Source organism: Phocaeicola sp. HCN-40430, assembly GCF_037890285.1.
Taxonomy (GTDB): domain Bacteria; phylum Bacteroidota; class Bacteroidia; order Bacteroidales; family Bacteroidaceae; genus Phocaeicola; species Phocaeicola acetigenes.
Genome location: NZ_JBBKBS010000013.1, coordinates 1 through 57,671, shown reverse-complemented (window position 1 = coordinate 57,671; position 57,671 = coordinate 1). Strand labels below are relative to the sequence as shown.

Below are 57,671 nucleotides of genomic sequence, written 5' to 3'. Positions count from 1 at the left end.
AGCTCCGATGATGGCTTGTGTAGACACAGACAAACGTGCGGCTTGTGCAGCTAACCACTCTTGTACACACTTGCTGGACGAAGCATTGCGTCAGGTATTGGGTACACACGTAGAACAGAAAGGTTCACTCGTTACTCCAGACTCACTCCGTTTCGACTTCTCTCACTTCCAGAAAGTGACTCCGGAACAGATTCGTGAAGTGGAACATCTGGTCAATGCAAAGATTCGTGAAAACGTACCTTTGACTGAATACCGTAACCTGCCTATCGAAAAGGCAAAGGAACTGGGTGCTATCGCTCTCTTCGGTGAAAAGTATGGCGACGAAGTACGTGTCGTACAGTTCGGCTCATCTATCGAGTTCTGTGGAGGTACTCACGTATCGGCTACCGGAAAAATCGGTATGGTGAAAATTATTTCTGAAAGTTCTGTAGCTGCAGGTGTACGCCGTATCGAAGCTGTAACCGGTGCTAAGGTAGAAGAAATGTTCGACATGGTACAGGATACTATCAGCGACCTGAAAGCACTGTTCAACAATGCTCCTGACCTGAAAGCTGCTATTACAAAATATATCGACGAAAATGCAGGCTTGAAGAAACAGATGGAAGAATTCATGAAAGAAAAAGAAGCTTCTGTCAAGAACAAGCTGATTGAAAATGCAAAAGAAGTAAACGGTGTGAAAGTAATCAGCACTGTACTTCCGATTCCGGCTGACGCTGTGAAGAACATTGCCTTCCAGCTGAAAGGACAGTTCCCTGAAAACTTGTTCGTTGCTATCGGTAGCGTATTCGAAAACAAACCGTTGCTGACTGTAACCATGAGCGAAGACCAGGTGAAAGCCGGACTGAACGCAGGCCAGTTGGTACGCGAAGCTGCCAAACTGATTCAGGGTGGCGGTGGCGGTCAGCCTCACTTTGCTACAGCCGGTGGTAAGAACCCCGACGGACTGAGTGCAGCTGTCGATAAGATTATCGAATTGGCAGGATTCTGATTTCAACAGAATCCCTCTATATAAGAAATGTCATTCTCCCGGAACAGTTTCCTGTGGAGAATGACATTTTTGTATTTGGATACCCAAAGCAATTGAAGCTCTTTTAATATTGAACAAAAAGCGGCAATAATACACGCAAAAAACGCGACTTGTCACGTTGGCATACGATACTTGTATCGTTGCCTTTCGATACTTGTATCATCAGCCAACGTGACAAGTCGCGTTTTTAACGTGATTATTCAAGCAAAATCACACCAGCAGCTTTACCCGAAGAAGAGGTAAAACGAACAGTCAGGACACATCCATTATTAGCCTGTATCTTTTCCGGCAGAACAATTGGATACGTAGTTTTTTCCTGCAGACTCTTTACATCATCAGATGAAGCAAGGAGTTTTCCATCTGCCTCAAGTATAAAGCCTGTCGCCTCTATCTCTTTTCTTCCCTTTATGATTTCTATAGAAATTCCCTTCATTTTTTCCAGCATACGGGCAGAAAGATTCAGTTTCACCTCTTTGGTTTCCTTATCTCCCAAGCTCCATACTCCTATCAAATTAGGCTGATTCAATTTCAAGTCCTTTTCCGAAATATCTTTTGATAATGCGATCATCTTTTTAGAGAAATCCACCACATCAATCGTCCCCCATTCATAATCTGTACCCTGATGATTCTCTACCCAATTACGCTCCCAAGCAGGCATATCGAAATCTATTCCCTGAGTCCGACTGGTATAATAATTCTTCCAACGGCCTAAATAATAACTTTCTATCAGTCCGCTCCAAATACGGGCTGCATAATCATCGACAGGAGGTCCCCAAATAGTTATAATTCTACGGGCATTTTTTTCATATTGCTTTTGTTGTTCCAGTGTTTCAGCAGCCTTCCGTGCAAAGTCCAGCCAACGTTCCAAACGAAGTGTAGGATGCTGGCTCAAAAGAGCGTCCATTCCCAACATCAAAGTTTCAAACCGGCTTTGAAGAAAACAAGCTTGTAAAGTATCTCCCAACAAATACTCCTGATCGATCATCTTCGTCAAAATCTCAGCTTTTCCACCCAAATACTGAGTGGCCATTTCTGCCAAATCAACTCGATACATCTTGTTATCCCCTAATTCATCTGCAGCATCCACAAAACATTCCAACCCTTTAAAGTAGTCTTCGCATATATTAATAGAACCATCTTTAACAGTACCCGGACGGAACTGCCAATTGAAACGAGGATGGTCGGTAAAAGTACCATATACCGACTTCAACAGATAATTCCATGCAGCCGTAATATCGGCAGAGGCTTTTCCATAACGGTTTTCCGAATAATCCTTCAACCAGTTGCGCACATCTATCCGGCGAGAGCTCCAACCGGCATCTGTTACCAGTTCATACAACACTTCATTATTCTCAATACCTTCCGGAGCCATTCCATGTGCAATCAGTTTCCCTTTATAAGGTGAGGCCAAAGCTTCCAAATGACCATTGGCATAAAAGTCAAGTACCCCGGTCATTCCTACCTTACCTCCCATATTAGGTATCACACTATATACCCATTGTTTATTATAAAAGCCCTTATAATATTCCCAGTTTACTTCGGAATGCCAGAAATGCTTATTATAATCCACAGCCAGATCAAGCAACAGCATTTTATCATCAGGAACGTTCGATACCAAGGCTCCTAAAGTTTCATAATCCCAGATATGCCGCTGATACCCAAACATCCATCCCTGCATCACCCATACAGCTTTGGTATTAGCCTTCCTAATTGATTCGTATACACTATTACCATAGGAGGCTGCCATCTCATACCGTTCAGGATTTCCTTTTTCAGGAAAAGGAATTTCCATTTCATTAAAACTGTCTACCAGATAATAATCGCATTTTCCAAACTCTTTCTCCCATTCACGGATAAATGCCGTACCTATTTCTTTAAATAAAGGCTCTTGAGGAGAAATCATCCAGTTGGAGAAAGCACCTCCCCAATGTGTCTCGATTATTTCCAGTTCCGGATGAATACGCTTGAACTCCTGAGGAATAAACCCCGGGAAACCCGGACAAATGGGTTTCATACCCAAGGAGCGCATTCTATCCAATATTTTATGTTGAAGAGCGATTTGTTTCCGATGCCAGTCTTCATTAAGAGGACCATCTATCCCACTTACATTTCCCATACGCATCCATGGTAAATGAGCAGGTCCTACAAAATAATGTTCTATTTCTTCATCAGTCAGCCCCATTTTTTTCCATACACGTGCTATAATTGCCTCATAGCCTACTAAAGCCAGCGGCATATTAATGCCATGCAGAGCCATCCAGTCAATTTCCTGTTGCCAACGTTCCCAATCCCAGTAAGGCATGGAGTATCCATAAGTACAGACATTAAAATAATAATGATTGGAGAAAGGAGAAACAGTTCTTACAAAAGACTGGTCGGGCAATACGCCGGGGACAGTAATACTATTCCCACTCCATGTATACATTCCCCATTGATTATCCTTTATATAGTCGTAAAAGCCACGACATAAAGATACATTATCCGAGGCCTGAATACGCAATGTTCCATCCTGCACCTCATACTGATAATACGTACTGTCCTTATCCTGTTTCAACTTCAATGACACAGGGATATCCTGCCGGCCGGAAACACGTTGAATCAGTTCACGTACAGCTTTTGTCTGCTGAGCGCATCCAAGCACCTCTCCAGCCAACAGATAAAATAAAAATAAAAAAATGTGTTTTCCCATGTAATAGTTCTTATTTGTTATTTATACACCCATCGGGTCAGAATTGTATTCGGAGTTTTTACTACAAACTTATAGAATTTTGAAGCAGGATATTTACCCAAGTCAACAACAAACTGACCGGAAGAAGCTTTTACCCGTCCTAATTCCATCCACTGATCATGCCCCCCATCTTTATAATGATTTGTCACAGACATATATACTACAGCCTCCTCATCAGTTTTATCTGACTGCCAATTAAGTTTCACCAAATTATCATAAGGATGTGTCGTCAAGTTATAAATATCTGTCGCCCCATAGAAAGAGATACCGTCTTGTTCGAAAGCAACGTCTTGAGGTATATCAAATCCCATAAAACGACAAATAGAAGGAAGAATATCAACCAAAGCCAATGTAGGACGTCTGAACTGTGCATTCAACTGGTTACTGTTCGTTGAAACCCACACACTCCTTTCGCGTGCCAACTGCCCTCCATGATGATGTCCGCTTTCTCCTCTTCCATGGTCGGTCGTGACAATAATCATCCATTCTTCATCAAAATGTTTTTCACGATACTTGACAGCCTCCCATATCTGTCCGACCAGTTCGTCTGTCTTATTGACATACTGATCCATAAAACTTCCATCACCATAGATATGAAAACCAGAGTCTGTATACCACAAATAAACCCAACTCAAATCAGGAGCATCCTTACGTATACAATCTGCTGCAGCTTTACTTACTACAGAATCAATATCAAAGATATGCAACTCGTCTTTCTTCTGAGGAAAATTTACCTTATCGTTATCATAGCCGTCAAAGACATAGTCTATCTTCAGATAATCGGTTTCTTTTTTCCCCTCCCCAATCAAAACAGTACGGTTATCGGTCCAGCCAGAAAAGATTGCAGTTGTGTAGTTTTTCTTCTGTTCTTTAGCGATACGAAATAAAGACCAATAATTATAGTTTGGTTTCAAATTAGAGTTTCCATCTACATTATGCTTATTCATCCATGTACCAGTCAATATATTCATATAGCCAATTGCCGAAATGGTAGGAGTCTGCGAATAACCGCCTATTTCTCCCCCGGTATAAGCACGGGCATATCCTCCTTGCGAAGCTATATCGTATATATATTTAGGATGAACACGCTCTATATAGTCAGCCGGTATACCATCCAACACCACATACACCACTTTACGGGTTTTACCATAAAGCAAAATCGGAAACAATACGCAAATTGCAACAATCAAGTACTTTTTCATAATTTCATGTCTATTTATTAATATCTTTTTTCTATAAATTTCATTACCTGCAATTCCCCATTCAATTTCTTAGGTATGGAATATAAAACAAGATAGACTCAGATTATAAGGTCTGCAAAAATAACACTTTATTTATATCACTCGTTTTTCATCTTTACAAATTGCCCGGGCGACATTCCTGTAATCTGCCTGAACACCCGATTAAAATTATTGGGAGTACTGAAACCTACTTCATAAGCTATTTCCGATAAAGTTTTCTCCCTGTCGGCCAGCAATTCAATAGCCCTCGTCACTCGCTGATAATTCAGAAACAGACTAAAACGGATATTCGAGCGGAAAAACAAACGGCTCAGGTTACGGACCGAAAATCCAAAGTATTTTGCTACCGTTTCTATTTTCAAATTCTCGCCACAATGGTCTGTTATATAATGTAACACCGGTACCAGGCGCTGATCGTCGGGAATCACCAGTGTCTTTAGAAGAATCTCTCTGACCGGACTCATAGAGGGAAGTAGCTTAAAGAAGCTCAAAGTAAACTGAAACAAATCGGCTTGTGTATCTCTTCGAATCAATTTGCCTTTCGAAGCAATGAACTTTAAATTTTCTGCTATTACCGAAGTGGTATTATAAATGGAAAAGCCATTCATCACATCAGTCTCCTCAAATGACAAATAAAAGATAACCAGCGAAACCAGACGATTGTGACTGCATAGCTCATGTTCTACTCCAGCCGGTATCCAGGCTATGTGTTTTTCCGGTACAAAATAATTCGTATTGCCAATCTGTACCCTTAGCGTTCCCGACAAAGTATAGATAATCTGTTCCTTATTATGAGCATGAGCAGGTAGAACAATTTCTTCCCAACCTGTTTTTTTTATAAAGATTTCTTCAGGTTGTGAACTGTTTATAGTCGCAATATACGATTTCTGTTCTCCATTCATCGGTTGGCATGATTTGATAATTTTATTGCATTAATTGAAAATTCAGAACAAAGTTAAAGGTTTATTTTTGCATGCACAAATTGAAATAGACAGAAAAGGTTACATGAAGAATAGGTATTGGTTTTTCTGCATCGGATTGCTTTTTTCAGGAGCTGCATCCGATGCCCAGACTCGTATACTCAGTATAGACGAAATGTTCCACTTGGCTGACGAGAACAGCAAAAGCATACGGGTACACACACTTCACACGGAAGAAACCGCTCAAGGGATTAAAGTTGCACGCGACAAGCGACTTCCATCCATTCACAGCGAACTGACTCTCAACTACATTGGAGACGGTTGTATGACCGACCGGGATTTTTCAAACGGAATACATGCAGACATGCCTCACTTTGGAAATACATTTGTTCTGAAGGCAAGTCAGGTAGTTTACAGCGGGGGAAGCATCAGCGGAAACATCGAGAAGAGTAAGCTGATGCACCGGAATGCCCAACTGGAATACGACAGTAACCGCCAGGATATACGTTTCCTGCTCATCGGCTACTACCTGGATATATGTCAGCTGAATAATGAAAAGACGGTGTACGAAAAGAATATCGAACAGACACAGCTTCTGGTGAAAGATATGCGAGCAGCCTACAGCCAGGGAACAGCTTTGAAGAGCGACATTACACGCTATGAGCTTCAGCTTCAGAATCTGAAACTGGCACTGACTTCCGTTCTGAACAAGAAGAATATATTATGCCAGCATCTGGCCAGTACCATCGGACTGCCGGAAGGTACAATTATACAGCCTGATACAGCACAACTTAAAAACATACAGATTGCGAGACAGAGCGAAACAGCCTGGAAAGAAGGAAAGCTGAATGCTCCCGCACTACAAATGGCCGATAACCAAATACAACTAAAGCAAAACGAGGAACGCCTGATTAAGGCGGAAAGAAGGCCCCATATCAACCTCACCGCTACCAATGATTTTACCGGTCCCATTCTTGTAGAAGTACCACCGTTGAACAATAATTTCAACTACTGGTTTGCGGGAGTCTCTGTCTCATACAATCTGGACGCCTTGTTCAAAACCAAAAAGAAACTGAAACAGGCACGTATCTCCACGCTTAAGACACAGGAACAAAGAAGACTGGCAGAAGAAGAACTCGACAATGCCATTCATGCCGCTTACATCGGACTGAACGAAGCTTATACCCGACTTCAGACCCAGCAGAAGAGTGTACAGCTTGCACACGAGAACTTCAATATCGTAAAGCACCGTTACCTAAATGGTTTGTCACTGATTACCGATATGCTGGATGCAAGCAATACGCAGCTGGACACCGAATTACAACTGACCAACGACCAGATTAATATTCTATACCAATATTATCTGCTCAAGAAATTAAACGGAACACTATAATAAACCCTATATACTCATGATAAAAAATAAGAAAAGAGCCATCCCCAATTTCATCATACTGCTTGTACTGGCAGGAGGTATAAGCTGGATAAGCGGAAAATTTATCCGCCTCGGCAGCAACGAATATACAGACAATGCACAAATCAAACAACATCTGACTCCTGTCAATACACGAGTACAGGGATTTATCAAGAAAATTTGCTTTGAAGAATATCAGAGAGTGAAGAAAGGAGATACACTGGCTATTATAGACGATACCGAATATCGCCTGAAAGTAGCGCAAGCAGAAGCCGACTATCAGAATGCTCTGGCTGGAAAAAGTGCCATGTATACAACTATCAACACCACACAAAACAACATTTTCGTAACCGAAGCAGCTATCGAAGAGCAACGGGTACGCCTGCTGAATGCTGAAACCGACTACAAACGTTACCAGGAACTGATGAAAGAAGAAGCGGTAACTCCCCAACAGTTCGACCGGGTGAAAACTGATTATGCTGCTACCAAAGCACGGTATGAACAGCTACTGAGACAGAAACAGTCTACCTCCCTCATGAAGCAGGAACAGACTCAGCGTCTGGAACAAAACGAGTCGGCTATCAAACTGGCAGAAGCAGCACTGAATCTGGCCAAACTGAACCTTTCGTATACCATTATCCGTGCTACAACCGACGGAGTAACCGGACGCAAGGATATTCACGAAGGACAGCTGGTACAATCCGGACAGACACTGGTCACTCTGGTAGACGGTACAGAAAAATGGGTTATTGCCAACTATAAAGAAACCCAGACTACAGACATGCAAAAAGGACAGCTGGTCAAGATACAAGTTGATGCCATTCCAGGAATAGAATACGAAGGACAAATTTCTTCTATCTCCGACGCGACCGGTTCATTCTATTCGGTGATACCGCAAGACAACTCTGCCGGCAATTTTGTAAAAGTAGAGCAACGCATCCCGGTACGTATAGAATTTACACACAACAACCGTCCGGAAGATCTCGAACGCCTCCGTGCCGGTATGAATGTAGAATGTACCGTAAAATTCTAAAAGCCAATGAAACCAGTACGTCCCCGTATCCTATACTTCAAGGAATCGCTTTCTACCCCCTTCTGTATCTGTATCTCCTTGTTTTTCGCCATGGTTTTCCAATTCAATGGCGGAGTTTTCCTGCCTACAGCCTACCAGATGTCGAGTGCATTGGGTTGTATTCAGGAAGATATCAACATGGCAGGATACGCTTCTTTTATCGGGATGACTGTGATTTTTCCCATTCTGTTCCGTCTTAAGTCGCGTTTCACGACCCGTTCCATATTGCTGACAGTATGTTGCGTACTGATAGTATGCAACCTTATTACCATGCATACCCGGCAAATTCCGCTTTTGATTTTCATTTGCTTTATTTCCGGTTTTTTCCGTATGTGGGGAACCTTCGAATGTTTCTCCAACATCCGCCTAAGTGTGACTCCTTCCGGTAATTTCTCTGTATTCTATCCGGTTATCTATATCATCGTACTGGAAAGTATCCAGTTGTCCGGTCTGGTAGCCACTCATATATCCGAGTGGGCCAACTGGCATTATATGCACTGGTTTGTCATCGGTCTGCTGGTCATTGTATGGTTTTGTGTATTCTTTCTTACCCGCCCCTATCGCCCGGGAAAGAAAATACCCTTGTATGGTATAGACTGGCTAAGTGCTATACTCTGGGGAGTGATGCTGTTTGCTGTAGTTTATATTTGTATCTACGGTGAATATCACGACTGGCTCGACAGTGTAGAAATACGCGCCTGTATCGTCATTGCCCTGCTCTGCCTGCTCATCAACATCAACCGCATGAGCACAGTGCGCCGCCCGTATATCTCACCCAAGGTATTCCGTTACCGCAACTTTCCGGTTATTCTGTTCCTGTTCCTCACGATGTGTCTGCTTCTTACCACCTCTTCGGTTCTGCAGAGCCAGTTCATGACTTCCATTCTGCATTACGACGACTTGAATTCTGTATCCATCAACTGGTGTGTATTTATCGGCATTCTCTCGGGAGCAGCAGTTGTATTCTACCGCCAGGTAGTCTTGCGTAAAGGCTTCAAACTTCTCATTTCAGTAGGATTTATACTGATTATTATTTATCAGTACTACATGTATTTTCTTATTTATCCTACACTGAATATCGAAAGCCTGTACCTGCCCAATTATCTGAAAGGTGTAGGAAACGGTATACTTTATATTGCACTGACCATTTACATTGCCAAGAGTGTTCCTTTCCAGCATTTCTTTCAAGGACTTTGCGTACTAAGCTTTATCCGTACCAGTATAGCTACCCCACTCGGAACAGCCATTCTTACCCGATGGCTCAGACATTTGAGTCAGGAAAACATCGGACTTCTCAGTCTGAGAATGGACCAGGTACACAGCAGTCTGTCTCCTCATTCCATACAAGCTCTTTACGCACAGGTTACAGAGCAAACCATTCTCATCAGTCTGAAAGAACTGTTCGGATGGGTTTGCATTATCAGTACAGTGTTTCTGTGTATTCTTCTCAGCTACAGACTTTGGGAGAATCATCACGAAAAACTGATGAAAAAACATACCATCGCCATAGAACCTTAAGAAAATTTCGACATGCAAAAAACAATGAATACCTGACAAAAAGCTGAAAAACTGCAACATTCAAGGGGCTGATTCAAAGTACGAAAACGCCCCTTTTTCACACAATTCCCCAACAAAATATACATTTGTTCTGACTATTCTGTCTGCTCCTTCGGCCAATTCACCAGATAGATTTTCTCCGTAGCACGGGTAAAAGCAGTATAAAGCCAACGATAATAGTCGGGCGAAAGCATTTCTTCAGTCATATACCCCTGATCGAGAAAAATCCTTTTCCACTGTCCACCCTGAGCCTTATGGCAAGTCACGGCATAAGCATACTTCACCTGTAAGGCATTATAATATGCATCTTCCTTCATCTTTTTCATACGTTCACATTTCGTAGGAACATCTGCATAATCTTCCAGTACAGCATAAAACAAACGGTCGTTTTCCTCTTTCGTAAGCGAAGGAGCATCCGAATGCAGGGTATCCAGAAGAATCTTGACCTCCAGTTCCAAATCATCATAATCCGGAAAAGTCAGTACAACATCGGCAAAACGGAAGCCATACATCTCGCGTATCCGGCGTACTCTACGTACCACAGCCACATCTCCATTGGCAATAAAATCCAGTTCCTTACACTCCGCTCCCCAATAATAATTATTCTTCGCCACCATCAGCATATCCCCCGTGTTCAGTTCGTCTTCTCTGAACAAGATTGAATTACGTATCCCTTTGTTATAAAGATTGGCCCGTTTGTTGGAGCGGCAGATTATCATAGTATCGTCCATACCTGCCGTATCATAGGATTCAGTAATAGCTTCTATCAGTTCTCCTCCCGGCAGAATCCGTACATCGGAGCATGCAGTTGCCTTCAACACCGGAAGCGAAAAGAAATTCTCTTCTGTAATATATTGTCGCAACAATGTAGCATTGTATAAAATACCGGAATCAGTTGTCTGACGCACTACCTGTGTCAAGCTACACTCCGTAACCTCCAGTCCATATCCCCGCAAAAAAGAAGCCGATAAAGCCGGACTCTCCTCTTCGCCTACCGGAGGCAACTGTGCCGTATCTCCTACCATCATCAGCCGACATCCCTCTCCACTATATACATACTGCACCAAATCGTCCAGCAGTCGTCCTGTACCAAAAGCCATTCCTCCCAGCCCGCTATTGGCTATCATCGAAGCCTCATCTATTATAAATAAGGTGTGACGATGCATATTCTGATTGATGGTGAAATTGTCCGTTTCATTCGAAAATACCCGCTGGCGATAAATCTTCTTATGAATGGTATAAGCCGGATGTCCTGCATAATGCGCAAAAACCTTTGCTGCCCGACCGGTAGGAGCCAGCAATACACATTTCCGCTTCAACTCCTCCATGGTTCTGACCAAAGCCCCCATCAGCGTAGTCTTTCCCGTTCCGGCATACCCTTTCAGAATGAAAGCAGAATCTGCTTGCGAAGAAAATAAAAAGTCGGCGAAAGATTTTATAGTAAAATCTTGTTCTTCTGTTGGTTTATAGGAAAAATTTCGCTTAATTTGCTGCGACAAATCATTATTTAACATAACACGGCATAAAAAGTTCACGTAACTTTGACGTGGTTAAAGTAATTTATTTTATTTTTGCGCTACGAATATAAACTAAAAAAACAAATATTATCATGAAAACAGTTATTAATCTTGTATTAGCTGCCTGTGTTGTTGCCTTGGTATACATCTGCTACGGCAGTATCATGGGTCCTATCAACTTCGATGAAGCAAAAAAAGAAAGAGAAAAAGCAATTATCGCTCGTTTGATCGATATCCGCAAAGCACAGCAGGAATATCGTACAATGCACAACGGTGCATATACAGCAGACTTCGACTCTCTGATTGCTTTCGTTAAAACTGCAAAACTTCCTTTCATCATGAAAGTAGGTTCTTTGACTGACGACCAGTTGAACAACGGTATGACAGAAAAGAAAGCTATGGACTTGATCAACAAAGCTAAAAAGACTGGTAACTGGAAAGAAGTAGAAAAAGAAGGCTTGCAAAACTTCCGTCGTGATACAATGTGGGTTGCTGTAATGGATACTATCTTTACCAAAGGTTTCAACCCGGATTCTTTGGCTTACGTACCTTTCGGTAACGGAACTAAATTCGAAATGGCTATCCGTAAAGATACTACAAAATCGGGTGCTCCTCTGAACTTGTTCCAGGCACAGGTTCCTTACGAAGTATATTTGGGCGACTTGGATGCACAGCAGTTGGCTAACTTGAAAGACATGCAGAACAAATTGGGTAAATACTGCGGTCTGAAAGTAGGTGATATCGAACAGCCTAACAACAACGCAGGTAACTGGGAATAATATATATGATTGAATCGATCGATTTTACAAAATCGGAACAATATACTTTATCCATCCGTCTTAGTACGGATGGATTTTCTTTTTCTATCTACGACCCGTTCTGCGACAGTAAATTATTCTTTAAGCAATACGCGGTCAACACCCAGCGCTCGATGGCAGCCAACGTAAAGTCGTTTCTGGCAGAAACAGAAGAGCTGAAGTACAAATACAAACAGACCAATATTCTGATTCATTCTTCGCGTTACACTCCGGTACCGCTGGAAATATTCGAAGACGAACAGATGGAAAGCCTGTTCTATCAGAACCTGCCCAAGCAAAACAACGAAATTGTGCTGTGCAATATTCTGGGGAAAAGCAATCTGGTAATCCTCTTTTCCATCGACAAGCTGACGCATCAGTTTCTGACAGATAATTTTGCCTCCACACGTTTCTTCTCTGCCGTCAGTCCACAGATTGAACTGCTGACAGCCAAGAGCAGATTGGGAAACAATAGCAAGCTATATGCTAACCTGCACCCGCACAGCATTGATTTATTCTGCTTCGACCGCGGAAAGCTACAGCTCATCAACAGTTATCCGGTGACTACCACCGAAGATACCTGCTACTATCTGCTCAATGTATGGAAAATGTTGGGATACGACCAGGAACGCGATGAACTCCACCTGACAGGTGATCTCTCCCAACAGGACAGCCTAATGGGCGAGCTGAAAAAATACATAAGAAAGATATTCATTATTAATCCTCAAGCAGAACTTCACAGTGCAACAGACACTCCTATTGAAGAAGTTCCGTTTGACATCCAATCTCTACTGATATGCGAGTAATTAGTGGTATTTATAAAAGACGACGCTTCGATGTGCCCCATACATTCAAAGCCCGACCTACAACCGACTTTGCCAAAGAAAACCTTTTCAATGTACTGAACAACTACATTGATTTTGAAGACGGAATCACGGCTCTCGACCTGTTTGCAGGTACGGGAAGTATCAGTATAGAACTGGTTTCAAGAGGTTGCGACCGGGTGATTTCGGTAGAAAAAGACCCTCAGCATCATGCATTCATCAGTAAAGTGATGCGTGAAGTAAAAACCGACAAATGTTTTCCTCTGAGAGGTGATGTATTCAAATACATTGAAAAGTGTAGCGAGCAATTCGATTTTATCTTTGCCGATCCTCCTTATGCTTTGAAAGAACTGGCTACCATTCCAGACCTTATCTTCAAGCAGGAGCTGCTGAAAGCAGACGGACTGTTTGTGCTGGAACACGGAAAAGACTTGAATTTCGAAAATCATCCTAACTTTGTAGAGCACCGTCACTACGGAAGCGTCAACTTCTCTTTCTTTAGAGTAAAGGAGCCAGCAGACGAACCACAGACTCTATGACACGCTGTTTCCGCGGGCGCATGGCCCACTGCTTACGGGAGAGTAACAGACAACTGCGCTGATCATTTAAAAATATTTCTTTCAAAGCCAATGCTGTTTCTTTGTCATAAAAGAAAGCATTGGCTTCAAAATTATGTTCGAAACTGCGGAAATCCATATTGGCAGAACCTACAGAAGCCACTTCATCATCGGATACAATGAGTTTGGAATGCAAAAATCCGGCTTTATACATATACACTTTTACACCTGCAGCCATCAGTTCATCCAGATAAGACAATGACCCCATGTGTGTAAGGAAAGTATCCGCACGTTCGGGAATCATTACCCTTACATCCACTCCTGCCAGTGCCGCTGTCTGAAAGGCATTCATAACCTCTTCAGTAGGAAGGAAATAAGGGCTCTGCACATAAATGTAACGCTGTGCATTACAAATGGCCAATACCACTCCCTGCATAATATCCTTCCACTCACCTACCGGATCGGATGTCACAATCTGAGCCACTACATTTCCTTCTTCGCGCATTTTCGGAAAATATTCTGCCGAAGTAAGCAATGTGCGGTCTATGGCATACCAGTCTGTAAGAAAAGAAGTTTGCAGTCCATAAACCGCTTTTCCCGACAGGCGCACATGAGTATCTCTCCACCTCCCCCATGAAAAGCCCCGGATATACCGCTCTGCAATATTCATTCCTCCGATAAAACCAACCTGCCCGTCGATAATAGCAATCTTCCGGTGGTTCCGGTAATTCACTTTACTGGTAAACAAAGGGAAACGTACTTTCAGGAACCCCAGCACTTCGATTCCCTCACACAACATCTGGTCGTAAAACAGCCGGTCTACCTTCCAGCATCCCACGTCGTCGTACAACAGACGCACCTTCACTCCTTCACGAGCCTTATCTATCAGCAAATCGCGCAACAGACGACCTACTGCATCGTTCTCAAAAATATAGAATTGCAAATGGATGTGATGCCGTGCACCGGCTATTGCCTTAATCAGCGCCTGCAACATCGAATACCCGTCGGTATAAATTTCCATTTTATTCCCGCCAAAAGGCAATGCCTTGTTCACCCGTTTAAAGAAAGCCATCAGTCTCGGCTTACCGGTTTCATCCTGCAAGGACTCCTGCGACTGATATTCAGCCATCGGACGCTTGCTGAGACGGATATAACGCTTCCTACTTATCAGGCGTTCCTTACGTGTACTCCTTCCAAAAAAGAAATAGAATATCAGTCCGACAACAGGAAAGAAAAACAAAACCAGAATCCATGTCATGGTCTTGATAGGGCTCCGGTTGTCCAGTATCAGAGAAAATATGGTGAAGAGGACAATGAAAAAATACAATATATAAAAAAAAGTCCCGAAAATCTCACTCCAAGCTATTCCATCCATACAGATATCTATATTAATTGGACATTGCGACAGAAATAATGAAAAGCCATATGCAAAGCTTCCTCCTGTCTTTTTCCAAAGTTACACAAAAAAGATGAAAATACAAGAAGTGGCAAACTCTGTATTATCGCCGACGGTGCAGGCTGTACAGCCGACGACGTTGAACACAAAAACGGCGTCGCCAACTATAAAGCCGACGACGCCGATTGAAATATAGTTCTGTTACCTTACAGTATGAATAGCCGAATCAAACCTTAAAAACGGCGATGACGCGGTCCGTGTCCACCAAATGCAGGTCCGTTAGAACGAGGAGCCCCTTTACCGCCGAACAAGTTAAGACGATAAATGAAATGCACCATACAATAACTGTAAATGGCATTATACTCAACATCCTTACGCATAGCTGCCGTAATGGTACGGCTGATATTGCTCTGATTACGCAGAATATCATAGAACTGAAGACTTACCGTAGCTGCATTTCCTTTCAGAAAATCCTGAGAAATCTGCGCATTCCAGATCAGTTCATCGCGGTTCATACTGGTATCTGCATAGCCACGGCGTGAATTCTGTGAAACATCAGTCGATACAGACATATTCCATGGAAGGCGTACATTGGTGCTGGCACCATAAGAGAACTGATACGTATCCATGTTGTTGCTCTCCTGATAATTATTGCGCGAATGAGTATAACTGATAGAACCATTCAGCGAGAACTCCCACCAGTCGTTACGGTACGTACCACGCAGACGTTCGCTCAAAAGCAACTGTTTGGTAGTATTCTTATCGGCATCAGTCGTCACATTCTTATCACTGATGTAGCTCACCATATTGCTATAGTTTGCCATGGTAAACGTATTGATGGTATACTTCTTATTACGCAAAGCCGTATTGGTACCCATTACTCCAAATACATTCCAGTTTCCATTGATATTTTCCGACATGGTTTCCGTACCCCCGGTAGAAGAATTATACGTTCTACGGCTACTGATATCATTAATCTTATTCTGGAAGCGTACATGCGAGAACATACCACGCTGCGATTCGGCATTAAAGAAATTGTATTCCAACTTGAACTCATTGGTAAAAGTAGGCTTCAAGCCCGGATTTCCCACCTTTACATTCAGCGGATCTGTATCATCCTTTATCGGCAGCAAGTCGACCATATCGGGCTGTGAACTTCGTCCGCGGTATTCCAACTCCAGACGGCTTGTCTTAGAAAAGTTATACCGGAAACGGAACGTCGGCGTAAAATTGAAGACATGACGTACCGTATCTACATTATACTCTCCCTTCTGATAAGTAAGCGTAGAACTCTGCGGCTGGAAAGAAACACCCGCATTAAGCTGCATCTTCTCACGTACCCAGCGCAAAGCAAGATCGACCTGATGATTATAATAATTATAAGTCGCATTCTTACTCAAGTCCGGATTCAATACTCCTTGATCTCCCACCTCATCATGTATATTCCATCCATCGGGCATGTCGTAAGTGAAATTATCCGTAGTAGAATGTTTATACTGGAAGTTATAACTCAACTGCAAGAATCCTCCCTTGAAAATGGGTTCACTATACATCAAGCGAGCACTGTAATCCGATGTTTTGGTCGGTGTATTGATATAACGGCGAAGCTCTTCGTAACGCTCCTCATCAGTCTGTTGGAAATACTCGGTCAGCGAAGTAGAGAACTGTTCACTACTGCTGTTGGTATAATTGTATTTGCCACGGAAAGTAATGCTACGACCATTGTCAGACAAACGACGGTTGACCATCAACGAACCTCCTGCAGTTACATCGTCTCCGGTTGTAAGCGAATTTTTAACAATCGTATTGACAACAATCTCCTCGGGTACCAAATCAGTCACCTGTCCGGATGACAACAATTCATCCGTAGAGTATCCGGGATCTTCATTAAATGTATACGAGTTGACATTATTGGTATTATCCGTTTTTCCATACTTTACACGCGGACGAAAGATTAAAGTAGTAAGCGTATCCGGATGCCATTCAATACGGAAGTCGGCTGTAAGATTGGTTGTTTTGTTACGTGTATGGTCGAATGCATTCTGAAACGAACTATTTTCTGTAGAAACAAAAGTTTCTGAAGACTGCTTGCTCAGCATATCCGCATCCTTATAGTTAAAGTTCACACTACCACCAGTTTCCAGCTTCTCGTTCTTTGTAGCAAAGTTGAATCCTCCCATTTTAATGGCAGTCAGCCCATTTTCCTTACGGCGATGTCCACCGCCACCGCCTCCGGGAAATCCGTTGTCGTTTACATTGTTTGCCGAACCTATGACAGTAAACTGATTGGAATCCTTAAAATAGTTCAGCATCAGTTTTCCACTATAACGGTCTTTGTTTCCACCCGCCAAATCAGCGTTTCCAAACCAACCTTTATTCATACCAGGTTTCACAGTAAGATCAAGTACTGTTTCTTCCTCACCGTCATCAACTCCTGTAATACGGGCCAAATCAGACTGTTTGTCATACGCACGCACCTTATCAATGATATTGACAGGCAGATTTTTCATGGCAATATTCGGATCGTCAGCAAAAAACTCCTGACCGTCTATCATGATTTTCTTGATTTCTTTTCCGTTGATGGTAATCTTTCCGTTTTCATCAATTTCTGCCCCAGGCAATTTTTTCACCAACTCTTCCAGTGCAGAGCCTTCGGGTACACGGTATGCCGAACTATTGTATACCAATGTATCTGCCACCGCAGTCACTTCCGGTGCCTGTGCCACAATCACAGCTTCATCCAGCATAATGGCATCGGAATGCAACTCGATTTTCCCCAACCGGAGTTGAGGAACATTACGTGTCAGCACAACAGATTTGAATGTAGGAGAATAGCCTACAAAAGAAACCTTCAACAGATATTTTCCGGGACGAGCCGACAAGGAAAAATTTCCATCCAAGTCAGTCACATTTCCTGTTATCATCGTACTATCTTTCACCGAAAGAATCTGAACCGTAGCCTGCATTACAGGCGATTGATCATCCCCATCTACCACAGTGCCCGATATACTATTCTTTCCCCCTTTGTTTTGTGCCCACACAGCTCCCCAGCCGAACAGCAGCAAAACCACTAAAACCCAATTTTTCATTCTTCTGTTCTTTCTTGTTTCAATGTGAGTTTGACTTTTCAAACTCCAAAAGGTTTAATGTATCTTCCCCTTTTTTCTATTTATTTTCTTCTGAACATCTTTTCCATGCGACGCTTCTGCAAGAAAAATTCCCAAACGAGTACATTCAGAACCATATATACAATTCCCACTGAATTATCGGCTACCTGCAAGTCTCCCTCTACTGCACCTTTCACCAGCAGAACTATATAATAAAGTCCCCACACATATAGCGCATATTGCATAGCCTTGCTGCGTAAAGAAGCGGCCTCCGCATCTTCTTCTTTTGCTTTGGCCAGAAAAACCATAAACAAAGAAAGCCAGATAACCAGTTTCATACTCATTTTTACATACAACAGGTTTGTATCGTCTACCATTCCAAACATATACATCAGAAGCGGTACAAATACAGACAATATCAATAGGGCATATCCTATTATTCTACACGATGCAGGCAATATTCCTTTCATAATACACTTTTTTAGTTATTTGCCACAAAATTAATTAAACAGAAGTAAACCCACATTCTCTTCTGACTTTTTTTCTATTTTTGCAGGAAAAACAAGATAATCATGAGTAAACAAGATGTCATTATTTGCCGGAATTTGGAAACGGATCTGCAACAGGCCGTAGCCCAATGCCCACACGATAAATTATTTATATTGACCGACGAACATACCCATCAATATTGTCTTCCTCTGCTTGAACAGCTGCCTTTTCTTAAAAATGCAACCGAAATATGTATCGGAGCAGAAGATGTGCACAAGAATCTGGACACCTTGAGTGAGGTATGGAACGCTCTAAGCACACAGGGAGCCACCCGACACTCACTGATGATAAACCTGGGAGGAGGAATGGTAACCGACCTCGGAGGATTTGCTGCCGCCACTTTCAAGCGTGGTATTCAGATGATTAACATACCAACTACTCTGCTCGCTATGGTGGATGCCTCGGTAGGCGGAAAAACCGGGATCAATTTCAACGGGTTGAAAAATGAAATCGGTGTATTTGCCTCTGCTTCCAGCGTACTGATAGACTGTAATTTTCTGAAATCGCTGGATCATGCCAATATTTTGTCGGGATATGCAGAAATGCTGAAGCACGGCCTCATCAGTCAACCCGAACATTGGAGCGAACTGGTATGCTTCGATATGGAACACATTGATTATACCCACCTTCAGACATTAGTCGGTCAATCGGTTGCCATCAAGGAAAATATCGTAGAACAAGATCCGTTTGAAAAGGGTATACGCAAGGCACTGAATCTGGGACATACCATCGGACATGCCTTTGAAAGTTTTGCATTGAAGAAAGGACAGCCGGTATTACACGGTTATGCTGTAGCCTGGGGTATTGTATGTGAATTGTATTGTTCGCACTTAAAAGTGGGATTTCCTAAAGAACAGATGCGCCAGACTATCTCTTTCATCAAAGAAAATTACGGCAAACTTCCATTCAGTTGCAAGGATTATGAAACTTTATACGAACTGATGAAGCATGACAAAAAAAATACTTCTGCCGAAACTGTGAATTTCACACTGTTGGGAGGTATCGGAGACATCCGCATCAACCAGACGGCAAGTAAAGAAGAAATTTTTGATATGCTGGACTTTTATTGTGAGACAATGGGATAAACCTGTAAACAAGCGTTTTATGTACAAGAGAATGCTCTTCTAAAATCACTTTTCTACTCATTTCTACAGTGGATTTATCCACATCCCTGTTCATAAATGAATAATAAAAAAGTAGGTTAAAAGTTTGCTGTTTTAAAATAAAGCGCTACCTTTGCACTCGCAATTCGGGGTGTAGCTCAGCCCGGTTAGAGTACGCGTCTGGGGGGCGTGTGGTCGCTGGTTCGAATCCAGTCACCCCGACTGGTAAAAAGGCTTGATAATCAATATCAAGCCTTTTTTTATTTTTACCAAATACCGGTTTAATCTAAAGAATTATTTGAATCATATGACATTCAATGTCATTCTATATCGCCCATGAATTTCACACTCTCCTCTGTTCTCACTACAATAATAAGTTCCACTAAAGGTTCCTTCTACCTGAACTCCATCTTTCACATCCTTAATAGAATTGACATAATGTTTTCCATCCATCAATCCATAAAAAGTACCATCTGCATAAATTTCCAACTCCGTAACCAAAGTGAAATTTTCCACATCAAACTCACCTTCCCCAATATTCCCGAAATCATATTTATGTAAGCACTCTCCTGTTTTAGCAAACTCCCAATCTGCTTTTCTCGCAAAATGAGCAATACTTGGCATAAAAGAAAAACCATACTTTTCAAATGCATTAATAGATACATTGGTTATCGTAATTCCCCTTCCTTCACTATCTGTAAAAACATCTTCAAGAAATACATATCCAAACACCGGAATTGACTCTTTATACGTTTTAGCATTGAAGGTCAGCTCTATGAAATCTGAATTCCCCTCCAGATCATCATCTCCACCACAGGATGTAAATGAAAATAGCAGTAATGTCAGCAATGCAATAAACAAGTAATCAGCATTTTTTTCATAACTATTAGAATTAATATTTATATCTTCTCCCATAAACAATGAGAGTTTCACCAACAACTCCATATTGATGTTTCGTATATATGCAACGTTTGGTTCATTAGGCAATCAAAGTTATTCAACCTTCAATAAATGTACAATAATTTTGATTTATAAAAAAATAAATAGATGATGATATAATTTGTCAGTATTGACTATAATACCAAAGCAAACTTTTTATGAACACTTTTATTACAGTATTTCTCTATTTTTTAAAGAACATTGAAAATACTATATAATTAAGGTATATATCAAAAAAAACAATAGCCTTAAAACTAGATTCAAAAAAAAACATAATATTTCCAACAGACAGAAATAAAATTATTTATTATCTATTTTTAATAATAGCATCCAAGTATTATAAAGCTTATAAGATTAAAAATGCTGAGAAAACAAGGAATAACAAACAAGCACCCTTATTCTTAATATTTTTGAAATAAGAATCCATCTCTGATTACAATAGTATAACAGATAAACAACATTCCACGTATTTTATAAAATAATTTATAAATATTTCTTTGTTTAATAAAAAAAGAATATATTTGTGGATACAAATAAACAATACACTAAGAAACGATAAGAGATGTTATAAGAAAGAGAAATCATCCATCTTATAAACAAATACCAGTAGCCTTTCAGGAAAAACAGAAAAAGACACGTATAATAAGTTTAAAGAAATAACCGATCTTATAAACATATGAAAACGATAGATTTTAAAAACTTAGCAGAACAGTACAGAACTGAATTAATGGATAATGTGCTTCCTTTTTGGCTAAAGCACTCACAAGACAAAGAGTTTGGAGGATATTTCACCTGTCTAAACCGAAACGGTGACGTATTTGATACTGATAAATTTATCTGGCTACAAGGAAGAGAAGTATGGTTGTTTGCCATGCTATATAATAAAGTAGAAAAAAGGCAAGAATGGCTAGACTGTGCCATTCAAGGCGGTGAATTTCTGAAAAAATATGGTCATGACGGCAACTACAACTGGTATTTTTCACTCGACCGTACAGGAAAACCTCTGGTTGAACCTTATAACATCTTTTCTTATACATTTGCAACAATGGCTTTCGGCCAATTGAGTTTAGCAACCGGCAAACAAGAATACGCCGACATTGCAAAAAAAACATTCGACATTATTCTCTCCAAAGTTGATAACCCGAAAGGAAAATGGAATAAACTTCATCCTGGTACTCGTAATTTAAAAGGATTTGCTCTTCCTATGATTCTTTGTAATCTTGCATTGGAAATCGAACATTTGTTGGATGAAAACTTCCTGGTAGAAACGATGAATACCTGTATCCACGAAGTAATGGAAGTTTTCCATCGCCCGGAACTAGGGAATATCATTGTAGAAAATGTATTAACAGATGGCTCTTTATCTGATTCTTTCGAAGGGCGTCAAGTCACGCCCGGACATGCTATCGAAGCAATGTGGTTTATTATGGATTTAGGTAAACGCCTAAACCGCCCGGAACTGATAGAAAAAGCTAAAAACATTACACTTACCATGATTGACTATGGCTGGGACAAAGAGTATGGAGGTATCTATTATTTCATGGATCGCATGGGCAATCCTCCACAGCAGCTGGAATGGGACCAAAAACTATGGTGGGTACATATAGAAACCTTAATTTCTTTGCTGAAAGGATATCGTCTTACAGGTGACTCTAAATGCCTGGAATGGTTTGAAAAAGTACATGAGTATACCTGGAATCACTTTAAAGACCAGGAATATCCAGAATGGTATGGATACCTGAACCGTCGTGGTGAAGTGCTGCTGCCATTGAAAGGCGGGAAATGGAAAGGATGCTTCCACGTACCAAGAGGACTTTATCAATGCTGGAAAGTCTTGGAAGAATTAGTATAAACAGAAAGCAGAGAAAGCCATGAAAACAAATCTAATAAAATGGAGCGCACTGATGATACTAATATGTATCTTATCTGGATGTCAAAATAACACAAATGGAGATAATGCTGTAATGCATCGGTTGTGTGAGCGACTTTTTCCACAACATTCTGATCATTTTATCTTTCAATGTATAAAAGATACAACATCTACAGATTGGTACAGTGTAGAATCTATAGATGGAAAAATTCAAATCTGTGGCAATAACAACAACTCACTGGCAGTAGGGTTAAATCATTATTTAAAATATTACTGCCATACCAATGTTTCATGGTATGCCGACGATGAAGTTAAAATGCCCGAATCTTTGCCTGAAGTCAAGGAAAAAGTTACTTCTCATGCAAAATGCTCAAATCGCTTTTTTCTGAACTATTGTACCTTTGGCTATACATTACCTTATTGGAAATGGGAAGACTGGGAACGTTTGATAGACTGGATGGCTCTAAATGGTATAACTATGCCACTGGCTATCTCAGGCCAGGAATCGGTTTGGTATAAAGTATGGTCTAAATTAGGACTGACAGACGAACAAATCCGAAGCTATTTTACAGGCCCGGCTCATTTGCCCTGGCACCGTATGTCGAATGTAGATTATTGGCAAAGTCCGTTACCAACTTCATGGCTGGAAGGTCAGGAAAAACTTCAAAAACAAATCTTGCAAAGAGAACGAGAATTTGACATGACTCCTGTCTTACCGGCTTTTTCCGGACATGTACCTAAAGAATTGAAAGAGCTATATCCAAATGCAAAGATTCATCAGATGAGTCAATGGGGAGGATACGACGAACAATATCGCAGCCATTTCATCGAACCAATGGATACATTGTTTACAACAATCCAGCAAATGTATCTGAAAGAACAGACTGCCATGTATGGAACCGACCACATCTATGGTATTGATCCTTTCAATGAAGTAGATTCTCCGAACTGGAATGAAAAATATCTGTCGGACGTATCAGAAAAGATTTATGAATCTATCCGTCAGGAAGACGAAGAAGCGACCTGGTTACAAATGACATGGATGTTCTATCACAGCAAAGAAAAGTGGACACAACCGCGTATCCGTTCTTTTCTCGAAGCAGTACCAAAAGACAAGTTGATTCTTCTTGACTATTATTGCGACAGCACTGAAATATGGCGTGAAACAGAAAAATATTATGGAAAACCGTATATGTGGTGTTATCTCGGCAATTTTGGTGGCAACACAATGATGGTCGGCAATTTAGATGACGTTGATTTCAAAATAAACAGACTTTATACGGAAGGAGGAAACAACGTATATGGATTGGGAGCAACACTGGAAGGTTTTGATGTAAACCCGTTAATGTACGAATTTGTCTTCGACAAAGCTTGGGATTATCCTGTAACTACCAAAGAATGGATACACAACTGGGCTCTTTCCAGAGGTGGAAAAGAAAGCAAACATGTAGTAAAAGCGTGGGAATTGCTGCACCAGAAAATCTATACCAAGCATGCAACTTGCGGACAGGCTGTATTGATGAATGCAAGACCAATGCTGATAGGTACAGACAGTTGGAATACATATCCTGATATTCATTACAAGAATGTAGAATTATGGAAAATCCTTGAAGAACTGCTGAAAGCGGGTGAGCTGGATAACGCCGGATACCGTTATGATGTGGTGAATGTAGCAAGACAAAGCTTGGGTAATCTTTTCTCTGACTTCAGAGACGCATTTACCGCTGAATATCAAAAAAAGAATTTAGCAGGAATGGAATTATGGGCTGCCAGAATGGATACATTGCTATTGGATATGGACCGCCTGCTATCTACAGAGGAAAACTTCTGCATCGGAAAATGGATTCAAGATGCAAAAGATTGGGGAAAAGATGAAGCTGAAAAATCGTATTATGAAGAGAATGCACGCTGCATACTGACTGTATGGGGACAAAAAGCGACCCAGCTTAATGACTATGCAAACAGAGGATGGGGTGGATTGACCAAAGATTTCTATCGTATGAGATGGAATAAATTCACTTCTTCTGTAATAGCAGCAACAAAAGCAGGTCAGCAGTATGACGCAAAAGCATTTTACGATATGATAACAGAAGCAGAATATCAGTGGACTTTGCAAAGTAAAGATTATCCGCTGGTTTCCGGTGAATCTCCCTTTGTCGTAGCTCAAGAACTATTCAATAAATATAAGCATTACTTCGACTGAGAGTTGATAACTAAAATACAAACATGGTAATAACAAATCTAAGTGAATGAATTATCAAACGAGAAAAATTGCAGTATTCATTTTTAAATTTATTTCTTATGGTGTCAGATTTACGAAGAAAATTTTTCTTAAGACAGGGAATAATCTTGACATGCAGTCTTTTGCCTCTGGCAGATGTTAATGCAAACTTTATTCCGAACACTTTCTCCTCTCACGGGGATATGGTTGATCAGGCTAATAGTCAAAAAGATATTACAGGTAAAGTTCTTAATGAAGTAGGAGAACCTATTCCGGGAGCTTCCATCCTAGTAGAAGGAAGTTCACGCGGTGTTATTACAGATTTAGACGGTATATTTACAATCAAGGTATCACCGACCGACAAACTTATAGTCTCATTCCTTGGAATGGAATCTCAAACTATTACAGTAGGAAATCAGTCAAATCTGGTTGTAAAAATGGCACCTAAAGTTGCAGAACTTTCCGAAGTAACTGTTGTTGCTTATGGTAAACAGCGTAAGGCCAGTGTAATTGGTGCCATCAATACCATTTCTACAAGTGAGTTGAAAACCCCTGTTGGCAAACTGAGTTCCGGATTGGCAGGACAACTAGCTGGTTTAGTAGTTATGCAACGCTCAGGAGAGCCAGGTGCAGGTGCAGATTTCTGGATACGCGGTATCAATACTTTTGGAGCGAACAATAAACCTCTGGTATTAGTCGACGGAATTGAACGTGAACTCGACCTGGTAGACCCGGAAGATATTGCTTCTTTCTCTATCTTGAAAGATGCTACAGCTACTGCTCTTTATGGAGTACGTGGCGCAAACGGTATTGTCCTAATCACTACCAAACGAGGAAGTGAATCAAAACCTAGAATTAATGCAAAAGTCGAATACGGAATGGCAAGTCCTACCCGATTGCCAGAATTGGCAAACGCCAGCCAGTGGATTGACTATTACAATGACATAAACTTGGAAGCATCGGGACGTTTAGCTATCCAGCCTTCTGAAAAAGCCATGTACCTGAATGGTACCGACCCAGATCTTTTCCCAAATGTAGACTGGATGAAGACCATTTTCAAAGATCGAAGCCATTCAATAAGATCCAATGTCAGTGTTACAGGAGGTTCACCCAAAGTACGTTATTACGTAGGAGGCTCTTACTACTCTGAAGGCAGTATTATGAATATGGCCGACAAGAGCCGTTATGACGCCTCAATGAATTACAGCAAGTTTAATTTCCGTACGAACATAGATATAAACATTACTTCTTCTACAGAATTAGGTTTGTCTTTGTCTAACCAATATGAAATAACCAATCGTCCGGGAGCTGATTTGGCTGATTTATATGCTTATACTATCTTAACCACACCGGTATCAATTCCTACCGTTTACTCTGATGGAACCATTTCTCGCCCAGCAGTAGGTTACAACCCTTATTCAATGCTGAACCAGACTGGTTATTCTCAAGAATTCGCAAATAATGCTCAGTCATTATTGTCGTTGACTCAAGACTTCTCGGAGTTCATCACTCCTGGATTGAAAGCAAACATCAAATTCTCATGGGATGCTTACAATGGATCTATACTAAATCGCAAGATCAGTCCTTCCACTTATTATGCAACAGGTCGTGACAAGGATGGTAAACTACAATTCGTTAAAAACAATGACGGTAGTGACTACATGACATTAGTACGCAGCAACTCAGGTTCCAGAACTATCAATCTGGAAGCTTCAGTTAACTACGATCGTCTGTTTGATGAAAAACATCGCGTTGGTGCTATGTTCTTGTTTAATATGCGTGACTATACAGACAACTTTCCAACCAACTATATCGCAGCTTTTGCCTATAAAAATATAGGTATTGCCGGTCGTGCGACTTATTCTTATAAAGACAAATATTTCGCCGAATTCAACTTTGGCTACAATGGTTCTGAAAACTTTGCTCCCGATAAGCGCTTTGGTTTCTTCCCTTCTTATGCGATTGGATATATGATCAGTAACGAAGACTTTTGGGATAACTTAAGAAATACCATTCATCTTTTGAAGCTGAAAGGTTCGTACGGTCATATCGGAAATGACCAGATTGGTGGTAACCGCCGTTTTGCCTTCAACTCCGAAATGAACAGTTATACTTCCGGATATCGTTTCGGACTAATTCCGTCAGATTTACCGGGGGTAGCAACAGGTATTCCTGGTAACCCGAATGTATCATGGGAAAAAGCAACAAAAGGAAATGTCGGTTTCGAAATAGGATTCTTCGATAAGTTAAAACTTCAGATGGACTACTTCTATGAAAGACGTTCGGGTATTTATATCCAGCAGCAGAGCGTTCCTTCAATTGTGGGTCTGAATGTAACTCAATACGTAAACCTGGGTGAAATGAAAAACAGCGGTATCGATGCTTCTTTGGAATACGAACAACGATTCAAAGACTGGTATTGGTCTGCACGTGCCAACTTTACATACAACCGCAATGAAATGCTGTATGATGACAAACCGACTCCAATATGGGCTTATCAAAGTGCTGTAGGTTTCCCATACAATCAGCAGAGAGGTCTCATTGCTTTAGGACTATTTGAATCTGAAGAAGATATAGCTAACAGTCCGGTACATACTTTTAGTACAGTTCGTCCAGGAGATATCAAATATAAAGACATTAATGGTGATAATGTAATTGACGCTTACGACCAAGTAGCTATAGGATATACAGACGTTCCTCAAATCAACTATGGTTTTGGATTCAGTGCAGGTTGGAAAGGTTTTGACTTCTCACTGTTCTTCCAGGGAGTTGGTAATGTAACTCGTATTATCGGCGGATCTGCTTTCTATGGAGCTTCCGACAATATCTTTAACAGAGGTCAGATTTACGCAGACGTAGCAGAAAAACGATGGACTGTCGACAATCCAGATCCTAATGCATTATATCCTCGTTTGTCTTTAAGTAAAGTAGAAAACAATCTCCAGCCTTCTACATTCTGGCAACGTGATATGAGTTTCTTGCGTTTGAAAAATGCAGAAATCGGATATACACTTCCAAAAGAATTATACAAACAATGGGGAGTATCTACCATTCGCTTGTATATGCAAGGTGTAAACCTACTTACATTCAGTAAGTTCAAACTTTGGGACCCTGAACTCGCATCTGATTATGGTAATGTATATCCACAAATGAAAACTGTTACATTTGGCTTGAATATTAACTTCTAAAAGTTATAGTTATGAAAAAGAATAAATTCAAAATATTTGCAGCCATGGCGTTGGCTTCTATGCTAAGTTTTTCTTCATGTAATGATTATCTGGAAGTATCACTGCAAGACCAGATGACATTGGAAGAAGTTTTCAGTAAACGTGTTACAACAGAACGTTACTGGGCTCACATATATAGTTATATTCCCCGTGAATATGAATACTTAAGCGAAGGATGTGCAGTTCCTTTAAGCGATGAAGCTCAATTTTCTTGGTATCAGTGGGTAGATTATCTGATTTTTAAAACCGGTTCATGGGGACCTACATCCACAGCCTACAATATATGGAAAAGCAAATATACAGGTATTAACCAAGCTACCATATTCATGGATAATGTAGACAGATGCCAGGAACTGGATGCTAACTCACGTAAAATAATGAAAGCAGAAGTTCGCTTTCTGAGAGCTTTCTTTTATTTTGAATTATTACGCCAATATGGTCCTGTATATGTTTGGGGAGATGTAGCACCAGATCCTCTGATTAAACCGGATCAAGTAGACCGCCACACAATGGATCAGAACGTAAACTTTATTATAGAAGAATTTGATAAAGCCATAGCAGATCTTCCGTTAGAAGTAGCAGATATGAACGAATGGGCAGGACGTATTACCAAAGGAGCTGCAATGGCTATCAAATCGCGCGTATTGCTCTATGCAGCAAGTCCATTATTCAATGGTTGTGACTTATACAAAGGAAAAATGAAAAACATCTATGGCGAATATATTTTTCCTCAACAAGCTAATCCAGAAAAATGGACCAAAGCAGCTGAAGCAGCTAAAGCCGTTATTGACATGCCTCAATATAAGCTCTATGAAGCAACAGGAGAATCAGATCCATTTCAGAAAGCAATCAAATCTTACCAAGGTGTTTTATTCGATGAATGGAACAGCGAAATTATTTGGGGAGCTTGGGCACGTAATCCGACAAATGCAGATTTTGGTTCTGCAGAATTCTTCTACATTACCCGCTTCCTTCCCCCAACCTTATTGAGAAATGCATTTGGTGGTTATTGTCCATCTTTGAAATTGGTAGATACCTATCCAATGGCAGAATCTGGAAGATATCCGGTAACTGGCTACGATAGCAACGGACAGCCCATCGTAGACGAAAAATCAGGCTATAAGAGTACCGGATTTACAGCCAACTACTCCCACCCTATTGATGGTGCTATGGGCTTAATCAATGCTCATAATAGCTGTGTAGGTCGTGATGCCCGATTCTATGCATCCATATTAGCCAATGGGTTCTATTGGATTAACAATTATGCAGGAAACAAACAAGTAACTTTCTACACAGGTGGAACATCTCCTTATAAAGGAAATGATGGCGACTGCGTAAAAGTAGGTTTCCTTTTCCGTAGAATGGTAGATCCTCAGCTTAACACTAATAACGGAAACTTTGGTAAAGTGTTCTGGTCATATTGCCGTTTAGCAGAAGTTTATCTCAATTATGCAGAAGCATGTAATGAAAAGCCTCAACGTGATGAAGCAGAAGCCTTGAAATACATTAATAAAGTGCGTAATCGTGCCGGCTTAAATGATCTGGAAGAAGCTTACCCTGAAGTTATTGGAAATCAAGACCTCTTACGCGAATTAATCCGTAAGGAAAGAATGGTAGAACTGGCTTTCGAGGGACATCGCTACCACGATGTACGTCGCTGGATGATTGCCGAAAAAGAATTGACCGGCAAAAACTATACATTAAACCTGCTGGCTACAGAGTACGAGCAATCATGGAATCGTACAGATCAAGTATGGATGGGAGCCGACAATATTTTTGAGCCTAAACATTACTTCTTCCCTATCAATCAAGTGCAATTGAGTGAAATGAAAAATATGACTCAAAATTACGGATGGTAAACCATAAACAGTTAATTAGATTACAATATTATTATAGAGAAGTAATATGAAAACGAATAAATATTGGTTATCTTGTGTATTGTTAATAATGGGGATAACCTCTTGTAAGAACGATCTGGATATCAATATGGTAAACGATACCATAGGCTTGATGAATCCAGACATGGTTACTACCACTATATATCCCGGAGTAAATGAAGTTTATAATGTTCAAGTGATAAAAAGTGGAAAGGGACAAAATGGAGCACAAGCAACACTGACTATTGACAAGGATTTCCTGAACAAATACAATAGTGAAAAGGGAACAAACTATAGTTTAATGCCATCTGATTGCTATTCATTGACATTAAACACCTTGGATTTCTCAGAATCGGATTATCAGAAAGCGTTTACATTAAAATGGAATGTAGAAAAACTCCAAGCCGTATTGGAAGATGACGCAAATGTTGCAGTTCCGTTAACAATGCATGTAAATACAGAGGGAGTCAATATTGCTCAAGATCGTCTTTCAACCCTGGTGGTTCCTTCTATTGATACTCCAACACTGGCTTTTGAAAATGCAGGATTATTCAAGGGGATTATGCCGACAATAGACGATTTAGATGAACGTGAGGTACATATTAAGGTTCAAACAAACTTCCCCAACAGAGACAATATTATTTATGAAATAGTTGTCGATCCACAACTGTTGGCAGACTATAATGAACAAAATGGTACAAGCTATCAGTTGCTTCCCGAAGCAGCCTATAAATTTTCTGATAACAAATGGACTCTTCCAGCTCTTACAAATGAAAGTTATTTTTCATTTACCTTCAAGAAAAAAGCTTTAATGGCTAATCCTGAAAAAGTAGAGTTTGGAGAATATGTATTACCAGTCAAACTGGTATCTGCATCTACATGCGAAATAAGTCAGACTGCTTCTACCATTCTGTATAGCATCAGTTTCCAACCCGCACTAATAGAGAAAGCAGCATGGAAGGTACTTGATAATAATACTTGCTCCAAAGAAGACGAAACGTCTTGGATTGCATCCTTAGACTGGGGGCCAGAAAAAACGATCGACAGCGATCCTGCTACTTTTTGGGGGTCTAAATGGACTACTCCTAAACCTCTTCCTTATTACTTTGTATACGATATGGCTGCAGAATATAAGATTTATAAAGTTGGTTTTGACAATCCGACCGGCGCAGATGCTTGGCGCGGAAATGCTAAAGCCGGTTATATCGAATGCAGCATGGATAATGAAAACTGGAATCGTTTGACCGATTGGAATCTTTCAGCACAAGAAATCCGCTCTATAGCAGTCAATGTAAACACTACAACTGCCCGATATTTGCGTTTTGTTATCACAGAAGCTTTTGATTCACACCTATTCGAAAACGGTGGTTCTCAAATGAATATTGCTGAATTCTATGCTTGGGGTGAATAGAAATTGAATAAATAGAGAATTCAAAAAAAGGCTGTATCCTAATAAAGCATTACTGAAGTGAACTATAGATTACATGGATATCTTATTACCCCCAAAATCTATGTAATCTGTATAAAAGACACAAAGTTTTATTTTGATACAGTCTTCTTGGCCAAGTTTATAACCGATGCATATCTTTGCATATCTAAACGACAAAAAAACAATGAAAAGAAATACACAAATCTTCAGATTTTTGCTTTGTCTTTCGTTCTTATTTAGTTTTCTCACGATTAAAGCGAATGACAAGGGATACAAACAAGGAAATATCAATGACTTAGCCCTAATTTATCAGGGAGGGAAACACCGTATCGACTGGACTCCCGAGCAGTTTACTCCTTATGTTGTACATGAATTTGCAGATGGCCATAAAGAATGGCTATTCGACGGATATCTGTTTTTGGAATTTACAGATGGAGAAGGATTAAGTTTTGCCACCCGATATTCAGACCTGAATGCAACCAAAGCCGACTGGATTTGGTTACTCGACCGTCTTTTTGAAAAAGATAAATCTCTTTCAGCTTTGGACCAATGTATCGACACTCATATTCATGAGATTGGAAAACCAGGTTTTACTCATAAAATTGTTCTAAGCATTCCCGAACTTATGCCCGGACAGAAAAACTGGGGAGAATTAGATGGTGAAACAATGGATTTCAGCATCAAGGAACACCAAATCAAGGCTACATGCTGGTATGTAGACCAATTAGCAGAACGGTTTAAAAAAGCAAAATTCAAACACTTGAAACTGGAAGGTTATTATTGGTTGGCAGAAGACAATGACCTGACTAAAGATCTTTCAGTCTTCGTTGCCAATCATATTCGCCCTACAGGAAAATCATTTTGCTGGATTCCTTATTGGCAAGCAAAGGGCTATGACCAATGGAAAGAATTGGGATTCGACATCGCTTATCAGCAGCCCAATCATTTCTTCAATCATAATATTCCTGACAAACGTTTAGACGAAGCTTGTATTTCTGCTGCTAAACTGAATATGGGTATGGAGCTTGAATTCGATGAGAATGCACTTTATAATGCCAAAAACTCTTCTTACAACCGTCTGGTAGCCTATGTAGACTACTTCGAACGTCATCAGGTATTCCGCCGTTCTGGTATTGCGTACTATAGTGGAAATCACGGATTCCTGGATATGTATCAGTCAGGACATCCTAAAGATCAAGAAATCATGGATCGCTTATGTCGCCTCATCATTGACCGCCGCTCCCATCTACAAAAAGAGCCGGCACGTAAGCATACAAAGGTTGTAGCTCATAGAGGATTTTGGAGCACACCAGGATCTGCAGAAAACTCAATCGCATCTTTAGTTAAGGCAGATTCAATAGGTTGTTATGGTGTTGAGTTTGATGTATGGTTGACAGCAGATAATAAACTAATTCTGAATCATGACGGATGGCATGAAGGGCTTTCTGTAGAAAAGAGTACCGCTGACGTACTGCACGCACTGAAATTAAGCAATGGAGAAAATATGCCTATGCTCGAAGAGTATCTGGATAAAGCAAAGAAAACTAAAGTTAAACTGGTGTTGGAAATGAAACCACTCAGCACACCAGAGAGTGAAACCCAAGCTGTAGAACAGATCCTTCAGATGGTAAAAGAGAAAAAACTTGAAAAACGTATGATGTATATCAGTTTCTCCCGTCATGTAGTCGAAGAGTTTGTCCGTCTTGCCCCTAAAGGTACTCCAATCTTATACTTAGGTAACAATATATCTCCTAAAGAATTACACAAAATGGGAGTCTCAGGTGGCGATTACAACTATTGGGTATTCCAAAAAAATACAACCTGGCTGCAGGATTTGAAAGATCTGAAAATGATTTCAAACGCATGGACAGTCAATCGTCCGGATGAGATGCAGTGGTGTATAGATCAGGAAGTAGATTATATTACTACCGACTATCCGTGTATGTTTATGGGACTCTAAACGTTCCAGACATACTTGTTATTATCAGTAATTAAATGTTTGGTTATGAAATTTATTTGGATTATCTGGTTCTGTTTACAAAGCATTTTTATGTGGGCTTGCTCTGCCAATAGTGCAAACAGAGCAGTTCCTGCAGGACCAAACGAAGAGGAAACAGCAGATACATTGAAGTTAAGCCGACAGATGCGGGTGTTAATAAAAGGAGAGAACCTTTATATTGGAGCTCGCCTCGATACTTCTTATGACATCCTCTATTGGTTTAAGAAATGTATGTTCAACAACCTCTACACATTTTACCAAGTAGGAATATATCCTAACAGTGATTTTATGCCACTCTCGGATCCTTCCATAAAACCGTCGCATATACTGAATTTAGCATTTAGCGACAACATTGGTCCTTTTTCCATTTCCGGATATGGATGGTGTGGAGGGAATCATCCATATGTAGACAATATCACTCCAACAGGATACAACATAACCTATCAGATAATACTTGATGGCAACCCCTGTACGGATGAAAGCTCATTTTTGGCTAACAAGGTAGAACTTCTTGTAGAAAACTGTATCCTCAATCCTGCTGTTGTACAGCAAATAGATGGGAAAAACATTCTAGAAAGTCCACTCACGGTAGAAACAGTCCGTTATCAGATAAAAGGAAATAGCATTGGAGTAAAGCTCATGCATGAGTTCAAAAATGAAAAACCTGTCACAGTGCAGACCTACTACGGTATGCAGTCTATGTATATGGATGAGGTCTATACAATGACAATAGGAGGTGCTTACAGCAATTGGACACAGCAGAACGGGGTAAGTACGTTCAATAAGGGCGCCTATCCTGACATGTGCTGCTTTCTGGAAAAAAATCATGTGGCTTCTCAGGCTTCCTACTTATTCAATACAGGATTGGGGATGCATAATGATATTTCCGATGAAGATATCATATTCATTGGCAACTCAAATGGAAAAAGCTATCATAAACTGATTTCAAATCAAGAGTTTGTCAAAGGAGATAAAATTGAATGGGAAGGTGTATACGTATGGTTCAGAACACCTGTTTTCGAAAACGAGCAGTTCTTATGCTTCGAAGGAAATATAGAAGGAAACAGAGCATTGTTCATCCAAACTAAAAAAGGAGTCGATACAGTTTTGCCATTACCTGAATATACAAATGGAAGGTTCCGGATATTAGAATCACGCGGAGATATTAAAATTGAAGGAAATACATTTTACGAAGGCAAGCTTAAGGTAAAAAGCAACGGTTCTACCGGGTGTGTATTACTTCTTCAATAAAATAAAACCAGAACAATGCTATTTACAACTCTAAACAGTACTCCAATGAAACAAAAAATATTATGGACAATCTTTATGTGGTGGGCCTGGCATTCGGTATATGGCCAAGTGAAATATTACGATGCGGCAGCCTTTCCACTTTACGGAAAATGCAAACTGGAAGGTTCCGCATTGTATAACCGTTTCCCAGACTCTTTGCAATCGATTTCACGGCCAGAGCTTTGGACATTAAGCACGAACTCTGCAGGAATGGCAATACGTTTTCGCAGTAACTCCTCTACAATATCCGCCCGTTGGGTATTGAAATACAACAATCACATGAACCACATGACCGATACGGGGGTAAAAGGACTCGATTTGTATGGCTTGGAAAACGGTGAATGGGTGTATATGAACGTAGGACGCCCTTTAGGCAAGAGCAATGAAGCTACAATTATAAGCAATATGCAGCCTGTATGGCGTGAGTACATGTTATATCTTCCATTGTACGATGGGGTGGATTCATTATTCATCGGTATCGACAAAGAAGCAGAAATCACTCAACCTCAGACAGAGCTCCCCCGACGTTCTAAGCCGCTTGTCATGTATGGAACCAGTATTCTGCAAGGGGGATGTGCTACTCGCCCCGGTATGGCACATACCAACATATTGGGTCGTATGCTGGGAGTAGAAGTTATCAATTTAGGATTCAGCGGAAATGCATTTCTTGATTTGGAAGTAGCCGACCTGATGGCAAAAGTAGATGCTTCTGTTTTTGTAATAGACTGTCTGCCTAACTCTTCCGTAGAAATGATGGAAGAACGTTTATATGAATTTTACCGTCGCATACGTAATGCCTGGCCGGATACTCCAATCCTATTTATTGAAGATCCTGTTTTTACTACGGCCGCATTCGATTTACGTATAAGAGAAGAAGTCACTGCCAAAAACAAGACTCTACATCAGATTTTCGATAAAATAAAAAAGCAGGACCGTCATGTTGAATGCATCGGGCTGTCCAATTTCTTAGCCCAGCATAAAGATGCTACTGTCGATGGTATTCATTTTACAGATGTCGGGTTTATTGAATATGCCCAACTCCTATACCGCCATCTAAAAAAACATGTAAAGTAACTCCTTGAGTTTTATCTGACACAATTTATAGTATCGAATAAATTAAAAGCAGGATTTAGTATACTCTATAGTAACTAAACCCTGCTTTCTAACTTTCTTAAAAACATTCATGGAAATCGGAATCGGATATATTTTTCTTTTATATCCTCTCCTACAATTCTCCTGAACATTTAGCTATACAGAAAAGTTTCTGTATAGCCTATGTCCAGAATCGATCAGTATTAATATAAAAGCAAAGTAATTTCTCTTTAGAACTGTCCGCCTCCGAGCGCCCGGTAAAGTTGCGCATGAAGCTGACAATAACCAACTGTAAGATCAATACGCTCAAGCTCGCACTCCAAATAGCGTTCATCAGCCGACAACACATCCAAATATCCTACAAAACCAGTTTTGAACAGTTCATTAGCATATTCTATCGAACGATGATGAATGCGGCTTTCCTCTATCTTCAATTGCTTGCGCTTTTCCATTTGCACGGAAGCACTCAGCAGATTGGTTATTTCCTGATAAGATTTCAGCACCGTATGATGATATTCCAACAAGGCAATACGCTGATTGGCTTTCGACTTATTCCATAATGCACGTATTTCATGACGTTTGAAAACAGGAGCTGTAATACCTGCTGCCAGATTATACACCAAAGAAGCCGGAGACACGAACCATTTTTCCAAGTCGAATGCGCTGAATCCTCCGCTTCCTCCCAAATTCAAAGAAGGGAAAAATGCTTTACGGGCTGCTCTTACATCCGATTTCGAAGCAAGCAACTCCAGTTCAGCAGCCTTTACATCCGGACGGTGCAGCAACAGTCTTACCGGAATTCCTTTAGCAGACGGGTATTGATAACCAGTCAACTTATCGAATGAAGTACGCTTGATACTGAAAGGAAGTTTGCCCATAAGCAATGCCAGAGAACGTTCTACTTCTTCTACTTTCTGACGGGTATCAAGCAACATTTCTTCCAGTTTCATTCTACGCGAAAGGAACTGATTTACCGAAAGACGAGACACTTCCCCTTCCTTCATCAATTCATTAGTCAACTTATACGAGTCGCGATTCTTCTGTATTTCTTCTTCCAAAATCAGACATTTCTTATCAAGCCCCACCAAATAATAATATTGTGAAGCCACTTCAGATACGAGTATTGTCTGTGCCAGCTGTTTGGCTTCTATCGACTTCATCCAACGCATGGCTGCAGCACGCTTCTTGTCGGTCAGTTTTCCCCATACATCGATTTCCCATTGGAAGCCCAAGCCCAAGCTGAAGTTGTGATAAGGATCCGGAATATGCTTATCTTTTGCCAAATCAGGAGTATTAGTCGTCGCATTTCCTACCCCGTCCATCGTATATTCACCAAAACGCTCTACTCCTCCCTGTACTCCCAAAGACAATTCAGGCAATAAAGCCCCTCTGCGAATACGCAATTGCTCACGAGCTACAGATACATGCTCTAAAGTCTGTAAAAACGTATAGTTTCGCGCCAAAGCAGTGTCTATGTATGCCACCAATAATGTATCAGGGAAAAACTCCTTCCACGATACAGCGTCCAAAGACAGAGTATCTGCATGTTCTCCGGCAATAACTTCCGGAAGGTCTACCTGCTCTTCCAATGTAAGGGAAGGCGCCTTACACCCTCCCCACATCAAAGCTACAACGGCAAATAAAATATATTTATACATCCTGTATTTCTTCATCTTCGTAACGTTTTTTATCGCCTCCCATACGGACAGACAATGTTTCAAATAAAATATATAATCCGGGAACCAGGAAGATTCCGACAAAAGTTCCGACAAACATACCTCCCGCTGCTGCTGTACCAATAGAACGGTTACCCAAAGCACCGGCACCGGTAGCTGCCAACAACGGAATCAATCCGCAAATAAATGCAAAAGAAGTCATCAGGATAGGACGTAAACGGCTTACCGCCCCTTTGATTGCAGCATCCAGTACACTCATTCCCGACTGACGGTACTGGTTGGCCATCTCGATAATCAGAATCGCATTCTTTCCCAACAGACCGATAAGCATAACCAGTGCAACCTGTGCATAAATGTTATTTTCCAATCCTGCTACCTGCAAGAAGAAATAAGATCCGAAGATACCCGCCGGCAATGACAAAATAACAGGGAAAGGCAACAGAAGACTTTCGTACTGGGCTGCAAGCAACAAATACACAAACAGCAAACAGATACCGAAAATCAGTACAGTCTGGCCACCAGAATCTTTTTCTTCACGAGTAACTCCCGACCATTCTACATCATAACCGCGCGGAAGAACTTCCTTACTGATTTCTTCTACAGCTTTAATAACCTCACCCGAGCTCACGCCCCCTTCTCCTTCACCAGTAATCAAAGCAGAGGTAAACATATTGTAACGGGTAATCTGGCTTGGACCAAACACACGGTCCATTGTCATAAAGTTAGAATAAGGAACTACATTTCCATCGTTATTCTTTGCATACAGACGATACAAGTCTTCCGGGTTCATACGATACTCCGGAGATGCCTGAATCATTACTTTATACATTTGTCCGAAACGGATAAAGTTCGAAGAGTAAAAACTTCCGATATAAGCCTGAAGAGTTTCCATCGCTTTATCCAAATCCACTCCCAGTTTGGCAGCTTTAGCCAAGTCTACTTTCAGCAAATACTGAGGGAAGTTAGGATTAAATCCAGATGTAACCCCCTGCAAGCGTGGGTCTGCATTCAATTTTTCTACCAAAGTATTGGCTACTTCAGCAAAAGCATGAAAATCGCCAGCTGTCTTATCCTGCAAACGAAGCTCAAATCCACTGGCATTACCAAATCCCGGAACAGAAGGTGGAAGGAAGAACTGAATATCTGCATCCTTAATATGCGATGTACGCTCTTTGTAAATCTGCATCAGTTCGTCTACCGTATGCTCACGTTCACTCCATGGTTTCAAGTTAATCATACCCATACCATAGCTGGCTCCTTCTGTCTCTGTCATCAAACTATATCCAGCCAATGTAGAGATGCTTTCAATTTCATCGAAAGGAAGCAAAGCAGCCTGAATCTGATTCAATACTTTTTCACTACGTTCTACGGTAGCTCCCGGAGGTGCATCAACGTTTACATAAATCATACCCTGATCTTCATTAGGGATAAATCCGGAAGGCAACACCAAATTGATACCATACGTTGCCAGCAGGAAGAAAAGCAACGTAGCATAAGTAAAGACTTTACGCCCCAGATATTTATGAAGTCCTAACTGATAACGGCGTTCAAAACGGTCGTAACGGCGATTAAAACCAATAAAGAATTTACGTAACCAAGTAGCTTTCTTGCGTCCATGACCTGCCGGCTTGAGCAACAGAGCACACAGAGCAGGCGACAAGGTAAGCGCATTGACACCCGAAATAACAATAGCCACAGCCAGGGTAAGCGAGAACTGACGATAGAAGATACCTACTGTTCCCTCCATGAAACCTACCGGTACAAACACTGCCGACATAACCAGTGTAATGGCAATAATCGCTCCACCGATTTCCTTGATAGCTGCAACCGATGCCTGATAAGGAGAAAGTTTCTCTTCGTGCATCTTCACGTGTACAGCTTCTACCACCACTATGGCATTATCGACCACAATACCGATAGCCAACACCAGTGCAAACAAGGTCAGCATATTAATAGAGAAGCCCAACATCTGCATGAAGAAGAATGTTCCGATAAGCGATACCGGCACAGCAATGGCAGGAATCAATGTAGAACGTAAATCCTGCAAGAAGATATATACTACCACAAATACCAGCAAAAAGGCCTCAATAAGTGTCTTCATCACCGACCAGATGGAAGCATCGAGGAAACGGGATACGTCGTAAGCAATATTATAGTCCATACCCGGCGCAAAACTGCTCTCTTTAATCTCCTCCATCCGAAGCTTGATGTTCTCGATAACCTCACGTGCATTCGACCCCGGACGCTGCTTAATCATAATAGAAGCAGAAGGACGTCCGTCTGTCATCGACACCATGTTATAGTCTTCCGAATCGAATTCAATGGTAGCCACATCCTTCAGGCGCAACAAAGACCCGTCGGGCAATGCCTTCAGCACAATCTCTCCGTACTCTTCCGGAGTGCTGAATTTTCCTGTATACTGCAATACATACTGCAACTGCTGGGGAAGTTTATCCGAACTGATACCCGTCTTTCCCGGAGCAGCTTCTATATTCTGGCGGCGGATAGCCTCTGTTACATCCTGAGGAACCATATTGTATGCAGCCATACGGCTAGGGTTCAGCCACACACGCATCGCATAGTCACGGCTACCCATGATTTCTACCAATCCTACCCCATCAATTCGCTTCAACTCACGAAGCACATTGATATCGGCAAAGTTGTACACAAATTTTTCCGTATGCGTAGTATCTGTACTATACACATTCAGATACATCAACATACTGTTTACTTCTTTTTCCGTTACCACACCGGCACGAATTACTTCTTCGGGAAGCTCATCGAGTACAGTGGTCACACGGTTCTGCACGTTTACAGCTGCCACATCCGGGTCTGTTCCAACTTTAAAGTATATAGTAGTCAGAGACATACCATCGTTGGTACAAACTGTAGTCATATAAGTCATTCCCGGTACCCCGTTGATGGCACGCTCCAGAGGGGTAGCTACAGTCTTGGCCATTACGTCTGCACTGGCTCCGGTATAGCGGGTAGTAACCGTTACCGAAGGAGGCACAATATCCGGGAATTGGGTAATAGGCAGTGAAACCAAGGCCAATGCCCCCAGACAAACAATAATGACCGATATAACCGCCGAAAGAATAGGACGGCGTATAAATAGTTTAAACATAAGCCATTATCTTTGTAAAGAGTTCAACTTCAATTCTTGTCTCACATCTTCAAACGGTATAGTATCTGCCTTTATCTGCATACCGTCTTTCACCATCTGCACCCCTTCGTATACAATTGCTGTATTGGGTTTCAGGTCTTGTGTGACATAAAAGTTATGATAACGTTCTATCGGATTGAAACTGCGTACCTGTACTTTTCCTTCCTCATCCAAGAGATAAACATAAGTAAAATCCTGAATTTCGAAAGTCGATTTCTGAGGTACCATGCACACGTCTTTCATGTGTGTCATCAGTCGAACCTTTCCTGTTACTCCATGTTTCAACAATCCGTCCGGATTTGGGAAACGTACACGAAAGGCAATAGATCCTGTTCCTCTTTCAAAATCTCCTTCTACAGTTTCCAGCTTACCTTTATAATGATATATAGAACCATCGGGCAAAACCAGTTCTACATTGTCCAACTGCTGCAGATTTTCGCCATTCAACTGAGCACGCTTCAAACGGAGGTATTCACTTTCATTAACCTTATAATAAGCAAAAATTTCAGAAATATCACTCACTGTAGTCAACAAACTCTCCGGATTTACCAAACTACCTACCTTATAAGGAATACGGTCTATATATCCTGTAAATGGAGCAGTAATTGTAGTATACGAATATTCCATCTGTGCCCGCTGCATTTCAGCACGTGCCTGTTCTACCTTCATACGGGCTACTTCACGTTCACGTTTTACCTGATCCAGGCGGATAGGAGAAATAATTTGCTTGTCTACCAGCCTTTGTATACGCTCTTTTTCGTAATTCGCCATTTCCAGCTCAGCCTGCATTTGCTTGTAGTTTGCTTCTGCAGCTTTCAATACTTCCTGATAATTTTCAGAATTCAAGCGGAACATAGGCTGTCCTTTTTTTACCAGCTGACCTTCGTCTACCAATACCTGCTGAACAAAACCTTCTACTTTAGCCTTAATTTCCACAAACTGAATAGCCTGAATATCGGCTACATAAGAACGAGGCAAATCAATTGATGTAGGCTGAAGCACCGTTACAGGAATCACTTCTTTACCTTTTACCTGCTTATTGCCTGAAGACTGACATGAAGACAACAATCCCATCGCACATGAAAGGAGAGCAATCTTCTGAATACAATTTTTCATAAGATTACAATAATAGAATTGATTACTATGTGTTATTTAAATTAAGATACAGTCTTTTACTGTACAAAGACGCCAATATACATAAACGACATGAAGCGAAAAGTGATTTCCGTTCCTCCAATTGGCTATATTTCCCTACTCAAAGGGAGATATATAACAAAAAGAATTTGCTAAATAAGAAGTGTACAAAATGTAAGATGAGGGCGCACTTTCTGTAAAGACGCCAAAGAAAAAGAAACCTTAACCGAATTCCGGATTCTTACAATGGGGATAAAACTGAAAAGCAACAATATAGGAAGATATACAAAATCCATGTTCCAACAGCTCAAACGGGTAGAAGTATTGGAATAAGACAGATCTCCCCAAGCCGGTATTCCGGCCTCAGCTTCCTGAGACAAATTTTCTTCCGCAAAAGAAAGCGCCAGTTCTGTAGTTTCTCCATGATAAGCATTGATTGCCTCATACATATATGCATCCAAATGTATGAGCATCAGCATGATCATACACAACACACGCAAGATTCTATTTTTTCTTATTGTATGAAACAACATAATATGGATTTTATGGAATGCAAAGATATACGAGCACGCTTAAATATAAAAATTATAAAAAATGTTTTCCTAAAAATTAACAACTCGATACAACTCTACACAGATTCAATCATTTTTTCAAAATAAAACGGGAGAAATAGAACGTGTTTTATCCGTTTCACTTCTCCCGTTTATCCTTTTTATACCAGTTTGGCATTACTCCTTTCTTTTCTTTTTATCCATCTGTCCGAAAGCTTCTTTCTGTTCTTCTGTCAGCAAAGCTTTAACAGCCTCATCCAGTTCCTGTTTTTCCACTTTACGCTGTTCGCGTGAGATTTTCTGATTAAAAAACTCCTCGTACAGCGTTTTTATTTTCTGCTCCTGTTCATCAGACAAATTCAGTTTCTCATCCAGATTCTTCATGATCTGTTCTACACGCTGTGCAGGATCCATCTGCTGTCTGTTGCGTCGTTGTGCATCGGTTGTACCGATAGTCGCAAAAACAATACAAGCCAATAATACAATCTTTTTCATTTCTGTCTGTTTTTAGTTATACAATAGATTCTTATCTGATGGTATACGTAAAGCTCAGCATCAAATAAGGTTTCAATACATTATAATTGATATAGTCATAATAATTGCTTCCTATCTGGTGTAAAAAAGCCTGGTTCTGATTGAGCAGGTCGCATGCTTCCAGTCTGATTTCCGCCTGGTTATGCTTCAGGAATTTCTTACCGATTGATGCATTCCACAGGAAATAGTCCGAATCTCCCTCGTCCAGCCCTGCATAATTAATATAGTTGAACGTGGTTTGAAAAGTAAACCCCTTCCAAAAGGTCCAACCGAGTTTTGCCGCAGCAAGATGGTTGATATAATCACCGTTGGATGTTCCCGCAACCGAATTGAATATCTTGTTTATCGTAGCCGAATAAGACACGGTAAAATCCAGATTATGGCTGATGTTACTTCCTATTATTATTTTTGGTATGACATTCAGTTCCCGGGTTGCACTTTTCATCCCGTCGAATATGGTCGGTACATTAGCATAATTGGCTGCTATGCTTAAGTTCAGATTACTCCTGATAATGTCCAACGGAAAACCATAGGTAAGCATCGACTGGAAGCTGTAATAACCATCCAAGTTGACCGGTTTCGTATACTGTGCTCCTTTTTCCATTTCCACTCCAGAAGGCAAGACCATATCTTCTTTAGCCACAAAAGAACTGTCGGCTACATAGTTTTGCTGGAAAGTAGCCCCCGCCATTGCAATGAAAGTATGACCGGAGGAAGTGGTCCTTATGTAACGTAAGTTCAGTGAATGATTAATCTGCTGGTCCAGCTCCGGATTACCCGAAGTCAGAAACAACGGATTGGTATTATCTACCACCTCCTGCAAGTCGGTTACCGACGGAGAAGCCGAACGACTTCTATACCTTAAGATAAAGGAATTACTCCGATCCAAAGCATAGCGTACAGTGGCAGAAGGCAAAACAGAGAAATACTTTTTATTCAAATCTTCATACACCGGATAGTACTGATTTCCCATCAGAGATGAATACTGAAAATCGGCTCCCAGCATCACATTCAACTGCTTCTGGTGGAAACGCAAACCGACTCCTCCCGAATGAGTCAGATAATCGGATTCATATACATTGGAAAGATCCTCATCAAGTTGTTCATACAAATCACCTACCGCTGCCCGTTCGTATACCTTACGGTCTGCATCTACATTCGAGTAAGAGACTCTATAATTGGTCTGCAACTGCCAGGCGTCGGCCAGTTTTTCGGTAAACATCAAACTCCCATTCCACATATATTGTTTGTCTGCGGTTGCCTTATATTGTCCGTAGCTCTCCTCTATGGTCTGTTCTCCATACTTACGGTTCACATAATCGGAATAAGCATCTCCCACTTTATCAGACATCGTTCCATTGAAAGTGACAGAAAGAGTACGTCCGGGTACAGGAAAACGATGACGGTAAATCATGCTTCCTCCTACGCTGTACGCATCGATATCACTGTAACTGTTGTTTTCTACTTCACTTTCCACTGCTCCATCTGCAAGATTGCTTCCCAACCACATTCCTGTCATGTCATTGTTCTGAAAACTGATGACCGGTCTTATCTGAAGAGAATTATTCTTATCTATCTGATAATCCAGTTTCATATTGAAGCGATGATTCCAGTTTTCCATCCGTGAACTGTTTGTTTCATTATAGCTCATACCAGGCAATACTGAATCGAAGAAGTAACGGTCGGTTATTTTTTCGGAATTATTAACCGACTGGTTGAAAAAGTAACTTCCTGTCACTTTAACTTTTTCTCCCCACTGGTCTACATAGTTCAGACCAAGTCCGTTGCTGGCTGTAACACCTCCCAGGCTTCCTACCATAAAATTATTTGCAGAATTCCCCGGTCCTCCTCCAGCTTTTCCACCTTTTCTGCGTCCTCCCCTGCCTTTTCCGGCAGACGAAGCCATCACTCCAGCCAAGTCTTCCTGAGAAAAGTTCTGCTGGTTTACGTTGTTACTCATACCTAATACAGATACACGTCTGTCGCCATCAAAGAAATTAACGTTTCCTCCCACACGATAACGGTCTTCTGTACCATAGCCTCCGTACACTTCTCCGAAAGTCCCTTCTTTGAATCCCGACTTTGTTACAATATTGATGGTCTTTATCTCCTCTCCGTCATCAAAACCTGTAAACTCAGCCTGTTCACTCTTTTTGTCGAAGACTTCAATACTTGCAATAATATCAGCCGGCAAATTCTTGAGTGCCAGATTAATATCTCCATCAAAAAATTCCTTGCCGTCTACCAGTACTTTTTTCACATCTTCTCCCTGTGCCTGTACCGTTCCTCCTTCTACCACTACCCCGGGCATTTTGGCCAGCAACTCTTCGGCTGTACTCCCCTGCAACACTTTAAAGGCCTCCGCATTGTAAACCAGACTATCACCTTTCTGCTCTGCCCGTGTAGCCCGTCCGTTCACAGATACCTGCCCCAGCAGCTGTATATCTTCTTCCATGCTTATATTCACCACCGCACCTGCAGAAGAAATACTGACTTTGTTTTTATAAGATTTATAGCCTACATACGAAATCTGCAAAACATACTCTCCCGGCAGCAGTTTCTTAAACTGATACCATCCTGCCAAATCGGTAGTAGTATAAACAGTTTTCCCTCCTTCAGGAGTCAAACTTACCGTAGCAGAGAGTAAAGGCTCTCCGCTTTTCTTATCCGTCACTGTACCCGATAGATGCTGCGCCCAAACGATTGCCGGCAAAATGATGCAGACAATCACCCCAATCATTCTTTTCATATTCTATCCTATTGTTTCACCACAAAAATAAGCGACAGAGAAATGCAAAATCCAAGGGAACCTGAAAGTAGGGGTAAACAGCATGAATGTAATGGTAAACAGCATAAGGCTTATTTCCATAACACAGCGGAAAAGCGTATTTTTGTAAAAACAAGATATCTATGTGGCAAACAAAGAAACTTCCCTTTTTTATAGACCTTATTTTTTGCCTGGTACTGCTACCGGCTCTGATTGCTTTGCTGCCTATCGAGCGATGGCTGGAAAAAGATTCTATTTTTGTATACCTGCTGGTAGGATGGCTGTACATTGTATATATTCTGAACCGGTATGTGGTTATGCCTTTTGTGCTGGTGGGACAGAAACGTTTCTGGATTGCAGTAATCCTTATCTTACTCACAATAGCAGGAACTTATCTCATCACACGCTACCAGATGGAAATACCTGTACACAGAATGCGGCGTCCAAGACTGGCCACGCATATTCCCAAAATCCGATTGCAGCAGCAGGCGGTATGGTTTCTCTACATTGTGGTCATGGCTTTCAGTATTGCCGTGGGACTGCTTACCGAACTGTATCATCAGATAACCAGAAGGCAGGTGGTAGAATTTGAAAAGAAAAAAGCCGAACTGGCTTTGTATAAAGCACAGATTAACCCTCATTTTCTGTTCAACAGTCTCAATACACTGTATGCAATGGTGGTAACCCGCTCACCACAGGCCGAAGATGCTTTTACACAGTTTATCGGGCTCATGAAATACATGTATACCCACAATACACAGGAAAAAATTCCGCTCTGCACTGAAATAGAATACATCCATCAGTACATCGAACTGCAGAAATACCGGATACCGGAGAACTTCAAAATCCACTATTCGTATCAGCACGACGAAACGGAACAATTGGACATTGCACCGATGATTCTGATTACCTTTATAGAGAATGTATTCAAACATGGAATTTCCTCGCACAAAGCCGGAGAAGCTTATATCACAATTCAGGCAGAAAACGGAGAATTACTTTTGTCTACAACCAATCCGCTGTTAAACCATACGCGCAACAACCTGTCTAAGGGAATAGGGATAGAGAACTGCAAAAAAAGACTGGAACTTCTCTATCCGCACAAATACAGTTTGTTTACAGAAGAAAAAGACGGGTTATTTACGCTAACTCTCAGTATCAGTTTAAAGACATGAAGATAAAGTGTGTGGCAATAGACGATGAGCCAATGGCACTGGAAATCATTACCAGCTTTTGCCAACGGTATGGAGATATGGAGGTGAAGACTTTTACCAATCCGCTGACCGGTATGGAGCAAGTAAAAAAAATAAAGCCTCATCTGCTCTTCCTCGATGTGGAAATGGGCGATCTGAATGGGATAAAACTGGCACACGAATTGCCGACTGGCACCTTTCTGATTCTGACTACAGCATATGCCCAGTATGCACTCGACGGTTTCGAACTGAATGCCATCGATTTTCTTCACAAACCCTTTTCATACACGCGTTTCGAAAAGGCCGTCGACAAGGTAATAGAACGGTATTCGCTGCAAAGCCTTTCCAATAATCCGGTCTTTACAGACGAAAGCATCACACTAAAGGTTGAGTATAAAAATACACATATCAAACTGAAGGATATACTGTATATCGAATCGATGGACAACTATGTACGTATTTATCTGCATGACCAGCCGCCACTGATGTCGCAAATCAGCATGAAAAGCACACAGGAACTGCTTCCTCCGGAGAAATTCATACGTATACACAAATCATTCATCGTACCGGTACACCGGATAGCCAGTTTTACGCAAAAAGAGGTGCTTTTGTACAACGGTACCCGCATTCCGGTAGGAAGAAGTTATAGCAAGGAGTTAAAAACGATAGAACAAATGCCCCAGACAGAATAAGAAGGCTCTCCTTCCCTACTCGAGCTATTATTTGCACTGCTTGATTTTTTCCATCAGTTCGATGCGGGGAATACCCAGTTCGATGGCTTTCTCGTACGCAGCCAATGCTTCTTTCTTCTTTTCCTGCCCCAATTTCACATCACCAATCATCAGAAAGACTTCAGCATCCTGACTGTCCAGACGGGCAGCTTCCTCCAAATCAAGCAAGGCAGCATCCGGATGTTGCTGCTCTGTTTCCAGATTGGCGCGCATTTTAAGAAGAGATACATCTGTAGGATATTCCTCTACCAACAGGTTCAGTGCATCACGGGCTGCCGTATACTTTCCTTCTTTCTGGTCGAGCATAGCGAGACCGATACGGGCCGTTTTATTCTTCAGGTTTTTAGCAAGAATGACATTATAGTCTATACGGGCTTCTTTGTATTCGCGACGCTGCATATAAATATATGCACGGAACAGGCGGGCTTCTTCATCTTCGGGCAATAAATCGATTACATTACAATAGTCTACATAAGCTTTGTCTATCAGATTTTTGTCCAGATAAAGGGCTGCACGGTTTAGCAGAATAGCTGTAGCATAAGGTGTAATGTTCAGAGCCAGAGTGTACGATTCGATGGCCTCATCGGTCTTTCCCAGCCGTTTCTGCACAGTTCCCAAATTGGAGAAAAGCAATGCGTTGCGGGCACTGGACGGGTCCATTTTCAAAGCCTCGCGAAACAGGGCTTCTGCCTCGGGAAGACTATCTTTCAAGGCACAGTTCATGGCGCGGTCTACCACTTCTTTATACGATTTCTGCGCAAAAAGTGAAGTCAGGGAACATATACATAAGCAAAACAATACAATTCTTTTCATTTTCCGGAATTTTTCTTTCTGTTAATTGTGTACCAAAGGTAAGGGAATATTTGCAGAAGTCTTTCTGTGTTAAATACTTTTTGTAAGTTTAAAGTTAAGTTTATGAGTCAGCCTGTTTGTAAGTTGGCGTGAAGTTCGTAAGTTTGTGACTGTTTCTTGCTTCATATACGGCAGAAACATCGGAAAAAAGTAAAACCCAAACCTATACAACCGTATGAAAATAGAAAAAGCCATCTTTGCCTGCGGGTGCTTCTGGGGCGCACAATATCAGTTCGAGCATGCCAAAGGAGTCGTCCGCTCTACTGTTGGATATATCGGAGGTCATAAAGACGAACCGACTTATCAGGAAGTAAAAGCACATCTTACCGGACATGCCGAAGCTACTCTGGTGGAGTTTGATGCGGAACAGACCTCTTTCAGCGAACTGTGCAAACTGTTCTTCGAAATACACGACCCGGCACAAACCGACGGACAGGGTCCCGACATCGGCGACCAGTACCGGAGTGAAATATTCTACCTCGACGAAAAGCAGAAGAAAGAAGCAGAAGAGGTGATCCAAATTTTGCGCGACAAAGGGTATGAAGTGAATACCCGTCTGACTCCTGCCACCACATTCTGGGAGGGAGAAGAATATCACCAGCATTATTACGACAAGACAGGCGGAGAACCTTATTGCCACATCCGGATAAAGAAATTCTGATTCGGGGAAAACGGTTTTTCCTGTCCGACAAAGACAAGTATTGATTTCAGACATTTGCTAAAACCGACGACGTTGTATTTACAATCGACGACGCCGGATATAAAATCAGCGCCGCTGTTTATACAAACAACGGCGCTGACTGATTAATAATATATGTTATGTCTGTGTATGTGTATATAATCAGGCTTTACGGATATAATTTACAATCCATTCACCCACTTCTTTTGTACCATATTTGGCACCGCCTTCCACCTGAATTTCAGGAGTGCGAACGCAAGCATCCAGCGAAGCATCTACAGCCTTACGAATCAGTGCACCTTCTTCCTTGCAGTCGAAATACTCGAACAGCATAGCTACCGACAGAATCTGAGCCAGCGGATTGGCAATGTTCAATCCCTTAGCCTGAGGCCATGAACCGTGAATCGGTTCGAATACCGGTGTACTTTCGCCTGTAGAAGCCGAAGGAAGCAAGCCCATAGAACCACTGATGCAAGAACCTTCATCGGTCAGGATGTCGCCGAAAGTATTTTCAGTTACCATGACGTCGAAGAAAGTAGGCTCCTGAATCATACGCATGGCAGCATTGTCTACAAACATATAGTCGGTAGTCACTTCCGGATACTGCGGTGCCATTTCCTGGGCAATCTGACGCCACAGACGGGAAGATGCCAGTACGTTGGCCTTATCGACTACGGTGAGGTGTTTGCGGCGTTTCATGGCATATTCGAATCCGACTTTCAGAATGCGTTCAATTTCCGGACGGGTATACATATTAGTATCGTAAGCCTTTTCGTTGTCCTGGTATTTTTCACCGAAATACATTCCTCCTGTCAATTCACGGATGCAAAGGAAATCGGCTCCTTCTACCAGTTCGGCACGCAAAGGTGATTTATGCAACAGACACTTGAAGGTCTGTACCGGACGGATGTTTGCAAACAAGCCCAATTTTTTACGCATGGCCAGCAGTCCCTGTTCCGGACGCACTTTTGCGGTAGGATCGTTGTCGAATTTCGGGTCGCCTACTGCAGAAAACAACACGGCATCGGCACGCTTACATACTTCGTAAGTAGCTTCCGGAAACGGATCGCCTACTTTATCTATGGCATCGGCACCACACAATGCATATTCATAACTTACTTTATGTCCAAATTTCTCACATACAGCTGTCATGACATCCACACCCTGCACGGAGATTTCCGGTCCGATGCCATCGCCAGCCAATACGGCTATTTTAAATTCCATATATTTTAAGTTTTAAAGTTTGTAAGTTTTTTTAGTCAAGTATCAGGTTACGGGCAGACAAGGTTCTCGATATCTTATCTTTTGTTCCCTTGCCAGCTGAAACCTTGTCAACTTTCTTCTATTATATTCAACATTTTAATAGTAGCTTTGATAGCTGCCTCTGTCTGGTCGGCATCCAGTCCGCGTGTACGGAACTCACGCCCTTCGTAACTCCAGGTGATGACCGTATGTACGAATGCATCGGTACGTCCTCCGGGAGGAATAGAAACTGCATAGTTCACCAGCATGGGGAAGGTACGCTTCAATACGCCTTTATAGATTTTGCGCAATGCACGCACAAAGGCATCGTATTGTCCGTCGCCAGAAGAACTTTCCTGATAGGTTTTGCCATCTATTTCGATATTCAAGGTAGCCATCGGTTTCAGTCCCTGCGCCAAGGTAACAAAGTAACTCAACAGGCGTACTTTATTGTTGGCTCCATCGTGCTTCAGCACATCGGAAATAATATACGGCAAATCTTCCTGAGTAACCAGTTCTTTGCGGTCGCCCAACTGGATAATGCGTTCTGTTACCTTACGCATAGCTTCTTCGTCCAGTTCCAGCCCGAGACTTTCAAGGTTCTTGCGGATATTGGCTTTTCCGGAAGTTTTTCCCAACGCATATTCACGTACACGTCCGAAGCGCTCAGGAAGCAGGTCGTTGCAATACAGATTGTTCTTGTTGTCTCCATCGGCATGTACCCCGGCCACCTGCGTAAACACGCTGTCTCCCACAATCGGTTTATTGGCTGGAATGGTCACTCCCGAGTATGACTCTACCACCCGGCTTACATCATTCAGACGGCTTTCGTCGATGTGTGTAATTGCCTGAAAATGGTCTTTCAGGATGGCCTGTACACTGGCAAGAGGAGCATTTCCGGCACGCTCTCCCAGCCCGTTGATGGTAGTATGAAGACCTTTCACTCCACTCAGCACAGCGGCCAGTACATTGCTCACAGCCAAATCATAGTCGTTGTGTGCGTGGAAATCGAAATGCAAATCCGGATAGCGTTTTTTCATTTTACGCATGAATTCGATGACTTGTAGCGGATTCAGTATACCCAGTGTATCGGGCAGCATGAAGCGCTTGATACCCGTATCCTTCAATCCGTCTATCAGTCCGAATACATAATCCGGCGAGTCTTTTATCCCGTTGCTCCAGTCTTCCAGATACACATTGACCGACATATCACACTGCTGTGCATAACGTACTACTTCACGTATGTCGGCTACATGTTCGGCCAGTGTTTTCTTCAACTGATAAGTACAATGTTTTTCCGAGCCTTTTGTCAGCAGATTGATGACACGGCATCCTGCCTTATGAATCCAGTCGACAGATACTTTTCCGTCGACAAACCCAAGCACTTCTACACGGGACAGCATATTACGAGCAGAGGCCCAGTCACAAATCATCTTCACCGCATTGAACTCTCCTTCCGACACACGGGCCGAAGCCACTTCTACGCGGTCAACTTTCAAATCCTCCAGCAACAAGCGGGCTATCATTAATTTTTCACGGGCTACAAACGATACGCCACTGGTCTGTTCTCCATCGCGCAGCGTTGTATCCATGATTTCTATTATTGGTCTTTCCATACAGACATCTACTCGTTTTTATTTGTTCTTATTACTTTTAGCGATTTGCTTCGAAAGCTTCTATCTTCTCTTTGTTTTCCACCAGGAAGTCGATATCGTCCAGTCCGTTCATCAGACAATGCTTTTTGTAAGCATTGATTTCGAAGACTTCCGATTTACCGGTAGCCTTGTTGGTAATGGTCTGTGCCGGAAGGTTGACTTCCACTTCTGTTTTCGGATTGGCATAAATGGAGTCGAACAGTTCTTTCAGGAAAGCTTCGCTCACCACAACAGGAAGTACAAAGTTGTTCAACTCATTGTTTTTGTGAATGTCGGCAAAAAAGCTGGAAACTACGACTCTGAATCCGTATCCGGCAATTGCCCATGCAGCATGTTCACGGCTTGAACCGGAACCGAAGTTCTTTCCGGCAACCAGAATTTGTCCGCTATAAGTAGGGTCGTTCAGCACGAAGTCTTTGTTGAGTGTACCATCCGGATGATAACGCCAGTCGCGGAACAGGTTGTCACCAAAGAATTTCTCTTCTCTTGTGGTTGCTTTCAGGAAACGTGCAGGAATAATCTGGTCTGTATCTACATTCTCTAAAGGAAGAGGGATACAAGTGCTTGTAAGTATATCGAATTTCTGTTTCATAGTGGTTCTGTATTACATTAATGTTCGCGGATCGGTAATTACTCCAGTGACAGCTGCGGCAGCGGCAGTCAGCGGACTTGCCAGCAAGGTGCGTGCTCCAGGACCCTGACGACCTTCAAAGTTACGGTTGCTGGTAGATACGGAATATTTTCCTGCCGGAATCTTATCGTCGTTCATAGCCAGACAGGCAGAACATCCCGGCTGACGGATGGCAAAGCCCGCTTCTTCCAGCACTTTGTCCAGTCCTTCCTGACGAATCTGTTCATCGACCATCCAAGAACCTGGTACGAGCCATGCTACCACATTTTCTGCTTTCTTACGTCCTTTTACAATAGAAGCAAAGGCCCGGAAGTCTTCAATACGTCCGTTGGTACATGCACCAAGGAATACATAATCGATTGGCTTGCCTATCAGCGATTCTCCGGCAGAGAAACCCATGTAGTTCATCGACTTTTCGAATGAACCTTTTTCTACGTCGCTCATGCCTTCGGTAGTAGGAATGGAATCGGTAATTGCCATACCCATTCCCGGATTGGTTCCATAGGTAATCATCGGCTGGATATCGGCTGCATCATAGCGTACTTCTTTATCGAATACGGCATCGTCGTCGCTCTTCAGCGTTCTCCAGTAAGCTACAGCCTTTTCCCATTCTTCTCCTTGCGGTGCATATTCACGACCTTTGATGTATTCGAAGGTTACTTCATCGGGGGCAATCATACCACCGCGTGCTCCCATTTCGATACTCAGGTTGCAGAGTGTCAGACGGCCTTCCATTGTAAGGCTGCGGATTGCTTCTCCGGCGTATTCTACAAAATAACCGGTTGCACCGCTGGTTGTCATCTTCGACATCATATACAATGCTACGTCCTTGGCAGTAACGCCTTTGCCCAACTGTCCGTCGATGGTAATACGCATTGTCTTCGGACGAGCCTGCAAGATGCACTGTGAAGCCATGACCATTTCTACTTCGCTGGTACCGATACCAAATGCAACGGCTCCCATTGCTCCGTGGGTAGATGTATGCGAATCGCCGCATACGATGGTCATTCCCGGAAGAGTCAGTCCGCGTTCCGGTCCTACCACATGGATAATACCGTTTTTCTTGTTCATCATACCGAAATGAGTCAGCCCAAAGTCGGCCGCATTTTTTGCCAGAGCATCAACCTGTGCCTTGGATACCGGATCTTCAATAGGTTTATCCTGATCGTGGGTAGGAGTGTTATGGTCGGGCATACAATAGATACGCTCCGGACGGAAACATTTCAATCCACGGGCACGCATGCCGGCAAAGGCTTGCGGACTGGTCACTTCGTGACAATAAAGACGGTCTATATATAATTGTGTGGGACCTTCTTCTACTTTCTGCACCACATGTGCATCCCATATTTTGTCGAATAATGTATTAGCCATATTCTTTACTTCGTTTAGTTATTTCTTAAATTTGTTGATACAGTCAATATAAGCTTCTACCGACGCTGCGATAATATCTGTGTTTGCTCCAAAGCCATAATACATCTGTCCGTCGTATTCTACCTGCATGTGTACTTTACCTACATCATCACTTCCCTTGCTGATGGCCTGGATAGTAAACTCTTTCAATGTCATCTGACGGTTGATAATCTTTTTCACGGCTTTGATAGCGGCATCTACCGGACCGTTTCCTGTGGCTGCTGCTTCAAAATGTTCACCGGAGATATTCAGTCCGAGACTGGCTACAGAACGCACTCCTACTCCACTGGTTACCTGCAGATACTCCAGTTTGATGTGATGGTTGAAGTTGCGGTCTGCTCCGGCCAGTACCATGATATCATCATCGGTAATATCTTTCTTCTTATCGGCCAGTTTCAGGAAGTCTTCGTATACCTTATCCAGTTTTTCCTGGCTCATTTCTACTCCCAATACATGCAAACGATGTTTCAAAGCAGCTCGTCCGCTACGGGCTGTCAGTACAATGGCATTATCGTCTATTCCTACATCTTTCGGATCGATAATTTCGTATGTCTGTACGTTCTTTAAGACTCCATCCTGATGGATACCCGATGAATGGGCAAAAGCATTGCGACCTACGATGGCTTTGTTGGGCTGAACAGGCATGTTCATCAAACTGGATACCATGCGGCTGGTAGGATAGATTTTCTGAGTATTGATATTGGTGTCGATGTTGATATTGTGATGACAGCGAAGAATCATGGCCACTTCTTCAAGTGAGGTGTTTCCGGCACGTTCGCCAATACCGTTGATGGTAACTTCTACCTGACGTGCACCGTTCAGCACTCCACTGATGGTATTTGCCGTAGCCATACCCAAATCGTTATGACAGTGGGTAGAGATAATAGCCTTATCAATACCGTCAACATGCTCCATCAGATACTTGATTTTTGCTCCATATTCCTCAGGAAGACAATAACCGGTTGTATCGGGTATATTGACAACGGTAGCTCCTGCCTTGATGACAGCTTCTACTACACGAGCCAGATATTCGTTGTCTGTACGACCTGCATCTTCTGCATAGAACTCTACATCATCTACATAGCGGCGTGCGTATTTTACAGCAGCCACTGCACGTTCGATGATTTCTTCACGTGTAGAATTGAATTTATATTTGATATGGGAATCTGATGTACCGATACCTGTATGGATACGTTTGTGCTTGGCGTATTGCAAAGCCTCTGCTGCTACATCAATGTCTTTTTGTACGGCACGGGTCAAAGCACAAATGGTAGGCCATGTTACTGCTTTCGAAATTTCAATTACAGAGTTAAAATCTCCCGGACTTGAGACTGGAAAGCCTGCTTCAATGACATCTACTCCCAATGCTTCAAGCTGCTTGGCTACCTGAATCTTTTCAACCGTATTCAACTGACATCCCGGCACCTGCTCACCATCGCGAAGTGTAGTATCAAAAATAAATAATCTGTCACTCATAGTAAGTTCTATTTTTATAGGGTTATTATCAACTAAAAAAGCCTTTCACACCAAGGAAGTGAGAAAGGCTTTCAATTATTCTTTATAGACATTTATACACGCGACTCACTTCCCATCGGGCAACCCAATAGAATAATAATCAAACCGCATAGCAAAATCTGTATAAACATCATCTTTTTATCTCCTTTTATTTTTAACAGGTGCAAAGGTAAAGAATATTTCGAACAAGCAAAACAATATGTAAGTTTTTTAATGTAATAAACAATAATTTTTAAAACTTAGACAGGGTTTAATATAAAAGTATTACTAAAGAGAAAACTATCAAAATTCTCCGAAAACAGGCAATAATACCTTTTCGAGAAAGATATTATTGCAAATTCAGCCTGTTATCTCCCCTTTAAATAAAACAAAAAGGTATATCGGCCCAATACCGACATACCTTTTTCTCAGTTAAAAAGCAAACTGTACTTTTTCTTATAAACGTAGTTCATAAAGGCACGCTTCTACTTCTGTACTGCTTCCCATATGTTTTCCCATGTCATCCGAAAGCTTGACGCACTCACGCCACTCCTGATTGCTGTTCATTTTACAGCGAGAAAGTTTCATCACAATATTGGAGGGCTTGTAGCCTGTATCATTGGTCAAGTTGGTACCAATACCAAACGAACAGCGTATTTTTCCTTTGCAATATTCATACAAACTCAATGCTTTTTCAAAGTCAAGCGCATTACTGAATATAATGGTTTTCGTAGTGGGATCGATACCCAATTCTTTATAACGTGCAATCAACCGATCCACAAACTCATATTCGTTGCCAGAGTCACATCGTACTCCATCAAACAATTTAGCCTGCTTCCTGCTGAAGTTTGTAAGGAAAGAATCTGAAGTATATGTATCAGACAAAGCTGTACCCAAATCACCATCGTATACATTCACCCAGTTTTCCAATGCCATATAGTTGGCGTGTTTGTATCCAAACTGTGCTCCATGAAACATAAACCATTCGTGCGGATGGGTTCCCATAGGCAACATGTCGTATTTCATTGCCAGATAACAGTTGGATGTACCTATACAGTACTTGGAGTGTTCTTTGAGATAGGCTACCACAATATCCTGTACGGCAAAAGAGAAGCGACGGCGTGTTCCAAACTCAGAGAAAGGAAGCCGATTTGTATTGGAAAGTTCTACCTTACCGGATAGCCGTTCTATAATCTCTTTCTTATCGGGAATCCGATTGAAGAACTGATTACGAATCTCGGAAACAATAGCAAGTAAAGGAACTTCATATAAAGTGACTTTATATAAAAAGTCGGTCACTTCCAGATGTAGATGATGCTGTTCATCTAAGTAAACCTCAATCTTGTTTGGATCGAAACGGAAAGAAGAAAGCCACTCCCAATATACCCGGGGAAGAAATCTACAATGTGCCGACATGTATTCGAGTTCCTCATCGGTCAAAGCTACCAAACTCAAATTATAGATTTCACTTTTTAAAGCTTCCAGAAAACCTTCTGTGTATTCAGTTTCATCTCGGTCTTTGAAAGAAAATGTCCCTATTGCATAAGGAAATAACTTAATATAAGCATACGAAGTGGTAAACTTATATAAATCGGTATCTAAAATTGTTTTTATAACCATAAAAAACAAGTGTATTAATTACTATCCCGCTGTCACCTTTATATTGAGTTACAGCTATCGCTACGAAGTTAACTAAAAAATCAGAAAATGCCTATTCCGTTTCGAGAAAAGCATTTCCTTTATTCTGTATCTGATACAAATCCATACACATCTTCTTAAAACGTCCATGAACAATATATTTCCTGAAACAGTAAACAAAGCAAAAGAAAGATCATCCATTATATAGTTTCATATTTGTTTTCCGACCTGTATATCTAATACATATAAAGCACCACCTGAAACGGTAAAATTTACCTACCTCCACAGGAATAGTTGCAACAATACAAATCGGGTACCAGATATAAGAAATACTATAAGAGTATCGGAAATTTACACTTTTTCTATAAAGTAAATTTATTGGCAACGCATGTAACATCCGCAGCAGCCGGACAGGCCAGGGGAAGGTTATCCGGAAACGCCACATTCCACAGGAAGGGACGGACGGGAACAAGAAAGGTAACAAAAGAAAACACACAGAAGGAAGCCTGGGGAAGCTTTCGCAGCAGAAGGCGGCAAGGACGGCAGAAGCATTGCCGGATATATACAC

Annotated in this window: 40 protein-coding genes and 1 tRNA gene (1 of these 41 running past the window's edge); 20 read left to right on the top strand and 21 right to left on the bottom strand. The window is 41.6% G+C overall.

The features are described 5' to 3' along the window. On the top strand, positions 1–988 hold the 3' portion of the coding sequence (gene alaS, locus WKU26_RS07495) for an alanine--tRNA ligase (protein ID WP_340321493.1). Its footprint begins 1,631 nt before the window's first position; the window shows 988 of its 2,619 coding nt (coding positions 1,632–2,619); the start codon falls outside the window, past its left edge; it ends in the stop codon at positions 986–988. 235 nt (positions 989–1,223) lie between these two features. Here the strand turns inward: alaS and WKU26_RS07490 are convergent, their stop codons facing one another. The 3 genes from WKU26_RS07490 to WKU26_RS07480 all read right to left on the bottom strand — a co-directional run bounded on the left by WKU26_RS07490 (position 1,224) and on the right by WKU26_RS07480 (position 5,898). After that, a complete protein-coding gene (locus WKU26_RS07490; protein ID WP_340321492.1) occupies positions 1,224–3,716 on the bottom strand; it encodes an alpha-N-acetylglucosaminidase in 2,493 nt (830 codons plus the stop codon). A 17-nt stretch (positions 3,717–3,733) separates the two neighbouring features. Beyond that, positions 3,734–4,957, bottom strand: a complete 1,224-nt coding sequence (locus WKU26_RS07485; protein WP_340321491.1) for an alkaline phosphatase family protein — start codon at positions 4,955–4,957, stop codon at positions 3,734–3,736. Between the two features lie 137 nt (positions 4,958–5,094). Further along, a complete protein-coding gene (locus tag WKU26_RS07480) occupies positions 5,095–5,898 on the bottom strand; it encodes an AraC family transcriptional regulator (protein ID WP_340321490.1) in 804 nt (267 codons plus the stop codon). Positions 5,899–6,001: 103 nt separating this feature from the next. Here WKU26_RS07480 and WKU26_RS07475 point away from each other — a divergent pair, with 103 nt between their 5' ends. The 3 genes from WKU26_RS07475 to WKU26_RS07465 are packed head-to-tail and all read left to right on the top strand — an operon-like array spanning position 6,002 to position 9,917. Beyond that, positions 6,002–7,309 (top strand): TolC family protein, encoded by a 1,308-nt coding sequence (locus WKU26_RS07475; RefSeq protein WP_269878777.1) that lies wholly within the window; start codon positions 6,002–6,004, stop codon positions 7,307–7,309. A 16-nt stretch (positions 7,310–7,325) separates the two neighbouring features. Beyond that, positions 7,326–8,360, top strand: coding sequence for an HlyD family secretion protein (locus WKU26_RS07470; RefSeq protein ID WP_178265798.1), 1,035 nt, complete (start codon positions 7,326–7,328; stop codon positions 8,358–8,360). A 6-nt stretch (positions 8,361–8,366) separates the two neighbouring features. Then, positions 8,367–9,917, top strand: a complete 1,551-nt coding sequence (locus tag WKU26_RS07465; RefSeq protein WP_340321489.1) for a hypothetical protein — start codon at positions 8,367–8,369, stop codon at positions 9,915–9,917. Between the two features lie 134 nt (positions 9,918–10,051). Here WKU26_RS07465 and WKU26_RS07460 read toward each other — a convergent pair whose 3' ends face one another. Beyond that, positions 10,052–11,470, bottom strand: coding sequence for an ATP-dependent DNA helicase (locus WKU26_RS07460; RefSeq protein ID WP_340321488.1), 1,419 nt, complete (start codon positions 11,468–11,470; stop codon positions 10,052–10,054). A gap of 95 nt (positions 11,471–11,565) precedes the next feature. On the opposite strand from WKU26_RS07460, the gene WKU26_RS07455 reads away from it, so the two are divergent. The 3 genes from WKU26_RS07455 to WKU26_RS07445 are packed head-to-tail and all read left to right on the top strand — an operon-like array spanning position 11,566 to position 13,633. Further along, positions 11,566–12,252: a hypothetical protein gene (locus WKU26_RS07455; protein WP_340321487.1), complete on the top strand. Its 687-nt coding sequence runs from the start codon at positions 11,566–11,568 to the stop codon at positions 12,250–12,252. 5 nt (positions 12,253–12,257) lie between these two features. Next, positions 12,258–13,076 carry a DUF3822 family protein gene (locus WKU26_RS07450; RefSeq protein WP_178265802.1) on the top strand — a complete coding sequence of 273 codons (819 nt, stop codon included), beginning with the start codon at positions 12,258–12,260 and terminating at the stop codon, positions 13,074–13,076. After that, a complete protein-coding gene (locus tag WKU26_RS07445) occupies positions 13,067–13,633 on the top strand; it encodes an RsmD family RNA methyltransferase (protein WP_340321486.1) in 567 nt (188 codons plus the stop codon). Before WKU26_RS07450 ends, WKU26_RS07445 begins: the two co-directional genes overlap by 10 nt. On the opposite strand, the gene cls is transcribed toward WKU26_RS07445, so the two are convergent. The 3 genes from cls to WKU26_RS07430 form a co-directional block, all read right to left on the bottom strand. After that, complete coding sequence (gene cls, locus WKU26_RS07440; protein WP_340321485.1) at positions 13,593–15,026, bottom strand: cardiolipin synthase; 1,434 nt, start codon at positions 15,024–15,026, stop codon at positions 13,593–13,595. The genes WKU26_RS07445 and cls overlap by 41 nt on opposite strands. Positions 15,027–15,280: 254 nt before the next feature. Then, positions 15,281–18,136 (bottom strand): TonB-dependent receptor, encoded by a 2,856-nt coding sequence (locus WKU26_RS07435; RefSeq protein WP_340321484.1) that lies wholly within the window; start codon positions 18,134–18,136, stop codon positions 15,281–15,283. A gap of 80 nt (positions 18,137–18,216) precedes the next feature. Further along, positions 18,217–18,624, bottom strand: coding sequence for a hypothetical protein (locus tag WKU26_RS07430; protein WP_178265794.1), 408 nt, complete (start codon positions 18,622–18,624; stop codon positions 18,217–18,219). Between the two features lie 102 nt (positions 18,625–18,726). Here WKU26_RS07430 and aroB point away from each other — a divergent pair, with 102 nt between their 5' ends. Both aroB and WKU26_RS07420 read left to right on the top strand, forming a co-directional pair. Further along, positions 18,727–19,788: a 3-dehydroquinate synthase gene (aroB, locus tag WKU26_RS07425; RefSeq protein WP_178265795.1), complete on the top strand. Its 1,062-nt coding sequence runs from the start codon at positions 18,727–18,729 to the stop codon at positions 19,786–19,788. 165 nt (positions 19,789–19,953) lie between these two features. Then, a tRNA-Pro gene (locus WKU26_RS07420) sits at positions 19,954–20,028 on the top strand. An 81-nt stretch (positions 20,029–20,109) separates the two neighbouring features. On the opposite strand, the gene WKU26_RS07415 is transcribed toward WKU26_RS07420, so the two are convergent. After that, entirely contained in the window at positions 20,110–20,721 is a 612-nt protein-coding gene (locus tag WKU26_RS07415) for a hypothetical protein (protein ID WP_340321482.1), read from the bottom strand. A 709-nt stretch (positions 20,722–21,430) separates the two neighbouring features. On the opposite strand from WKU26_RS07415, the gene WKU26_RS07410 reads away from it, so the two are divergent. The 8 genes from WKU26_RS07410 to WKU26_RS07375 all read left to right on the top strand — a co-directional run bounded on the left by WKU26_RS07410 (position 21,431) and on the right by WKU26_RS07375 (position 35,732). Then, positions 21,431–22,597 carry an AGE family epimerase/isomerase gene (locus WKU26_RS07410; RefSeq protein WP_445323226.1) on the top strand — a complete coding sequence of 389 codons (1,167 nt, stop codon included), beginning with the start codon at positions 21,431–21,433 and terminating at the stop codon, positions 22,595–22,597. Between the two features lie 19 nt (positions 22,598–22,616). Beyond that, a complete protein-coding gene (locus tag WKU26_RS07405) occupies positions 22,617–24,818 on the top strand; it encodes an alpha-N-acetylglucosaminidase (protein WP_340321480.1) in 2,202 nt (733 codons plus the stop codon). 98 nt (positions 24,819–24,916) lie between these two features. Next, positions 24,917–28,024 carry a SusC/RagA family TonB-linked outer membrane protein gene (locus WKU26_RS07400; RefSeq protein WP_340321479.1) on the top strand — a complete coding sequence of 1,036 codons (3,108 nt, stop codon included), beginning with the start codon at positions 24,917–24,919 and terminating at the stop codon, positions 28,022–28,024. A gap of 11 nt (positions 28,025–28,035) precedes the next feature. After that, a complete protein-coding gene (locus WKU26_RS07395) occupies positions 28,036–29,922 on the top strand; it encodes a RagB/SusD family nutrient uptake outer membrane protein (protein ID WP_340321478.1) in 1,887 nt (628 codons plus the stop codon). A gap of 46 nt (positions 29,923–29,968) precedes the next feature. Next, positions 29,969–31,351, top strand: coding sequence for a BT_3987 domain-containing protein (locus tag WKU26_RS07390; protein WP_340321477.1), 1,383 nt, complete (start codon positions 29,969–29,971; stop codon positions 31,349–31,351). A 202-nt stretch (positions 31,352–31,553) separates the two neighbouring features. Continuing rightward, positions 31,554–33,329: a DUF4855 domain-containing protein gene (locus WKU26_RS07385; RefSeq protein ID WP_340321476.1), complete on the top strand. Its 1,776-nt coding sequence runs from the start codon at positions 31,554–31,556 to the stop codon at positions 33,327–33,329. 45 nt (positions 33,330–33,374) lie between these two features. Then, entirely contained in the window at positions 33,375–34,619 is a 1,245-nt protein-coding gene (locus WKU26_RS07380) for a hypothetical protein (protein WP_340321475.1), read from the top strand. Positions 34,620–34,664: 45 nt separating this feature from the next. Further along, positions 34,665–35,732: an SGNH/GDSL hydrolase family protein gene (locus WKU26_RS07375; protein ID WP_340321474.1), complete on the top strand. Its 1,068-nt coding sequence runs from the start codon at positions 34,665–34,667 to the stop codon at positions 35,730–35,732. A 248-nt stretch (positions 35,733–35,980) separates the two neighbouring features. On the opposite strand, the gene WKU26_RS07370 is transcribed toward WKU26_RS07375, so the two are convergent. The 6 genes from WKU26_RS07370 to WKU26_RS07345 all read right to left on the bottom strand — a co-directional run bounded on the left by WKU26_RS07370 (position 35,981) and on the right by WKU26_RS07345 (position 45,560). After that, on the bottom strand, positions 35,981–37,423 hold the full coding sequence (locus WKU26_RS07370) for an efflux transporter outer membrane subunit (RefSeq protein ID WP_445323225.1): 1,443 nt from the start codon (positions 37,421–37,423) through the stop codon (positions 35,981–35,983). After that, complete coding sequence (locus tag WKU26_RS07365) at positions 37,401–40,553, bottom strand: efflux RND transporter permease subunit (RefSeq protein ID WP_340321473.1); 3,153 nt, start codon at positions 40,551–40,553, stop codon at positions 37,401–37,403. The genes WKU26_RS07370 and WKU26_RS07365 overlap by 23 nt, the downstream gene beginning before the upstream one ends. Before the next feature lie 6 nt (positions 40,554–40,559). After that, positions 40,560–41,708, bottom strand: coding sequence for an efflux RND transporter periplasmic adaptor subunit (locus WKU26_RS07360; protein ID WP_340321472.1), 1,149 nt, complete (start codon positions 41,706–41,708; stop codon positions 40,560–40,562). 170 nt (positions 41,709–41,878) lie between these two features. Continuing rightward, on the bottom strand, positions 41,879–42,220 hold the full coding sequence (locus WKU26_RS07355) for a hypothetical protein (protein ID WP_340321471.1): 342 nt from the start codon (positions 42,218–42,220) through the stop codon (positions 41,879–41,881). Between the two features lie 234 nt (positions 42,221–42,454). Next, the gene (locus WKU26_RS07350) at positions 42,455–42,772 is read right to left on the bottom strand and encodes a hypothetical protein (RefSeq protein ID WP_340321470.1); all 318 of its coding nucleotides are present in this window, start codon (positions 42,770–42,772) and stop codon (positions 42,455–42,457) included. A gap of 31 nt (positions 42,773–42,803) precedes the next feature. Continuing rightward, positions 42,804–45,560, bottom strand: a complete 2,757-nt coding sequence (locus WKU26_RS07345) for a TonB-dependent receptor (protein ID WP_340321469.1) — start codon at positions 45,558–45,560, stop codon at positions 42,804–42,806. 161 nt (positions 45,561–45,721) lie between these two features. Between WKU26_RS07345 and WKU26_RS07340 the strand changes: the two genes are divergently transcribed. Both WKU26_RS07340 and WKU26_RS07335 read left to right on the top strand, forming a co-directional pair. Continuing rightward, positions 45,722–46,753 carry a sensor histidine kinase gene (locus tag WKU26_RS07340; protein WP_340321468.1) on the top strand — a complete coding sequence of 344 codons (1,032 nt, stop codon included), beginning with the start codon at positions 45,722–45,724 and terminating at the stop codon, positions 46,751–46,753. Beyond that, entirely contained in the window at positions 46,750–47,463 is a 714-nt protein-coding gene (locus WKU26_RS07335) for a LytR/AlgR family response regulator transcription factor (protein WP_340321467.1), read from the top strand. Before WKU26_RS07340 ends, WKU26_RS07335 begins: the two co-directional genes overlap by 4 nt. Positions 47,464–47,490: 27 nt before the next feature. Here the strand turns inward: WKU26_RS07335 and WKU26_RS07330 are convergent, their stop codons facing one another. Continuing rightward, on the bottom strand, positions 47,491–48,315 hold the full coding sequence (locus WKU26_RS07330) for a tetratricopeptide repeat protein (protein WP_340321466.1): 825 nt from the start codon (positions 48,313–48,315) through the stop codon (positions 47,491–47,493). A gap of 214 nt (positions 48,316–48,529) precedes the next feature. Between WKU26_RS07330 and msrA the strand changes: the two genes are divergently transcribed. Beyond that, positions 48,530–49,015: a peptide-methionine (S)-S-oxide reductase MsrA gene (gene msrA, locus WKU26_RS07325; RefSeq protein ID WP_338159032.1), complete on the top strand. Its 486-nt coding sequence runs from the start codon at positions 48,530–48,532 to the stop codon at positions 49,013–49,015. Between the two features lie 180 nt (positions 49,016–49,195). On the opposite strand, the gene leuB is transcribed toward msrA, so the two are convergent. The 6 genes from leuB to pncB all read right to left on the bottom strand — a co-directional run bounded on the left by leuB (position 49,196) and on the right by pncB (position 57,085). After that, positions 49,196–50,257, bottom strand: a complete 1,062-nt coding sequence (leuB, locus tag WKU26_RS07320; protein ID WP_269878809.1) for a 3-isopropylmalate dehydrogenase — start codon at positions 50,255–50,257, stop codon at positions 49,196–49,198. Positions 50,258–50,364: 107 nt separating this feature from the next. Continuing rightward, positions 50,365–51,891: an alpha-isopropylmalate synthase regulatory domain-containing protein gene (locus tag WKU26_RS07315; RefSeq protein ID WP_340321465.1), complete on the bottom strand. Its 1,527-nt coding sequence runs from the start codon at positions 51,889–51,891 to the stop codon at positions 50,365–50,367. 37 nt (positions 51,892–51,928) lie between these two features. Then, positions 51,929–52,522 carry a 3-isopropylmalate dehydratase small subunit gene (gene leuD / locus WKU26_RS07310; protein ID WP_340321464.1) on the bottom strand — a complete coding sequence of 198 codons (594 nt, stop codon included), beginning with the start codon at positions 52,520–52,522 and terminating at the stop codon, positions 51,929–51,931. A gap of 12 nt (positions 52,523–52,534) precedes the next feature. Further along, entirely contained in the window at positions 52,535–53,932 is a 1,398-nt protein-coding gene (gene leuC / locus WKU26_RS07305) for a 3-isopropylmalate dehydratase large subunit (protein ID WP_340321463.1), read from the bottom strand. An 18-nt stretch (positions 53,933–53,950) separates the two neighbouring features. Then, complete coding sequence (locus WKU26_RS07300) at positions 53,951–55,447, bottom strand: 2-isopropylmalate synthase (protein ID WP_340321462.1); 1,497 nt, start codon at positions 55,445–55,447, stop codon at positions 53,951–53,953. A gap of 474 nt (positions 55,448–55,921) precedes the next feature. Next, on the bottom strand, positions 55,922–57,085 hold the full coding sequence (gene pncB, locus WKU26_RS07295; RefSeq protein WP_340321461.1) for a nicotinate phosphoribosyltransferase: 1,164 nt from the start codon (positions 57,083–57,085) through the stop codon (positions 55,922–55,924). Between the last annotated feature and the right edge of the window lie 586 nt (positions 57,086–57,671).

What these genes read in the sequence shown, in the direction of transcription:
- pncB (WP_340321461.1), bottom strand. Translation starts at nt 57,085, where the DNA reads ATGGTTATAAAAACAATTTTAGATACCGATTTATATAAGTTTACCACT.
- WKU26_RS07340 (WP_340321468.1), top strand. Translation starts at nt 45,722, where the DNA reads ATGTGGCAAACAAAGAAACTTCCCTTTTTTATAGACCTTATTTTTTGC.
- WKU26_RS07480 (WP_340321490.1), bottom strand. Translation starts at nt 5,898, where the DNA reads ATGAATGGAGAACAGAAATCGTATATTGCGACTATAAACAGTTCACAA.
- WKU26_RS07445 (WP_340321486.1), top strand. Translation starts at nt 13,067, where the DNA reads ATGCGAGTAATTAGTGGTATTTATAAAAGACGACGCTTCGATGTGCCC.
- WKU26_RS07430 (WP_178265794.1), bottom strand. Translation starts at nt 18,624, where the DNA reads ATGAAAGGAATATTGCCTGCATCGTGTAGAATAATAGGATATGCCCTA.
- WKU26_RS07370 (WP_445323225.1), bottom strand. Translation starts at nt 37,423, where the DNA reads ATGAAGAAATACAGGATGTATAAATATATTTTATTTGCCGTTGTAGCT.
- msrA (WP_338159032.1), top strand. Translation starts at nt 48,530, where the DNA reads ATGAAAATAGAAAAAGCCATCTTTGCCTGCGGGTGCTTCTGGGGCGCA.
- WKU26_RS07415 (WP_340321482.1), bottom strand. Translation starts at nt 20,721, where the DNA reads ATGGGAGAAGATATAAATATTAATTCTAATAGTTATGAAAAAAATGCT.
- WKU26_RS07345 (WP_340321469.1), bottom strand. Translation starts at nt 45,560, where the DNA reads ATGAAAAGAATGATTGGGGTGATTGTCTGCATCATTTTGCCGGCAATC.
- WKU26_RS07335 (WP_340321467.1), top strand. Translation starts at nt 46,750, where the DNA reads ATGAAGATAAAGTGTGTGGCAATAGACGATGAGCCAATGGCACTGGAA.
- WKU26_RS07485 (WP_340321491.1), bottom strand. Translation starts at nt 4,957, where the DNA reads ATGAAAAAGTACTTGATTGTTGCAATTTGCGTATTGTTTCCGATTTTG.
- WKU26_RS07455 (WP_340321487.1), top strand. Translation starts at nt 11,566, where the DNA reads ATGAAAACAGTTATTAATCTTGTATTAGCTGCCTGTGTTGTTGCCTTG.
- leuB (WP_269878809.1), bottom strand. Translation starts at nt 50,257, where the DNA reads ATGGAATTTAAAATAGCCGTATTGGCTGGCGATGGCATCGGACCGGAA.
- WKU26_RS07380 (WP_340321475.1), top strand. Translation starts at nt 33,375, where the DNA reads ATGAAATTTATTTGGATTATCTGGTTCTGTTTACAAAGCATTTTTATG.
- cls (WP_340321485.1), bottom strand. Translation starts at nt 15,026, where the DNA reads ATGGATGGAATAGCTTGGAGTGAGATTTTCGGGACTTTTTTTTATATA.
- WKU26_RS07330 (WP_340321466.1), bottom strand. Translation starts at nt 48,315, where the DNA reads ATGAAAAGAATTGTATTGTTTTGCTTATGTATATGTTCCCTGACTTCA.
- WKU26_RS07395 (WP_340321478.1), top strand. Translation starts at nt 28,036, where the DNA reads ATGAAAAAGAATAAATTCAAAATATTTGCAGCCATGGCGTTGGCTTCT.
- WKU26_RS07400 (WP_340321479.1), top strand. Translation starts at nt 24,917, where the DNA reads ATGGTGTCAGATTTACGAAGAAAATTTTTCTTAAGACAGGGAATAATC.
- WKU26_RS07470 (WP_178265798.1), top strand. Translation starts at nt 7,326, where the DNA reads ATGATAAAAAATAAGAAAAGAGCCATCCCCAATTTCATCATACTGCTT.
- aroB (WP_178265795.1), top strand. Translation starts at nt 18,727, where the DNA reads ATGAGTAAACAAGATGTCATTATTTGCCGGAATTTGGAAACGGATCTG.
- WKU26_RS07360 (WP_340321472.1), bottom strand. Translation starts at nt 41,708, where the DNA reads ATGAAAAATTGTATTCAGAAGATTGCTCTCCTTTCATGTGCGATGGGA.
- WKU26_RS07460 (WP_340321488.1), bottom strand. Translation starts at nt 11,470, where the DNA reads ATGTTAAATAATGATTTGTCGCAGCAAATTAAGCGAAATTTTTCCTAT.
- WKU26_RS07390 (WP_340321477.1), top strand. Translation starts at nt 29,969, where the DNA reads ATGAAAACGAATAAATATTGGTTATCTTGTGTATTGTTAATAATGGGG.
- WKU26_RS07385 (WP_340321476.1), top strand. Translation starts at nt 31,554, where the DNA reads ATGAAAAGAAATACACAAATCTTCAGATTTTTGCTTTGTCTTTCGTTC.
- WKU26_RS07435 (WP_340321484.1), bottom strand. Translation starts at nt 18,136, where the DNA reads ATGAAAAATTGGGTTTTAGTGGTTTTGCTGCTGTTCGGCTGGGGAGCT.
- WKU26_RS07365 (WP_340321473.1), bottom strand. Translation starts at nt 40,553, where the DNA reads ATGTTTAAACTATTTATACGCCGTCCTATTCTTTCGGCGGTTATATCG.
- leuD (WP_340321464.1), bottom strand. Translation starts at nt 52,522, where the DNA reads ATGAAACAGAAATTCGATATACTTACAAGCACTTGTATCCCTCTTCCT.
- leuC (WP_340321463.1), bottom strand. Translation starts at nt 53,932, where the DNA reads ATGGCTAATACATTATTCGACAAAATATGGGATGCACATGTGGTGCAG.
- WKU26_RS07375 (WP_340321474.1), top strand. Translation starts at nt 34,665, where the DNA reads ATGAAACAAAAAATATTATGGACAATCTTTATGTGGTGGGCCTGGCAT.
- WKU26_RS07475 (WP_269878777.1), top strand. Translation starts at nt 6,002, where the DNA reads ATGAAGAATAGGTATTGGTTTTTCTGCATCGGATTGCTTTTTTCAGGA.
- WKU26_RS07490 (WP_340321492.1), bottom strand. Translation starts at nt 3,716, where the DNA reads ATGGGAAAACACATTTTTTTATTTTTATTTTATCTGTTGGCTGGAGAG.
- WKU26_RS07315 (WP_340321465.1), bottom strand. Translation starts at nt 51,891, where the DNA reads ATGGAAAGACCAATAATAGAAATCATGGATACAACGCTGCGCGATGGA.
- WKU26_RS07450 (WP_178265802.1), top strand. Translation starts at nt 12,258, where the DNA reads ATGATTGAATCGATCGATTTTACAAAATCGGAACAATATACTTTATCC.
- WKU26_RS07350 (WP_340321470.1), bottom strand. Translation starts at nt 42,772, where the DNA reads ATGAAAAAGATTGTATTATTGGCTTGTATTGTTTTTGCGACTATCGGT.
- WKU26_RS07465 (WP_340321489.1), top strand. Translation starts at nt 8,367, where the DNA reads ATGAAACCAGTACGTCCCCGTATCCTATACTTCAAGGAATCGCTTTCT.
- WKU26_RS07300 (WP_340321462.1), bottom strand. Translation starts at nt 55,447, where the DNA reads ATGAGTGACAGATTATTTATTTTTGATACTACACTTCGCGATGGTGAG.
- WKU26_RS07405 (WP_340321480.1), top strand. Translation starts at nt 22,617, where the DNA reads ATGAAAACAAATCTAATAAAATGGAGCGCACTGATGATACTAATATGT.